Origin of the sequence: Pseudomonas sp. CROZ-RG-20F-R04-15, from assembly GCF_022662375.1 — a bacterium.
GTDB lineage: Bacteria > Pseudomonadota > Gammaproteobacteria > Pseudomonadales > Pseudomonadaceae > Aquipseudomonas.
Map to the genome: position 1 here is coordinate 1 of NZ_JAKNQL010000034.1, position 54,605 is coordinate 54,605.

The window sequence follows — 54,605 nt, forward strand, 5'->3', positions numbered from 1 at the left end:
CGGGTCTGCAGGTTTGGTCGAACGGCCAGCCCGCAGACTCGCAATCCGCAATATGCGAGCATTGCTCGCTCCTGCAAGTGTGTAGCGGTTATAGATGAAAACCCCCGTCTGGTTCCCCCAAAGCTTTTTCTCCCGCACCCTCTGGCTGGTGCTTATCGTCGTGCTGTTTTCCAAGGCACTGACCCTGGTTTATCTGTTGATGAACGAGGACGTGCTGGTGGACCGCCAATACAGCCACGGCGTCGCCCTGACGCTGCGTGCCTATTGGGCCGCCGATGAAGAAAACCGCGCGAAGATTGCTGATGCCGCGACCCTGATCCGGGTGGTCGGCGCCGGTGTGCCGGAAGGCGAGCAGCACTGGCCGTACAGCGAAATCTACCAACGGCAAATGCAGGCAGAACTCGGTGCCGACACCGAAGTGCGCTTGCGCATGCACTCGCCGCCGGCGTTGTGGGTCCGCGCGCCGAGCCTCGGTGATGGCTGGCTGAAGGTGCCGCTGTATCCGCACCCGTTGCGCGGCCAGAAAATCTGGAACGTGCTTGGCTGGTTCCTCGCCATCGGCTTGTTGTCGACGGCATCGGCGTGGATTTTCGTCAGCCAGCTCAACCAACCCTTGAAGCGTCTGGTGTATGCCGCCCGGCAACTGGGTCAGGGTCGTAGCGTGCGTCTGCCAATCAGCGACACACCGAGCGAAATGACCGAGGTATATCGCGCCTTCAATCAGATGGCTGAAGACGTCGAGCAGGCCGGCCGCGAGCGCGAGTTGATGCTGGCCGGCGTGTCCCATGACTTGCGCACACCGTTGACGCGGCTGCGGCTGTCGCTGGAATTGATGGGCGATCGCAATGACCTGACCGACGACATGGTGCGCGACATCGAAGACATGGACGCGATTCTCGACCAGTTCCTCGCGTTTATTCGTGATGGTCGCGACGAGTCGGTGGAAGAGGTGGATCTGACTGATCTGGTGCGCGAGGTCGCGGCGCCGTACAACCAGAATGAAGAGAAGGTGCGTTTGCGTCTGGAGCCGATCCAGCCGTTTCCGCTGCGTCGGGTATCGATGAAACGCTTGCTGAACAACCTGATCGGCAACGCCTTGAACCATGCCGGCGGTCACGTTGAAGTCGCGGCTTATGTGTCCGGTGACGTCAGTGCGCCGTATGTGGTGCTGAGTGTGATGGACCGTGGCGCGGGGATCGATCCTTCGGAGCTGGAGGCGATCTTCAACCCCTTCACACGGGGCGATCGTGCCCGGGGCGGGAAGGGTACTGGCTTGGGTTTGGCGATCGTGAAGCGGATTGCTTCGATGCATGGCGGCAATGTTGAACTGCGTAACCGGTCTGGTGGTGGGCTGGAAGCGCGGGTGCGGTTGCCGTTGGGGTTGATGTTGCCTAGGGATGCTGTGTAGATCAAAAGCCCCTCACCCCAGCCCTCTCCCGGAGGGAGAGGGAGCTGACCGAGGTGTCTTGCGTCATACATCGACCTGAAAGACTGAGTCGATTATGGATTCGGCACAGCAGGATCAGGTCGGCGTATCTCTTAAGCATCCCCCAATCAGTCCCCTCTCCCTCTGGGAGAGGGTTAGGGTGAGGGGCTCTTGCTCTTAGCTCTAGCTCTTGGCTCTAGCCCTTGCCTTTGGTCCGGGTCATATTCGGTCCGCCATTCTTCTCAAGATGCTCAATGATGATCCCCGCCACGTTCTTGCCCGTGGTGGTCTCGATCCCTTCCAGTCCCGGCGACGAGTTCACTTCCATCACCAGCGGCCCGTGATTGGAGCGCAGGATATCAACACCCGCCACAGCCAGGCCCATGACCTTGGCGGCGCGCAATGCAGTCATGCGTTCTTCCGGGGTGATCTTGATCAGGCTGGCGCTGCCGCCGCGATGCAGGTTGGAACGGAATTCACCGGGTTTGGCCTGACGTTTCATGGCGGCGATGACTTTGTCGCCGACCACAAAGCAACGAATATCCGCGCCGCCCGCTTCCTTGATGTATTCCTGAACCATGATGTTCTGCTTCAGGCCCATGAACGCTTCAATCACCGATTCGGCAGCGGTCGCGGTTTCGCACAGCACCACGCCGATACCCTGGGTGCCTTCCAGCACTTTGATCACCAAAGGCGCGCCGTTGACCATGTCGATCAGGTCGGGAATGTCATCCGGCGAGTGCGCAAAACCAGTCACCGGCAAACCAATACCGCGACGCGACAACAGTTGCAGCGAACGCAGCTTGTCCCGTGAACGGGCGATAGCCACCGATTCGTTTAGCGGGAACACCCCCATCATTTCGAACTGGCGCAACACCGCGCAACCATAAAACGTCACCGACGCGCCGATCCGCGGAATCACCGCATCGAAGCCTTCCAGCGGTTTGCCGCGATAGTGGATCTGCGGCTTGTGGCTGGCGATGTTCATGTAGGCGCGCAAGGTGTCGATCACTACCATTTCATGCCCGCGCTCGGTTCCGGCTTCGACCAGACGGCGGGTGGAATACAGACGCGGGTTCCGCGACAGCACAGCGATCTTCATGCAACACCTGTGGAGGAGGTAGATACCGGGAACACCGGCTTGTCTTGTACATATTTGATGCCCGGATTGACTACCAACTGGCCATCGATCAGGGCTTTGGAACCGAGTAACAGGCGATAGCGCATGGACTTGCGGCAGGCGAGAGTGAACTCGACCGGCCACACTCGATCTCCAAGGGCCAGGGTGGTGCTGATCACGTAGCGCACCTGCGCATGGCCGTTGGAGCTTTTAATGGTTTTGCGGGTTACCAGTGGCGCTTCGCAGCGACGGTGACGCAACTGCACCACCGTGCCCAGGTGCGCGGTGAAACGCACCCACTTCTCACCGTCACGCTCGAACGGCTCTATGTCGGTGGCATGCAGGCTGGAGGTGCTGGCGCCGGTGTCGATTTTCGCCCGCAGGCCCGCGACTCCCAAATTCGGGAGCGCCACCCACTCGCGCAGACCGACAACGGTCAAATGGTCAAATGTCTTCAATAGAAAAAACCAACGATTAACGCGTCCAGACCTCAGGTGAAACCTGGGCCAACGCTTTGAATGCAGGTTTGGCGAACCAGTAGCCCTGCATCAGAAATATTCCACAGTCCGCCAGGAAGTCCCGTTCACCGGCGCTCTCAATGCCTTCGGCAATGACTGTAACGTCCAACTCCGCACAGATTGTGACAATCCCTCGGACGATCGCCTGACGAACACGGTCTTGATCGACATCGCGGATCAGCGCCATGTCGAGTTTGATCAGGTCCGGTTGGAAATCAGCCAGCAGATTGAGCCCCGAATAACCGGCACCGAAATCATCGATGGCGGTCTTGAAGCCGAATTCGCGGTATTCACGCAGAATATTGGTCAAATGGCGATAGTTATCTACGTGCTCGCTTTCCAAGGTTTCGAAAATCAGTCGATCGATAGGGAAGCGGTGTTTTTTTGCTGCCTCAAGCGTACTGCGAATGCACAGCTCTGGACGATAGACCGCGTTGGGCATGAAGTTGATCGACAAGTGTGTCTGCATATTTAGATTGGCCGCGCCTTCGATGGCCCGGGTCCGGCAGAGCTGGTCGAAACGATAGCGGTTGTCTTCTGTAACCTGATTCAACACAGTCAATGCGCCTTCACCGCGCACCCCACGGACCAGCGCTTCATGGGCGAAAACCGATTGGTTGCGCAGATCGACGATAGGTTGGTAGGCAAAGTCAAAATCGAAGCCCAACGGTTCACTGTGCTGACAGCCCTGGCAACCGGTGTTGTTCGAGGTTAATGAAGACGGAAATTTAGTCACTCGATCACTCCATGCCGATGAACCGGCCAAGCTCACAGTCTATCTGGAGGGCCGAGTTCTTGCGCCTGACAGAAACGGTAGTACAGTTCCGACTACTGGCCGAACGAGGAATTCAAATGGCACAAAAAAGCGAAGAGGACGACAAGGTCCGTCTCGACAAGTGGTTGTGGGCTGCGCGGTTTTACAAAACCCGTGCCTTGGCCAAAGCGGCGATCGAGAGCGGCAAGGTGCATTGTCGCGGTGAGCGCTGCAAACCTGGTAAAGAGCCGCGCATTGGCGATGAGTTCGAGATTCGAACCGGGTTTGAAGTGCGTACGGTGAAGGTTGAGGCGTTGTCGATCGTGCGGCGCGGCGCACCCGAGGCGCAGACGTTGTATGCGGAGACCGAGGTGAGTATTGCCAAACGTGAAGCCGCTGCGGCGATGCGCAAGGCGGGCGCGTTGGGCGTGAGCACCGACGGCAAGCCGAGCAAAAAGCAGCGGCGGGATTTGTTCAAGTTTCGCGGCAGCAGTAACGACGAATAATCGCGTTGTTGGTGTTGGCCTCTTCGCGAGCAGGCTCGCTCCCACAGGAGATTGCATTTCAATGTGGGAGCGAGCCTGCTCGCGAATCGAGGGCGCAGCCCTCGCCGAAGACAGCTCGGTATCAGGCGCTACGCACCACACTCATCCGCGACACCAGCGGCAACTTGCCCAGCAGCGCGAATATCGGCGCTGTCACTTTCAACCAGAAGTTCGAGGCGTGATACGCAAACGGCGTGTAGTAACCCCAGCCCAACGCCCACACCGCCAGCAGCACACCGCCGATGTAATCGTCCTGACCCCAATGCGCACCGGCCACCAGTCGCGGCAGCATGAACAACAGCGCCAGGCCCCAGATCGTCACAAACTGCCCGACGGTGCGACTGAATACGCCCATGAACAGCGCCCAGATCAGCAATACCGAAGCGTGGTCACCCGGGAAACTCTGACTCGAGCGATCCTTCAGCTCCCAGGTTTTTTCCAGATGCGGGAAGTAATCGCTGATGTGTACCGCGCCTTCCAGCACCATCGACGGGCTGCTGTGCTGCCAATCCATATGGTCGGCGAACTTGGAAAACAGCGCGCGGATCACCACCATCAACAGCAGGATCGAGAAAAAACCGAAGAATGCGCGACGCACATCAATCGCCCTGAACACCCAGTCGCCCTTGATCAGCAGTGTCAACAGGATCAGGCCAACGACGATGTCGAACGGTCGCAGACTTGCAATTGCCCAGATGTGGAGCCATATCGGGTTGCTGGCCAGCGGTGCATTGAGTGAGCGGAACAGCCACTCGTCGAAAATCACACACAGCGCGTTGCCCGTAGGCCATAACCAGAAAGCCAGTAGCGCCAACGGCACTACGTTGCAAAGAACCAGCCGGCCGAGGTTCCACCTAGATTGGAACAAACCCGGATTGTTCATAAAATGCCTCCCATGGCAGAGCAGTCGGCACCAAAAAGAGTGCCAAGAAGCGCAAATTTTCACGCCTTGTAACCATTTTGTCACCACATTCAGATACCCAAAATTATGACCGAGCTAGCGGATACCGATTTCACCCAACGTTTCATCTTCGATGACAGCGACACACGCGGCGAACTGGTTGCGCTTGAGCGCAGCTATGCCGAAGTCCTCGCCAAGCACCCGTACCCTGAGCCGGTCGCGCAACTGCTCGGCGAATTGATGGCGGCGGCCTCGTTGCTGGTGGGCACCCTGAAGTTCGATGGTTTGCTGATTCTGCAGGCACGTTCGGAAGGCCCGATCCCGATGCTGATGATCGAGTGCTCCAGCGAGCGCGACATCCGTGGCCTGGCGCGTTACGACGCCGAGCAGATCATGCCGGACGCGACCCTCGCTGACCTGATGCCGAATGGCGTTCTGGCCCTGACTGTCGACCCGACTGTTGGCCAGCGTTATCAGGGCATCGTCGACCTCGACGGCGAAACCCTCTCCGACTGCTTCACCAACTATTTCGTCATGTCGCAACAGGTCGGCACTCGCTTCAAGCTGTTTGCCGACGGCCGTCGCGCCCGTGGCCTGCTGCTGCAGCAATTGCCGGCTGACCGTCTGAAAGACGAAGAAGATCGCGCCGCCAGCTGGCAGCACATCACCGCGCTGGCCACCACCCTGACCGCCGATGAATTGCTCAGCCTGGACAACGAAACCGTCCTGCATCGCCTCTACCATGAAGAGCAGGTTCGTCTGTTCGATGTGCAGAAACTGCGCTTTCGTTGCAGCTGCTCGCGGGAACGCTCCGGCAATGCGTTGGTCAGTCTCGGTCTGGAAGATGCGCAGCAATTGGTGGTCGAACACGGTGGCAACATCGAGGTTGATTGCCAGTTCTGTAACGAGCGCTACCTGTTCGATGCCACGGATGTTGCTCAATTGTTCGCTGGCGCAGGCGTCGACACGCCGTCAGATACCCGGCACTAAAACGGTTCAGCGCAGGTAAATTCACTGCGTAACGACGGAATATCGCCGTTACGACGGGAGGACCCTACTCTTTTTGGGCGTTTCTGGCATAATCCGGCCCACTTTTTGTCGCGGTAGTAGTGCACGACTTTCTACTACAAAACGTTTGGAGCACACTCGGCCACTGGCCGACGGGGAATCTCATGACGCAAGCCAATAACGCCGTGTACACCGATCTGAGTGTTGATGATCTGGTAAAAGAAGCCTTGAATCGCGGTGAGGGCGAGCTTGCCGATACCGGCGCTCTGGTTGTTCGCACCGGTCACCGCACCGGTCGTTCGCCTGTTGACCGTTTCATCGTTGAAGAGCCTTCCACCCAGGCCGCTATCGCCTGGGGCCCGATCAACCGCAAGTTCCCGGCCGACAAGTTCGACGCGCTGTGGGCTCGCGTTGAGGCGTTCAACAACGCGCAAGAGCACTTTGTGTCCCACGTGCATGTAGGCGCGGCGGAAGATCACTACCTGGCCGTGAAAATGACCACCCAGACTGCCTGGCAGAATCTGTTCGGTCGTTGCCTGTTCATCAACCCGGCCCAGTACAACCCGGCCGGTCGTGAAGAGTGGCAAGTGCTCAACGTGGCCAACTTCGAGTGCGTGCCTGAGCGTGACGGCACCAACTCCGACGGTTGCGTGATCCTCAACTTCGCACAGAAGAAAGTGCTGATCGCTGGCATGCGTTACGCCGGTGAGATGAAGAAAGCCATGTTCTCCGTGCAGAACTTCCTGCTGCCGGCCGCTGACGTGCTGCCAATGCACTGCGCTGCCAACATCGGCGAAGAAGGCGACGTGACCCTGTTCTTCGGTCTGTCGGGCACCGGTAAAACCACCCTGTCGGCTGATGAAAGCCGTTACCTGATCGGTGACGACGAACACGGCTGGGGCGAAGGCGTGGTGTTCAACATCGAAGGCGGTTGCTATGCCAAGTGCATCGACCTCTCCGAGAAGAACGAGCCCGTTATCTGGAAAGCCATCAAACACGGTGCCGTGCTGGAAAACGTTGTCATCGACGACGCCAAGCACGCCGACTACGCCGATGTCAGCCTGACCCAGAACAGCCGCGCCGCGTACCCGCTGGAGCACGTTGCCAAGCGTTCCGAGCACAATCTCGGTGGCGAGCCAAACGCTGTAATCTTCCTGACCTGCGACCTGACCGGCGTACTGCCGCCAGTGTCGATCCTCAACGAAGAACAAGCGGCCTACCACTTCCTGTCCGGCTACACCGCTTTGGTGGGCTCGACTGAAATGGGTTCCGGCAGCGGCATCAAGTCGACCTTCTCCACCTGCTTCGGCGCACCGTTCTTCCCGCGTCCGGCTGGCGAGTACGCTGAGCTGCTGATCAAGCGCATCCGCGGTTTCGGCTCCAAGGTCTACCTGGTCAACACCGGCTGGACCGGCGGCGGCTACGGCGTCGGCAAACGCTTCAACATCCCGACCACCCGCGCGGTGATCGCAGCGATCCAGAGCGGCGCGCTGATCGGTGCAGCCACCGAACACCTCGACACCATCAACCTCGACGTGCCACTAGCCGTACCGGGCGTTGAAACCAACCTGCTCAACCCACGCAACACCTGGGCTGACAAGGCTGCGTACGACGAGGCCGCGAAAGCACTGGCCGGTCTGTTCATCGAGAACTTCAAGAAGTTCGAAGTGAGCGACGCGATCAAGGCTGCAGGGCCTAAGTTGTAAGATTGGTTTGTCGTGAATGAAAAAGCCGCCTTTTGGGGCGGCTTTTTTGTGGGTGATAGGTTGGGTGTCATTATCAGATCAACTGCCATTATTCCCGCAGCATTCGCGTTAAACAGCCAGAATAATGCTACTTAGGTAGCCGCGAACTCAAAACGCCGTTCTTCTTCTCTTCAGCCTTCATAGCCATTGCCGCCTGCTATGCAGTACTCGCAGCATCTCCACAGCATCAACTTTGATTGTGTAGATGATGTAGTAGTTTGGGGTGACAACCATTTCGCGGGTGCCTTGCGCGATACCTCTTTTGTATAAAGCTGGCTGCTGGCGGACGCTTTCTCCCTTCGATTCGAAAAGCTCATCGAGCTTAATCGCTGCAGCGGGATTTTCCTGGCCGATACGCTCCATGATGTTTTCTCGGTCATCCAGCGCCTCTTGGCGCCAGACCAACCTCATCAACGTACTCGCTGACGCAGGGCATCCCGCTTGGCGGCAAATATCCTGCGAGCGTCTTCATCGCTGACGCTGGGTCTTGGGTCATCAATGCTGATTTGTACCTGTTGCTTGACCCATTCTTCATATGCCGCAGCTTCATGAGCTTGTTTCATCGCTTCGGCGCGATCAGGGCGGGCATAGGTTTTTATCTGCAGAGGATCATAGCTGGAGGCGTCCACATCGAAGTGATTGAGACCTACTCCTTGCAGGTAGGTCACCAGTGTTTCGAACCGCTTGAACAGTCGCACCTGACCACTGCGTTGTGCTGCCAGTGAATATTCTTTGTTTCCTTGCTGAATCTGAATTGACCAGCCACCGGGTTTGGCGACGATATGTGCGCTACTGATCGAACCATTCTCAAACAATCGCGCGAGAGTACTGTGATCGATGGTTTCAGTGGTCATGAAGGCGAGCTCTTGGTTGAACAATGGCTCCCATCGTACGCAATCAATAATAGTTTGCAAAATTCAACTCCTGTGCTGGACGCCGGGTGTGCAGCATCCATGTTCTTTGGTCAGGCAGGCGCTAGTTATTTGGGTGCGCATCTGCCTGAGATTGTTTTCAGGCTGGTGCCTTCCAATTGAGCATTCGCTGCTGCGCAACCTGCAGCAGGTCACAGCCATCCTGCGTCAGCAGATAGAGGGCGTGGGTGATGTGGGGGATGTCTTCGACGTCGGCTTGTCTGAAGTTGAGGCAGTAAAGGGTGCGTAGCAGGACGCTTGAAGCGCGCAGGCGCTGGACGGCGCATTCGAGGATGTCTTGCGGGTTGGCGGCTGTATCGATGAGCAGAGGCTTGGAGTCGGTGAGGTTGGATTCGAGTGGGCGGTAGCGATCGGTGGTGAATTGATTCCATGTTTTCATTATTTTTGCCTCGTTTTTTGCGTCATGAGAATCCGTACCCACCGTGACCAAGCGATAGGTGGCGGACTGCGTTCGGGTTGGTCAACCGATGAGGCATTCACAACCGGCACGCCCTAGGGCGTCCCGAACGCAGCCGCCATAAAGCGTGCTGACACAAAAAAGCGCCAGCAGCATACAACGACTGTGAATGCGCATCTAATACGGGTGACCAAGCCCGAGCCGCTGATTTGGCAGCGACAGTCACGACTATAGAGACGAGCTACACGACGGCGATAGAAGACAAGGAGTCTGTCTTTGTAGGAATAGGACGTAGATTCAATAGGTCATTGCTGACAATCCTTCAGACGTCTTAAACGAGCGCGTTTATCTGCCATCAGTTTCCTGCTTACTTCATCGGAAATGCTTGGCCGAGGATCATCAATGCTGGCTTGGACCTGCCGGATGAACCATGCCTCGTAGGTTTCCTCGTCGCTAGCCTTTTCCGATTCACCGCTCGTACTGTTCATCGTTCTATTTCCTTCTTGGTTAAAAACCTATCGGTCGCCGCTCCGCCTCAACCAATAACCCGATACGCCGCCACATCCAGCACACTCGTCGTCAGCCCCGTTGCAGGCGCGTAAATCGGGCCTTTCACCGCCGAGAACGGCACGCCTTTGCTGCCCAGCGAAACATAGCGCTCACCTTTATCCAGTTCGGTGAAGTAGGTGTAGGAAATGCTGTGCATCTGCTTGTAGCGCGCTTCGTCGGCGACGATAGCGCCCGTCAGGCGCAGCAGATCTGTTTCGCTCAGATTCAGGGTTTTGTTCAGTTGTACGCCCCAGCGCTTGAGGCAGGTTTCGGCGAGGTGGCGGACGATGCGGCCAGGTTCAACCAGCGTTTTCAGGTCGCCGCTGTTGGTGGGTACGCCGCCGGCGGAGGTGGCGTTACCGGCCATGGTCGCGTGACGGCCGGCCATCGGGTAGACGCGGGTTTTAGTGCCAGTGGCGGTTTGCGGAATGACACAGCTGAAGCCCTTGGAGCGTTCATCGCGGGCATAGAAAGCGACATATTCTTTGACGTTGGCGCCGAGTTTGACCCGGTTTTCCTGGAAGTTTCCGATACCCGGAACAGGGTCCAATGCAAAGATGTTCACCGGAATGTTTTTAAGTTGGCTGTCCTTTAACATCGTATTGGCCAGCATGTGGCAACTTATGCCGCCTCGGCTCCAACCCACCAGATTGACGCGGGTGGGAATAATGCCATCTTTGCGGAAGGTTCTGATGATCCCTTCCTGTAACTTCTGTTGAGTAATGCTGCGGTCGCCGTAGTTGTACTTTCGCCACATCCACGAGCCTTCGACTTTGACATCGTCAATAGGAATCCCGGCGGCTTTAAGGCGGTTGTATTCGGCCTCGGTCAGTTGCTCACGCTGCCAGTCGCATTTGCCCTTGATGACATTGACGGCATGCTGCACGTTTTCCTCCCAGCCTTTGCCAAACAGTGTGCCGGTAAGGCCGTACTCCTTGGTTTTGGTGAACAGATCGTCAGCTTGCAGGTTGCCGCTGCCGGGTCCGTCGACGACGATCCATTCGGCAAACTCACGGCCGGTATGGTTGGCAGCCAGTGTGGAAACCAGTTCGCCATCCCAGAAATTTTCATGGGCGGTATCGAACTTGTTGGAGCCAGTGCCGCAAAAAAATATAGTTAGAACTGTCATGGTGTTGCTCTCGTTTAGTTGTAAGAGCGAACAAGTTAGTGTCAGTTGTATATATAAATAAAGCGTGATGGTGTTTCCGTATTTGTAATGTGGATTAGTTGTATGTTGTTTGCGGTGGTTTCTGTTTGGCAACTTCAAGCAGGTCGCAACCATCCTGCACCAATAAATAAAGTGCGTTGACGATGTTGGGAATATCTTTGACGTCAGCTTGTTTGAAACATAAGCAATAAAGTGTTTCCAGCAAATCACCGGCTGCACGCAGACGCTGATCGGCGGCATTGATCAGATCCGTCTGGCTGGAGTGGCTGTCGATAAGCAGTACCGGGTTTTCGCTGTAACAAGTCTTGAGTGGGCGATAGCGGTTGATCATGGTGAGGTGTGTCCTGTTCTAAAGCGCTGGGGCGGGCCGGCAGCGGGTTTGCAGCCGCGCCGGCCACTATAGAAGGGCGTTTCTCTGTGGGACAAGACAGCCGCAATGGACAGTCTTCGTAGGGGTTTTTCCGTGTTTTGAGGAAATGCCCTACGTGTTTTCGCAGCTTTTTCAGACCAAAACCCTTAGGCGTAATAATTCCTACGTGATTGTCAGGCGATTCGAGGTAAACCGCTGTATCGTGCGCGCCAGAATCTGTAGGGCGTTTCCAGACGTCTGACACGCGCTTAAAGGGAATTAGGTATGCACTGGCTACGAATGGCCGCGATTTTATGGCTGGGGTTGGGCACTTGCCGTTTGGCGATGGCCTCTGACGTTGGCAACGCGTGGGTGCTGGATCCTCTTGATCGCACTGGTTGGCCTGATGCCCTTATAAGTCAGGCAAGCATGGACACGGCCTCGCGCGGTGAGGTGTTGATGTTCGCCAAAGCGCTGTTGGCCAGCGAAACACTGGATGAGGTCGGACTTGAACAGCGGCTCGGTGTGACGCACGTGCAACTTGATTCGATTCGCCAAGTGCGCGACGGCCTCTGGGAGGGCTTGTTGAGCACCTATCGCAACGCCAGTCAGAACTGTGATGAACAACCGTTCTGCCCGCGTGTGCGCAGCGTCGCTGACTTGCGTCAGTTGGCGGCAGCGTTCACCGGCGACATCAGCCCGGCCCATGCGCTGTGGGCGAGCAAGAGCCAAAATATCCATGAGCAGATGCTGAACGAGCAGTTGCGGGTGGCGGTTTTGCGTCCCTGAACTTCAGGATTCTGCGTTGTTCTGACCGGCCTCTTCGCGAGCAGGCTCGCTCCCACAGGACCGTGACGTTCAAGTAATCGCTGTATCATTCCGAATCGATTTGGCCCCGACCTTTTCTCGACTCGCTGCGATCGCCCGCTAGGCTGTTGGCATGGCAGCAGTCAATGGAGTGACAGCGAATGCACAACACCCTGGAACAGGTTTTTGGTTTTCCACAGTTTCGACCCGGACAAGAAGCTGCGATCAGCGCGGTGCTGGCCGGGCGCTCGGCGGCGGCGATTTTTCCCACCGGTTCCGGCAAGTCGATTTGTTATCAATTGCCGGCGCTGATGTTGCCGCACCTGACGCTGGTAGTCTCGCCGTTGCTGGCGCTGATGCAGGATCAGTTGGCCTTTTTGCAGCGACACGGTATCTCGGCGGGCAGCATCGATTCGGCGCAGAGCCGCGATGACGCCAATGATGTGATGGCCCGCGCCCGTTCGGGTGAACTGAAAATTCTGATGATCTCGGTGGAGCGCTTGAAGAACGAGCGTTTTCGCAACTTTTTGCAGCAGGTGCCGATCTCGCTATTGGTGGTGGACGAGGCGCATTGCATCTCGGAATGGGGCCACAACTTCCGGCCCGATTATCTCAAGCTGCCGGACTATCAGCGTCAGTTCAATATCCCGCAAACCTTGCTGCTGACCGCTACGGCAACACCGAAAGTCATCGCCGACATGCAGGCTAAATTCGCGATCGCCGCCGCTGATGTGGTGACCACCGGTTTCTATCGGCCCAACCTCAATCTGCTGGTGGAGCCGGTACGTGGCCAGGACAAGCGCCGGCGGCTGGTGGAGTGGATGGCCGAGCGCCCGGGACAGCCGAGCATCGTCTATGTGACCTTGCAGAAAACCGCTGAACACATCGCCGAACACCTCGAGCGCAATGGCATTCAGGCCGAGGCGTATCACGCAGGTTTAGCCCACGACAAACGCGAGGCGATCCAGAAACGCTTCATGGCCGGGCAGTCCAATTGCATCGTCGCGACCATCGCTTTCGGCATGGGCATCGACAAAAGTGACATCCGCCATGTGGTGCACTTTGATCTGCCCAAATCCATCGAAAACTACAGTCAGGAAATCGGCCGCGCCGGACGCGACGGGCAGCCGTCGGACTGCCTGGTATTGGCCAATCGCGACAGCCTCAATGTGCTGGAAAACTTCGTTTACGGTGATACCCCGGAGCGCGACGGCATTCGTTATGTGCTCAACGAACTGAAAGCCTCGGTGCCGGAAGGCCAGTGGGAGTTTCTGCTCGGGCCATTGGCGGATCAGAGCAATATTCGCTCACTTCCGTTAAAGACATTGCTGGTGCAACTGGAGCTGCGCGGTTTGATTGCGCCGCGCTACGCCTACTACGCCGAATACCGTTTCAAATACCTGCTGGAACCCGAAGCACTGCTTGAGCGTTTCGACGGTGAGCGCAGGGATTTCGTCGCCGCAATCATTCAGACCTCGGCGCGTGCGCGCACTTGGGCAACGGTGAATTTCGAGGCGATGTATTCGCAGTATTCCGCCGAGCGCAATCGGGTGGTGAAGGCGCTGGATTATTTTCAGGAGAAGGGCTGGGTCGAGCTGGAAAGCAAGCAGATGACCGAGGTCTACAGTCTGCTGAACAGCGACTTTGACAGCGATGTTCTGAGCACTGAGCTGCATGAATATTTCACCCGGCATGAGCAGGCTGAAGTGGCGCGTATCCACGCGATGCTTGAAGTGTTCGCCACCGAACGCTGCCTGGGTTATCGCCTGGCGGAGTATTTCGGTGATCACAATGCGCCCGAGCGATGTGGGCATTGTTCGGTGTGTCACGGCCAGGTTGCGCGGTTGCCGCCACCACCGGAGTTGCCAGCGCTTGTGGATAAAAACTTTGCGGCGCTGTGTGGCGATTTTATCCACAAGCATGAGCAGCACACCGGGGTTCTGCCGACGGCGGAGCGGCTGACAAGGTTTCTGTGCGGGATCAGCGTGCCGTTGTTCACCAAGCTCAAGGCGCGAGCGATTCCCGGGTTTGCGGCATTGGAAGAGTATCCCTATGCCGAAGTCCGGAAATGGGCTGACGATCATTTGCTCGATTAAACATAAATCCTGTGGGAGTCAGGGCGCCTGCATCCATCCGCTGAATGTCGATCATCACGGTAATAAACTTCAAAAACCGTCGCTGGCTGACTATGGTGAGACCAGTCTTTGGATCGCCAACAAGAGAACAACATGAGCCAGACATCCTTCGATATTCAGCAGGCCGCCGTGATCGGTGCGGGCACCATGGGCCGTGGCATTGTCATGTGCCTGGCGAATGCCGGCGTGAGCGTGCAGTGGGTGGATAACAATCCACAGATGCTTGAGCAGGCACTCGTCACCGTCGCCGAAACCTATGCACACAACGTGCGCCAAGGCCGGATTGATCAGATCGAGGCGGATGCACGTATCGCTCGGGTCAGGGCGGCGGCGGATTACGCGGCGATCCGCAATGTCGATCTGGTGATCGAGGCGGTGTACGAAAATCTTGAGCTGAAGCAGAAGATTTTTCGTGAACTCGATGGCTTGCTCAAGCCAGAGGCACTGTTGGCGAGCAATACGTCGGCACTGGATATCGATGCGATAGCCGCAGCGACAAAGCGTCCGAATCAGGTGCTGGGCCTGCATTTCTTCAGCCCGGCGCACATCATGAAACTGCTGGAAATCGTGCGCGGCGCGCAGACTTCGCCGGCAGTTCTGGATGCAGCGCTGGCGCTGGGCAAGCGTATGGGCAAGGTCAGTGTGGTGTCGGGCAATTGCCACGGGTTTATCGGCAATCGCATGTTGCATCCGTATGTACTGGAGGCGCGCAAGATGTTGCTTGAAGGCGCTTATCCACAGCAGATCGACGCGGCGCTGCAAGGTTTTGGTTTCGCCATGGGGCCGTTTCGCATGTACGACGTCGTCGGCATCGATCTGGAGTGGCGTGCACGCGAGCTGGCCGGGAAGGGGCAGGATGCGCCGCAGGTTCAGGTGGATAACCGCTTGTGCGAGCTGGGCCGGTTTGGCCAGAAGTCTGGCAACGGTTATTACCATTACGAACCGGGCAGTCGTCAGGCGGAACACGATCCTGAGGTCGATGCGCTGGTATTGCAGGTCAGTGAAGGTCTGGGCTTTCAACGTCGCGAGATCGGTCCTGAGGAGATTCTGGAGCGCTGCCTGCTGGCATTGGTCAACGAGGGCGCGAAGATTTTGCAGGAAGGTATTGCCGAGTCCGCGCACGATATCGACCTGGTGTATCTGAACGGCTACGGGTTCCCGGCGGAGAAGGGCGGGCCGATGGCCTGGGCCGATCAGCATGGGCTGGCGGATATTCATCAGCGCTTGCTGGCGCTGGAGACGCGGCAGGGTGATCAGTGGAAACCGGCACGGTTGATTGGTGAGTTGGCGGCGCAGGGTAAGGGATTTGCAGATCGTTAAGTCTGGCGGCGGTGCTGACGCCTTCGCGAGCAGGCTCGCTCCCACAGGAGAGCGCATTTCAAATGTGGGAGCGAGCCTGCTCGCGAAGGGTGCAGCGCGATTTTGAATTAGACTCGCCCATTAACTTCAGGGATTGTTGAGCAATGTCCAACCCGATGCCACAACGCGCCGACTACCCACACTTCCAGCCCATCACAACGCGCTGGCATGACAACGACGCCTACGGTCACGTCAACAACGTCACTTACTACAGCTTCTTCGACACGGCGGTGAACACCTATCTGATTCAGGTCGGAGGTCTGGATATCCATGACGGTGAAGTAGTGGGATTCGTGGTCAGCTCGGCGTGTGATTACTTCGCCTCGATCGCGTTTCCGGATCTGATCGAGATCGGTCTGCGGGTCGGCAAGTTGGGCAACAGTTCGGTGCAATATGAACTGGCGGTGTTCAAGGTCGGCGAAAGTGAAGCGTGCGCGGCCGGGCGCTTCGTTCATGTATTCGTCGATCGGGCGAGTAATCAGCCAGTGCCGATCCCTGCCCGGTTGCGCGAGGCGCTGGAGCGTCTGGTGGTTTGAAATAGGCAAAAAAAAATCGCAGCCCTCGGGCTGCGATTTTTATTCAAGCATTCGCCTTAACGATGGCGATAGTACTTGTGATGCTTGCGGTGGCCATAGGCATGGCCGCGACCACGGTGGTCGTCGCGATAGTAGCGGCGATCATCATGGCGACGGTCGTAACGACGGTCGTCGTCATCGCTCTTGTTGCCCATGTAGTTGCCGAGCGCGCCACCGGCACCACCACCTGCTGCGGAGCCGATCAGGCTGCCGGTGGTGCCGCCCATGCTGCGGCCGACTACGTTACCGCCGGCTGCGCCCAGCGCACCACCGATGGCGGCTTCGCCACGGCTGCGTTTGTCGGCACCAACCGCACTACCACCCGCGCCGCCCAGGGCTGCGCCGATGGTGGAACCTGTATTGCCGCCTAAAGACTGACCGACGACCGAGCCAAGAACCCCGCCCAATGCGCCGCCCACACCTGCTTCGGTGGTGCCGCCTGCAGACGCCAAACCACTGACCAGGCCAAGGGACAACAAGAGAATCGAGGAGAACTTCATAGATGAGCCTCAAAGGGATGACGGCGCCGATCCTGAGGCTGTGTAACAAGCGTGACAATCGAAATCCGACGAATAACACGACTTGTATACAATTTTGCAAGTTGCTGTTTTATCAGCGGAACTTAGCTGATTTTTGCCGGTCTTTAGCTACTTCGGACAGGCCGCTTTTGTGAAAAAGCGGCCTTTTTTGTGGGCGTTTGAAAAGTGCGAGCGGGAAGAAATGCATTGAATGTCCAACCGCCTTCGCGAGCAGGCTCGCTCCCACATTTGAAATGCAGTCCAATGTGGGAGCGAGCCTGCTCGCGAAGGGGCCGATTCAAGCGCCGTGTTAAGCAGACTTGGCCATGATCAACCCGGTCTCACTCGCCGCTTCCAGTCGAATCGCAATGAACTTCGACGTCGGCGTATGGCTGCCATCCCCAGTGCTTTCCAACGGCACCAGCGGATTCACTTCCGGGTAATACGCCGCCGCTTGCCCGGCCGGAATATCAAATGCCAGCAGCGTGAAGCCCTTAACCCGACGCTCGCGGCCATCATCCCACAGCGAAACGATGTCAGCCTTCTGCCCCGGACGGAAGCCCAGACGAATGATGTCCGCCTCGTTGGCGAACAGCACATCACGCTGACCCTTGACCCCGCGATAACGGTCATCGAGACCATAAATCGTCGTGTTGTACTGATCGTGGGAGCGCATCGATTGCAGGATCAGATCCGGCAGTTGCCCAGTGGCGCGGGTGCGTTCGTGGACCAGATCCTTGGGCAGCATGTTCGCGCGGAAGTTGGCGCGGCCCGACGGCGTGTTCCACTTGCGCGCGCCAGCGCTGTTGCCGAGGTAGAAACCGCCTGGGTTTTTGATCTTCTCGTTGAACTCTTTGAAGTTGGGAATGGTGTCGGCGATCAGGTCGCGGATGCGCCCGTAATCGGCCACCAGCCAGTTCCAGTCCACCGGTTTGCTGCCCAGCGTGGCGGCAGCGATACCGGCGATAATCGACGGCTCGGAGCGCATCTGGTTCGACAGCGGCTGCAACTGACCGTTGGAAGCGTGAACCATGCTGAACGAGTCTTCCACGGTGACCGCTTGCGGGCCTTCGGTCTGGATGTCGATGTCGGTACGACCGAGGCACGGCAGGATCAGCGCGTCCTTGCCGTGAGCCAGATGGCTGCGGTTGAGCTTGGTGCTGATCTGCACGGTGAGGTCGCAATTGCTCAGCGCTGCGAACGTGCGCGGACTGTCCGGCGTGGCTTGGGCGAAGTTACCGCCCAGACCGATGAAGACTTTGGCGCGACCTTCGGCCATCGCGTGGATCGCCTCGACCACGTTGTGGCCGTTGTGGCGCGGCACCTTGAACTGGAAGCGACGCTCCAGCGAATCGAGGAACGCCGCCGGCGGACGCTCGTTGATGCCCATCGTGCGGTCGCCCTGCACGTTACTGTGGCCGCGCACCGGGCACAGACCCGCACCCGGTTTGCCGATGTTGCCGCGCAACAGCATCAGGTTGGCGATTTCCTGGATGGTCGGCACCGAATGGCGGTGCTGGGTGATGCCCATCGCCCAGCACATGATCACGTTCTTGCCTTTGGCGTACATGCGCGCGGCTTGTTCGATCTCGACAAGAGTCAGGCCTGATTGCTCGACGATCTGTTCCCACGGTGTGTCATCGACCACGCCCAGGTACTCGAGCACGTTGGCGCTGTGGGCATTGAGGAAGTCGTGATCGAACACGGCAGGTTCGCCCTCCTTCTGCGCGTCACGCTCCCACTGCAGGAGGAACTTGGCCATGCCGCGCAGCAGCGCCATGTCGCCACCGAGCGCCGGACGGAAATAGGCGGTGTTGGTCGGCTTGTCACCGTTGGTGAGCATTTCGATCGGGTGTTGCGGGTGCTGGAAACGTTCCAGGCCGCGTTCCTTCAACGGGTTGATGCACACCACTTGTGCACCGCGCTTCACTGCTTCACGCAGCGGTTCGAGCATCCGTGGGTGGTTGGTGCCGGGGTTCTGGCCCCAGACGAAAATCGCGTCGGCGTGTTCGAAATCGTCGAAGGTCACCGTGCCTTTACCGACGCCAACGCTTTGCGCCAACGCCACACCGCTGGCCTCGTGGCACATGTTCGAGCAGTCAGGGAAGTTGTTGGTGCCGTAGGCGCGCACGAACAGCTGATACAGATACGCCGCCTCGTTGCTGGCGCGACCCGAGGTGTAGAACTCGGCCAGATCCGGGCTCGGCAGGCTTTGCAGGTGTTTGGCGATCAGCGTGTAGGCGTCGTCCCAACTGATCGGTTTGTAGCGATCGGTTTCGGCGTCGTAGACCATCGGCTCGGTCAGACGACCCTGATACTCGAGCCAGTAGTCGCTCTGCTCCAGCAGCGAAGTGACGCTGTGCTTGGCGAAGAACTTGGCGTCCACGCGGCGCTTGGTCGCTTCCCAGTTCACTGCTTTGGCGCCGTTCTCGCAGAACTTGACCATGCCGCTTTCCGGCGAATCACCCCAAGCGCACCCCGGGCAGTCGAAGCCGCCGTTCTGGTTGGTCTTGAGCATCATGCGCAGGTTTTTCAGGGCGTTGTCGCTGGTCAACCAGGCCTGAGCCACACTGATCAGGGCACCCCAGCCGCCGGCGGCGCCTTTGTAAGGCTTGTAGCGCGGGACAGGTTTCTGGTCGGCTTGATGATGTTGGCTCACGCTTGATTCTCCATCGCGGGGCTATACACCCGCGGCGCACTTTTCTGCGGCAGGTGGATGAGATTGAGGTTGTGTCGACGGGCCCACTGCACGGCGAGGCCGGTGGGTGCGGACAGACTGACCAGGGTCTGGATGCCGGCACGCAAGACTTTCTGGATCAATTCGAGGCTGCAACGGCTGGTGACAATCGCCAGTCCGCCTGCTGTGGATATCTTCTGGCGGATCAGCCCGCCGATCAGCTTGTCGAGGGCGTTGTGCCGGCCGATGTCTTCGCGCCCGAGCAGTAATTCGCCGCTGCCATTCATGAACACTGCCGCGTGCACCGCGCCGCAGTGTTGACCTAAAGGCTGAAACGCGCCGATGCGCTGGCGCAAACCGTCCAGCCATTCGATTGGTGGCAGCGCTGCGCCGGGCAGCACCTTGAGATCGGGCAACGCTTGCTCCACCGCTTCCACGCCGCACAAGCCGCACCCGCTGGTGCCTGCCATTTGCCGGCGCTGTTGCTTGAGGTTCCAGAAAGCGCGATTGGCGATGGTCACTTGCGCATATTGTGCTGAGCCGGCCCCTGTCAGTTGCAGGTCGTAGATATCGGTAGCGTCTTCGATGATGCCGCTGCCGAGGCTGAAACCGACGATGAAGTCTTCAAGATCGGTCGGCGTCACCAGCATCACCGCCTGACTGATGCCGTTGTAGGCGATCGCCAACGCGACTTCCTCGGCCAGCGCGGTGCTGGCCGATTCCTCGCGGGGCAAATCGCTGTAACTGTAGGTCTGACTGGCGGCAGGCGCGGGCGTTTCAAGTGCAGGCGCCGCGCAGGCTGGGCGCTTGGCGTTCATGGCATCACCGACGGTTTGATCAACGTTAAGACTAGGCGCGGCAACTTGTCGCGTCTAATCGCTAGTGTCGATCTATCGATAGATGCCGTCGATCAAGGGGCCGTTGGCGATTTCTGATACAGCGCGAAACAGGCCTCGGCCAGCGCTGAACGTGGGGCGCCACGGCGCATGATCAGGCCCAGCGGCGCGAGGGTCTGAGCGTTTTCGATGGGTTGCAGGCGCAGGTGGTCGGTGAGTTTTTCCAGGCCGCCGTCGAGCGGCATGATCGCGCAGCAGAAACCGCCGTGTACTGCTTGTAACAATTGATGCACAGCGTCGGTTTGCAGCAAGGGTTGCGGGGTCAGGCTGCGGCTGTGGAAGTTGTGGTCGATGGACTGGCGAAAATGCATGCCGCTGGTGAGCATGCCCAGCGGCAGTTCGATCAGCGATTCCCAGCTCAACGGTGCTTCACCGAAGGTAAAGGTTCGCTGGTCGTATAAAAGGCCCATGCGGGTTTCGTTGAAGGCCAGTGATTCGAAACGTTCGTTATCCAGACGATCCAGATAGGACACGCCGAGGTCGATACGGTTGTTCGCCAGGTGTTCGAGGATCTGTTCAGAACTCAGCGCCGACATTTCGAAACGCAGGTTCGGGTGGGCGCTGTGCAGACGTTGCATCAACGGCAGCGGATCGAAACTCGACAGCGGCACCACGCCCAGTCGCAGCGTGCCGATCAGGTTGCCACGACAGGCTGCCGCTTCTGCATGCAACCCGTCGTAAGCCGCCATCACCGAACGTGCCCACGCCAGCACGCGCTCGCCCGGCGCGGTGAAACCTTCGAAACGCTGGCCACGGTTGACCAGCGGCAGGTCGAGTTCTTCTTCGAGGCTGCGCAGGCGCATCGACAGGGTTGGCTGGGTGATGTGGCAACGCGCGGCGGCCTGGCCGAAGTGGCGGGTTTCGTCGAGGGCGATGAGGAATTTCAGCTGCTTGATGTCCATCTTCGCTCCGGGCGCTGGCAGGGTTGGGGGATTCTACCGCTTGCGCGGTGGCAGGGTCATTGGTCGGCTTGGAACCGGGTTTGTCTGCGGTGGTCTAGGCTTGGACGACTGAACCTTTATTCCATGGAGAGAACCACGATGAGTCTTTTAAGTTTTGTAAAAGAAGCCGGTGAAAAGCTGCTCGATCTGCTGACCCCGGGCAACGCCAATGCCAGTGAGCAGTTGAAGGAGCACATCAGCAAGGTTGGCCTGGGCAATCCGAATGTGCAGGCGACGGTGGATGGCGACAAAGTGACTGTCACCGGTGAAGTGGCGAGTCAGGAAGAGAAAGAGAAGATTCTGCTGGCGGTGGGCAATATTGCCGGGGTTGGCAGCGTGGATGATCAGATCACCGTGAGCGGGCCAGTTGTCACTGCCGCACAATTTGTCGTGGTCAAGTCGGGTGACACTCTCAGCGCGATTTCTCTGCGCGTGTACGGGGATGCCAACAAGTATCAGAAAATTTTCGATGCCAACAAACCGATGCTCAAGGATGTGAACAAAATCTATCCGGGGCAGACGCTGCGTATTCCTGAGTAACCCGTCGGAACGCCACCCGAAGCAGGCTCGCCCCCACATTGGATCGCATTCAAAATGTGGGAGCGAGCCTGCTCGCGAATGGGGCAACTCAGTATCAAAGCCCTGCGATCAAACGGCGATAATCCTCAACCGCCGCAAACTCAGCCGTGTCCTTCGGTCCCTTGCGGCTGTCCGGCTCTTTCACCGCCAGCAAATGCGCCACACCAAATTCCCGCGCACTGCGCAGAATCGGCAAGGTATCGTCGATAAACAGACTGCGCGCCGGATCAAAGCCGATGTCCGCCTGCAAGGCATCCCAGAACTGCGGATTCTCCTTGGGAAAACCGTAATCATGCGAGCTGATCAGCCGTTCGAAATACGGCGCCAGTTCGATTCGCTCAAGCTTCAGCGACAGTGAGTCGCGATGGGCATTGGTGATCATGATCACCCGTTTGCCGGCGCGTTTGATCGCCGCCAGAAACGTATCGGCGTCCGGGCGCAGGGCAATCAGGTGCGCGGTTTCCTGTTTCAACTCACGCACCGACAACTTCAGCTCGGCACTCCAGAAATCCAGGCAGTACCACTGCAACTGGCCGGCATGGCGTTCGAACAACGGCTGCAATTCCATTTCGGCCATGGCGCGGCTGACCCCGTGCAGTTCGGCGTAACGCTGGGGCAGGTGTTCCAGCCAGAAGTGATTGTCGAAGTGCAGATCCAGCAGCGTGCCGTCCATGTCGAGCAGAACGGTATCGATGTCGGACCATGGTAATGAAGGCATGGCAACGTCTCGAACGGTAGAAAGATATCCGACATAAACAATCGGGAAAGCCGCGTTATAGTAGCGCGTTCACGCCAAGGAGCTTTGCATGCGCCAGAAACCCACCGTACTTGCCCGCGAGATCGTCGCCACCAGTCGCCTGTTTTGCGTTGAAGAACTCAAACTGCGTTTTTCCAACGGCGTGGAACGCACGTATGAGCGTCTGGTCGGCAAAGGTGCGGGTTACGGCGCGGTAATGATCGTGGCGATGCTGGACGCCGAACACGCGGTGTTGATCGAAGAGTATTGCGGCGGCACTGATGAATACGAACTGTCTCTGCCCAAAGGCCTGATCGAGCCCGGTGAAGATGTGTTGGCGGCGGCCGAGCGCGAGCTCAAGGAAGAGGCCGGTTTTGGCGCACGGCAACTGGAGCATCTGACCGAACTGTCGCTGTCGCCCGGTTACATGAGCCAGAAGATTCAGGTGGTCCTGGCCACTGATTTGTATGAGGAGCGTCTGGAAGGCGATGAGCCGGAGCCGATGCGCGTCGATAAAGTGAACCTGCGCGAACTGTCGTCGCTGGCGCTCAATCCTCAATTCTCCGAAGGTCGCGCGCTGGCAGCCCTGTATTTGACCCGCGATCTGTTGACCGAGCGTGGGTTCTTTCCAGCATGAGTGAGATGTCGATGAAGTTTCCCCACCCGTTGATGACCCCGGTCGTTGAGCTGGCATTGCAGGCTGGCGAGGCGATCTTGCCGTTCTGGCGCGTTGGCGTTGAAGTCACGGCCAAGTCCGATGACTCGCCAGTGACGGCGGCGGACCTGGCCGCGCATCACCTGATCCTGGCCGGGCTGACGGCGCTGGATCCGAGCATTCCCGTGTTATCGGAAGAAGACGCCAACATCCCTCAGGACGTGCGCGCGGGCTGGCAGCGCTGGTGGTTGGTGGATCCGCTGGATGGCACCAAGGAGTTCATCAGCGGCAGTGAAGAATTCACCGTCAATATTGCGCTGATCGAAAACGGTCGGGTGGTGTTTGGCGTGGTGTCGATGCCAACCAATGGTCGCTTCTATGTCGGCGGCGCCGGGCTTGGGGCTTGGCGTTGCGACAAGGGCGGCACGCCGGTTGCGATCCAGGTGCGTGATGTGCCGGGGCCGGGAGAGGCGTTTACCGTGGTGGCCAGTCGTCGACACTCCAGCCCGGAACAGGAGCGTTTGTTGGCTGGGCTGAGTGCAAGCCTTGGCGAGTTGCAACTGGCGAACATTGGCAGCTCGCTGAAGTTTTGTCTGTTGGCCGAAGGCGCGGCGGATTGCTATCCGCGACTGGCGCCGACTTCGCAATGGGACACGGCGGCGGCGCAAGGTGTGCTCGAAGGGGCGGGTGGTGAGGTGTTGGATCTGTGCGGGAACGCGTTCTGTTATCCGGCGCGGGAATCGCTGCTCAATGAGTTCTTTTTGGCGCTGCCGGCGAAGGCGGCGTGGCGTTCCAGATTGTTGGAGTTGGCTCGGGGTTAAGTGGGCTGATCCGTAATCCCCCTCACCCCAGCCCTCTCCCCCAGGAGAGGGAGCCGACCGCAGGATATTTCAGAGCAACGCCGACCTGGTCGAACTTTGCTGAATCCATAATCGCTGCGATCGTTCAGGTCGATGTATAACGCAAGACACCTCGGTCAGTCCCCTCTCCCTCGGGGAGAGGGCTAGGGTGAGGGGCTTTTGATCTTCAGCGGTGCAAAACATACTGCCCGGTAAATGTCACGGCATCCTCAACACTACCCGCATTGACGATCCGCGTATCGAGCGTCAACCGCGCCCGCCCATAACGCTGATACATCGCCAGAAACCTCTTCCACACCGCCACATCAGGCGCCGGACAAATCGCCGTGGCATCTCCCGTCACCGGCAGCGGATAACTGATCTGCCCTTCCTGAATCACAATGTGCCCGTCGGCGATGCCTTCTTCTTTAAGACGCAAATGCAACCAGCCCCACCCGGCTAGCACCGCGCCGCAGTAGAGGCTGCCACCGAACATGGTGCTCTTGTGATTGACGTTCGGCTCGAGTGGCAAATGCAGACTCAACTGCTGTTCATGCCAGTCGAGCACTTTGAGGCCCATGTCCCGTGTCAGCGGGATGTCGTGATGCAGGACCGACTCCAGATAGCGAGTGTCTGTGCTCATTCGTTCTCGTCCCCATGGCTGCTGTCGCCGAAGTTGAGACCATGCTTGCGCAACTTGTCATGCAGGGTCTTGCGCGGAATGCCCAAGGCTTCGGCGAGGCTGCGCACTGAACTATGCGAGCGCGCCAGTTCAGCGGCGATCAATGACTTCTCGAAGTTTTCTACTTGCTCGCTGAGCCCGCCATTGATGACCTCGACCATGGTGCTGCCATTGCCTTCGGCGCCAGCGTTATCCAGCGCCAGTTCCAGGCCGAGGGCGAAACGTTCGGCGGCATTCTGCAGTTCGCGCACGTTGCCCGGCCAGGTGTGGCGCAACAGCAAGGCGCGTTGTGCCGGTTGCAGTTCGTGGGGCGGCAGACCGTGGCGGGCGCTGGCTTCATCGGCGTAGTGCTGGAACAGCACCAGCGCATCTTCGCCACGTTCGCGCAGCGGCGGAATGCGCAGTGGCGCGACGTTGAGGCGGTAATACAGGTCGGCGCGGAAGCGGCCCTGATCGGCGGCCTGACGCAGGTCTTCCTTGGTCGCGGCGATCACGCGGATATCCAGCGGAATCAGTTGGTTGCCGCCCAGTCGTTCGACCACGCGTTCCTGCAGCATGCGCAGCAGTTTCACCTGCACGTCCATGCTCATGCTTTCGATTTCATCGAGAAACAGCGTGCCGCCATTGGCAAATTCGAACTTGCCGATCCGGCGTTTTTGCGCGCCGGTGAACGCGCCGGGTTCGTGGCCGAACAGTTCGCTTTCCACCACGGATTCGGCCAGTGCACCGGCGTTGATTGCCACAAACGGGCCGTTACGGCGGCTGGATAAATCGTGCAGTGCGCGGGCGACGACTTCTTTGCCGGCACCGGTCTCGCCGAGGATCAGCACATCAGCCTTGGTCGCGGCCAGCGCGCCGATCTGTTCACGCAAACGCAGCATCGGCGTTGAATGGCCGACTAGCCGTGCACTCAATTCGTTGCGGTCGCTGAGGGCCAGACGCAGGCTGCGGTTGTCCAGTACCAGGCGGCGCAGGGCCAGCGCGCGACGCACACTGTCGAGCAGCGCGTCGCTGGCGAAGGGTTTTTCGAGAAAGTCATAAGCGCCAGCGCGCATGGCCTGCACTGCCAGCGGCACGTCGCCGTGGCCGGTGATCAGCAGCACGGGCAGCTCGGGGTCTTGCGCGTGCAATTCGCTGAGCAATTCCAGGCCATCCATGCCCGGCATGCGAATGTCGCTGACCACCACGCCCGGCCAGTCACGCTCAAGCTGTGCGGCCAGCCCCTTGGCCTCGGACAGCGGCAGAATTTTCAGGCCGGCCAGATCCAGTGTCTGGCCGAGGGCCTGACGCAGGTGCGGATCGTCGTCGATCAATACCACCTGAATGCGATTGTCGATGGTCATGCACTTCGATCCTCGGACGGTTGCAGGCTGACCCCGGGCGCACCGGCGCGCAGCCGCAGGGTAATCAAGGCGCCACCTTGCTTGTGGTTGGCGAACGACAGTTCACCGCCGAAGGCGCGCATCAGCGTTTCACAGATCGCCAGCCCCAGACCCAGGCCCTGCGTGCGGGTCTTGGTGGTGTAAAAGGGCTCGCTGGCGCGGCCGAGGGCTTCCATGCAAAACCCCGGGCCGTTGTCGCGAATGTACAGATTGACGCCCTCGGCGGTGGATTCGGCACTCAGCCACAGTTTGCGCGGCGGGCCTTTCTCGGTGAGCGCATCGAGGGCATTGGCGAGCAGATTGCCGAGCACCTGGCGCAGGCGCGTTTCGCCAGCTTCGACCCACAGGGTGGCGGCCGGTAGATCGCGGATCAGCTCAACGTCCATGCTGCGGCGACGTTTGGCGAGCAAGGCCAGCGCATCGTCCAGCGCCGGCTGCAGGGCTACGCTTTCCGGCGCGTGGCGATCGCGCCGGGCGAAGGCGCGCAGATGAGCAATGATCGAGGCCATGCGTCCGGTCAGTTCGCTGATAAGTTTGAGGTTGCCACGGGCGTCGTCGGTGCGCTGATGATCGAGCAACACCTCGGCGTTTTCCGCGTAGCTACGGATCGCTGCCAGCGGCTGATTGAGTTCGTGGCTGATGCTCGCTGACATGGTCCCCAGCGCCGACAGCTTGCCTGCCTGGACCAGGTCATCCTGGGCGCGCACCAGTTCTTGCTGGGCTTGCTCACGTTCCAGCACTTCTTCCTTCAGGCGCCGATTGAGGCCCTCGAGGTCGCTGGTGCGTTCCGCCACGCGACCTTCCAGTTCACGGCGTGCCTTGGCCTCGAAAGCGATGCGCTCCAGATAATGCCGGCGGCGCTGCATCATCAGGCCGAGCAACAACATCACCACCAGCAACGTGGCGCCACCGATGGCGACCACGGTACGCACCGGACGGTCGATCAGCGTGCGCGGGGCAAGAATGCTGACGCTCCAGCCGGTTTCGGCGATGTCGTGGGTCTGGATCAGCCACGCGCTGGGGCTGAGGTTCAGCGGGCGCGGTTCGCGGGTCGGGTAGGGCTGAATGGCGGTGATCGCTGAGCGTTCGATATCGCTCAAATCACGGGTCGAGCGGAAGCGCCATTCCGGGCGCGAGGTGAGGATGACCACGCCGTTGTGGTCGGTCACCAACAGTTGCTCCGGAGTTTTGCCCCACAGGCTTTCGGTGTGGTCGAGGTCGACCTTGATCACCAGCACGCCGATGATTTTTTCGCCGTTGCGTACGGCGGCGGCGAAGAAATAACCGCGCTTGGCCGACGTCGTGCCGAGACCGAAGAAGCGTCCGAGACGTCCGGCCATGGCTTCGCTGAAATACGGCCGGAACGAGAAATTGCGGCCGACAAAACTGTCGTGTTTGTCCCAGTTCGACGCCGCCAGCGTTTGGCCGCTGGTGTCCATCAGGTACATGACTTCAGCGCCGGTTTGCGCGGCGATGTTCTTCAGCAGGCGATTGGCATTGCCTTGGGTAACGCCGTCGTCCGGGGCACCGAGTACCGCGCGCAGCGCCGGCAGGTCGCCGAGGATCTGCGGCAAGACTTCATAGCGGTGCAGGGTGCCCAGCAGGTTGGCGACGTACAGGTCGAGGGTCTGGCGGTTCTGCCCGGCCAGTTCGCTGCGGTAATAGCGCTCGGCGAGATGCTCCAGCGGCCACAACAGCGGCGCCAGACACAGGGCCAGCAGGGCGAGGCTGCGCCAGCGAGGTCTGCGGGGAAGGGTTGGTTTCATAAGCCGGATGCGCCTGTAGGGACAGGCGCATTATGCCCGGCCTCAAGCGAAGACGTCAGCGTCCTTGAGCAACGCTGCGGCTTGATCCTTGGCGGACAGCTTCGGCGCTTCGTCCAGCTGCCAGTCGATGCCCAGAGCCGGGTCATCCCAACGAATGCTGCGCTCGGACGATGGGTCGTAGTAGTTGGTGGTCTTGTAGAGGAATTCGGCGAACTCGCTCAGTACCACGAAACCATGGGCAAAACCTTCCGGCACCCACAGTTGGCGATGATTGTCGGCAGAAAGACGTACCGCTACGGACTTGCCGAAGTGCGGCGAGCTGCGGCGAATGTCCACGGCCACATCCAATACTTCGCCAACCGTCACACGGACCAGTTTGCCCTGGGTGTTTTGCAACTGGTAATGCAGGCCACGCAACACGCCTTTTTGCGAGCGCGAGTGGTTGTCCTGCACGAATTGCGTGTCCAGACCGGTGGCTTCCTGGAACGACTTGGCATTGAAGCTCTCGTAGAAAAAACCGCGCTCGTCACCAAACACCTTCGGTTCGATGATCAGGACACCGGGCAGGTCGGTGGTGATTACATTCATGAGGATTTCCATCGGCAAGTGTGAATGGCCGACATTCTTGCGCAAAGTGCCGGAGGGTGCGAGTGCTGCAAGACAAATAGCCCGGATACCTTTGCGCGGTTGGGGGTTGCGGATCCCGTCCAGCAATGGCGATATAGGCGCCTAATAAAATTTCAGGGGTCGTTTCATGCCGCTCGCCACGTTGATTCATCGCGCCAGTTTGCCCAGCCCGCAGGTTTCTGCAGAGCTGGCCCAGCAATGGCTGGCGGAGCATTACGGGCTCAGCGGCACATTGCAGGCGCTTGGCAGCCAGCAGGATCTGAATTATCGCGTGGACAGCCCGCGCGGGCGTTTCGTATTGAAAATCTGCCGTGGCGATTACGCCTTGGTGGAGCTGCAAGCCCAACATGCGGGCCTCAAGTATCTGGCCGAGCACGCGGCGGTGACGGTGCCACGTGTGATCGCGGCCAATAGCGGCGCGGATCTGCTGTCACTGGAGGCCGGCGGCGAAGCGGTGCATGTGCGGCTGCTGGATTACATCGAAGGCCAGCCGCTCACGCACCTCGATCACCTGGGGCGTGACGTGGTGGCCGGGTTTGGCCGGCTCTGCGGTGAGATGGACCTGGCGCTGGCCGGGTTCGACCATCCTGGCCTTGAGCGCACTTTGCAGTGGGATGCGCGCCACGCCAGTGCACTGATCAGCCATCTGCTGCCGGTGATCGAAGACCAACAGCAACGCGCATTGATTGCCGACGTCGCCGCGCAAGCCGAGCGCCGTTTGCAGCCGTTGCTGGACAAGCTGCCGGTGCAGGCGATCCATATGGACATCACCGATGACAACGCCGTGTGGGCGCGCGATGCCCAGCGTCACTGGCAATTGCAGGGTGTGATCGACTTCGGCGATCTGGTGCGCACCTGGCGCATCACCGATCTGTCGGTGACCTGTGCGGCGTTGCTGCACCACGCGAGCGGTGATCCGTTTGTCATCTTGCCGGCGGTTCAGGCGTATCACGCGGTCAACCCGCTGCAATACGAAGAGCTGCAAGCGCTGTGGCCGTTGATCGTGGCGCGCGCGGCGGTGCTGGTGCTCAGTGGCGAACAACAGGTCAGCATCGATCCTGCGAATACTTACAGCCGCGACAACCTCAGCCATGAATGGGAAATCTTTCGGGTGGCGACTTCGGTGTCCTTGGCGCTGATGGAAGCAGCGATCCTCGCAGCTGTCGGTCATGCACTGCCGGCGATCGAGAGTGACGGTTTCGCGCCATTGTTGCCGGGTCTGGTGGGGCGCGAATTTGCGCTGATCGATCTGGGCGTTCTGAGTCCGCATTTCGAGGCCGGCAATTGGGAGCAGGAGGGCATTGATCAGCGTTTGCTGACCGAAGCGGCGGCGGTCCATGGGCTAGCGGCGAGTCGTTACGGTCAGTACCGTTTGTCACGCACTCGCCCCGATAGCGCCGCAGAGCCCGACACGTTCCCGCTGCATGTTGAATTGCGCGTGCCCAACGGCACCACTGTGGAAGCACCGTTTGCTGGCGTGCTGCATCAAGCGGCGGACGGCGTGCTGCAACTGGATGGTCCACAGCTGAGAGTTCGTCTGTGGGGCGTGACACCTTCGCTGCACAGCGGCGCGGCGCTGGTCAAAGGTCAGGTGCTGGGCGCGGTCGGCGGCCCATTGCGGGTGCAGTTGTGTCGAGGCGCGCAGCTCAATGCGCCGTTGTTTTGCACCCCGGCGCAAGCAGCGGCTTGGCAGGCGCTGTGCCCATCGCCGGCGGCATTGTTGGGGCTGGCCTGTGATGCCGAACCTGAGCTGGACGCGAAAACCCTGCTCGAACGCCGCGATGCCAGTTTCGCCCGTACGCAAAAACACTACTACGTCGACCCGCCGCGCATCGAACGCGGCTGGCGCAATCACCTGATCGACATGCAGGGCCGCTCCTATCTGGACATGCTCAACAACGTTGCGGTGCTCGGTCACGGTCATCCGCGCATGGCGGCCGTTGCGGCGCGCCAGTGGTCGCTGCTCAACACCAACTCGCGGTTCAACTATGCGGCGGTAGCGGAATTTTCCGAGCGCTTGCTGAAGCTGGCACCGCAGGGCATGGATCGAGTGTTTCTGGTCAACAGCGGCAGCGAGGCCAATGACCTGGCGATTCGTCTGGCGTGGGCCTACAGCGGCGGGCGCGACATGATCAGCGTGCTCGAGGCGTATCACGGCTGGACCGTCGGTGCCGATGCGGTTTCGACCTCGATTGCCGACAACCCGAAAGCCTTGGAAAGCCGCCCGGACTGGGTGCATCCAGTGCCAGCGCCGAACACTTATCGCGGTGAATTCCGTGGCCTCGATTCAGCGCCGGATTACGTGCGCAGCGTTGAGCATCACCTGGCAAGACTCGCCGAACAGAAGCGCCAATTGGCCGGGTTTATCTGCGAGCCGGTGTATGGCAATGCCGGCGGTATCTCGCTGCCGCCGGGATATCTCCAGCAGGCATACGCGCTGGTGCGCGCGCAGGGCGGGGTGTGCATCGCCGATGAAGTGCAGGTCGGCTACGGGCGCATGGGCCATTTCTTCTGGGGCTTTGAAGAGCAGGGCGTGGTGCCGGACATCATCTGTATGGCCAAGGGCATGGGCAACGGTCAACCGCTGGGTGCGGTCATCACTCGACGGGAAATTGCCGAGGCGCTGGAGGCCGAGGGTTACTTCTTCTCGTCGGCGGGCGGTAGTCCGGTCAGTTGCCAGATCGGCATGGCGGTGCTCGATGTGATGGAAGAAGAAAAACTCTGGGAGAACGCGCAGGTGGTCGGTGGCCATTTCAAGGTGCGGCTCGAAGCGTTGATCGATAAACATCCGCTGGTGGGTGCGGTGCACGGTTCCGGGTTCTATCTGGGGCTTGAGCTGATTCGTAATCGCGAGACGCTGGAGGCGGCGACCGAGGAGACGGCGTTACTGTGCGATCGCTTGCGTGAACTGGGGATTTTCATGCAGCCGACCGGCGATGATCTGAATATTCTGAAGATCAAACCGCCGATGGTGACGTCGCGTCAGAGTGTGGATTTCTTTGTCGATATGCTCGATCAGGTCCTCAGCGAGGGTCTGTAAAACGAAGCCAATCCCCTGTGGGAGCGAGCTTGCTCGCGAAAGCGGTGTGTCAGTCACCCTATGCAGTTACTGATGCACCGCATTCGCGAGCAAGCTCGCTCCCACATTTTGTCTTGGGCTGTTAGTTCGATTTGTATCGGCTTTTATTGAATTTATTTAGACGAAAGGCATTTAATCAGCTTCTAAAGCCGATATTTATCGGCTATAAAGTCGCCATTGCTCCGGCATGGTGATCTCATGTCCGGTGCGCGCGTTTTTCTTTTCGGTCGAATTCTCGGCCGTCAAAGCACTTGCCCGGAGATGATTCATGAGCCGTATCGTTACCGTTGCCGCCACTCAGATGGCCTGTTCCTGGAATCTTGAAGCCAACCTCGAAATCGCTGAACGACTGGTGCGCGAAGCCGCCGCCAAAGGCGCGCAGATCATCCTGATCCAGGAGCTGTTCGAGGCGCCGTACTTCTGCCAGAAGCCGAACCCGGACTACCTGCAACTGGCGACGACGGTGGAAGAAAACGTCGCGATCAAACATTTCCAGAAAATCGCCAAAGAGCTGCAAGTGGTGCTGCCGATCAGCTTCTACGAGCTGGCCGGCCGTGCGCGCTTCAACAGCATTGCGATCATCGACGCCGACGGCAGCAACCTCGGGATTTATCGTAAAAGCCACATCCCGGACGGCCCGGGCTACCACGAGAAGTACTACTTCAACCCGGGCGACACCGGTTTCAAAGTGTGGAACACCCGTTACGCAAAAATCGGCGTGGGCATCTGCTGGGACCAGTGGTTTCCGGAAGCCGCACGCAGCATGGCGTTGCAAGGTGCGGAAATTCTGTTCTACCCAACCGCGATCGGCAGTGAGCCGCACGACAAGACCATTTCATCGCGCGACCACTGGCAACGCGTGCAACAGGGTCATGCCGGCGCAAACTTGATGCCGCTGATCGCCAGCAACCGCATCGGCAACGAAGAACAGGACGGCTACGACATCACGTTCTACGGCTCTTCGTTCATCGCCAACCAGTTCGGCGAAAAAGTGCAGGAGCTGAATAAAACCGAAGAAGGTATTCTTGTGCACACTTTCAACCTCGACGAGCTCGAACGCATTCGCAGCGCGTGGGGTTCATTCCGTGACCGCCGTCCGAACCTGTACGGCGCGTTGAAAACCCTCGACGGTTCCCTGGAGTCCTGATCCCGATGACCACCTTGAAAAGTACCCCGCGCGCCGACGGCTTTCACATGCCGGCCGAGTGGGCGCCACAGACGCAGACCTGGATGATCTGGCCAGAGCGCCCGGACAACTGGCGTCTTGGCGGCAAACCGGCGCAAGCCGCCCACGCAGCGGTGGCCAAGGCCATCGCGCGTTTTGAACCGGTGACCGTCGCCGTCTCCGCTGGCCAATACGAAAACGCCCGCGCACGCCTCGATGTGCCGAATATCCGCGTGGTCGAGATGTCCAGCGATGACGCCTGGGTACGCGACAGTGGCCCGACCTTCGTCATCAACAACAACGGCGAAGTGCGCGGTGTGAACTGGGACTTCAACGCCTGGGGCGGTTTCGATGGCGGTCTGTACTCGCCGTGGAATCGTGATTCGCAGGTCGGCGGCAAGATCCTCGAGATCGAGCGCAGCCCGCGTTATCGCACCGAAGGTTTTGTGCTCGAGGGCGGTTCGATTCACGTCGACGGCGAAGGCACGCTGATCACCACCGAAGAGTGTCTGCTCAACCGCAATCGCAACCCGCACCTGAGCCGCGAAGAAATCGAAGCGGTGCTCAGCGCCAATCTGGCTGTGGATAAAATCATCTGGCTGCCGGACGGTTTGTTCAACGACGAAACCGACGGTCATGTCGACAACTTCTGCTGCTACGTGCGTCCGGGTGAAGTGCTGCTGGCGTGGACCGACGATCCACAGGATCCGAACTACCCGCGCTGCCAGGCTGCGATGAAAGTCCTGCAAAGCAGCACCGACGCCAAGGGGCGCCCATTCACGGTGCACAAAATGCCGATTCCGGGGCCGCTGTACGCGACCGAAGAAGAGTGCGCCGGTGTCGATCCGGTGGATGGTACGCAGGAACGCAATCCGTCCGTGCGTCTGGCCGGTTCCTACGTGAACTTCCTGATCGTCAACGGCGGCATCATCGCGCCGAGCTTCGACGATCCGATGGACGCCCCGGCAAAAGATATTCTGCAGAAGCTGTTCCCGCAGCACGAAGTGGTGCTGGTGCCGGGCCGCGAACTGTTACTGGGCGGCGGCAATATTCACTGCCTTACCCAACAGCAACCCGCGCCGCACAAAGAGTGAGTTGAGTTGTAACAGCTTGAGTTGATTAACAAATCAGCCGGGCAGTGATTAGCTCGCTATGCATCAACTGAGGCCCGCATTCCGACAGGACTGCGGGCTTCTTTGTATCCGCTTGTCGACAAATGAGAAACCTTGGCATAGGTCTTGTATCCGACAAAGGGCACTAGGGAGGGGGAAGAACTTCAACAGTTCTGTCATAAACCTTGGATAACGTAGCCGCTCACGAACGGGGAGAGAGCGCTGAAATGAACGCCGAAGTGAACGTAGTCAGCGAGCGGACGTTGCATCCCATGGCCGTTAACGGCGAATCGCTCCAGATTGTCGCGCACTGGTTGAAGTCCAATGGAACGCGTCAGATCAGGCAACCTGATCCGCGCCGGATGATGATCGAGCGTTACCCCGCTGACCTGTTCAGCGAGGCCGAACTGGATGCGTTGTGGGCTGTGATGGAAGGGTAAGAACAACAACAGGGATTGGTAAAAGCGCTGCCGGGATGGCGGCGCTTTTTTATGCACGACTATTTTGTACACACCCATTCAATGTGGGAGCGAGCCTGCTCGCGAATGCGATGGATCCGTTAACAACGATGTCGACTGACCCGACGCTTTCGCGAGCAGGCTCGCTCCCACAGGGATTTATGTGAAATCAGAAACTGTAGGTGCCGGTCATCACGACGCTGCGCGGCGCGCCTGGCTGGATTTGATACTGGCTGGTCGCCGACGCGTAGTACTCGCGATCGGTGATGTTGTTCAGCGCTCCGCGCAAATCCCAATCCTTGAAGCGGTAACCGACCAGCGCATCCCAGCGGCCATAACCCGGCAACACGGTGGTGTTGGCGTTATCGGCATAACGTTGGCCGACCAGGGTCAGGCCGGTTTCGCCGTACCAGCCCATCTCCGGTTTCCAGGTCAGGAACAGGCTGCCGTTGTGCTTGGCGACGTTGTTGATGCGTTTGCCTTCGAGGCCGTTGTTGTCCTTCTCGATCTTCGCGTCCTGCATACCGATGCCACCGCGCATGTACCAGTTGCCGACAATGTTGCCGGTGGCCGTCAACTCGATCCCGCGCGAGCGCTGTAGACCGGACATCACAGTCAGGGTCGGGTCATTAGGATCGGTGGTGCGGCGGTTGTAGAGTTCCAGGTCGTAGATCGCCAGCGTGGTGCTCAGTCGGTCATCGAACCAGTCGCTTTTCACGCCGATTTCTTTCTGCTTGGTCAGTTCGGGGCTGAGGTCGTTGGTGTTGCCGGCCGCGCCTGGGGTGATGCCGATCAAGCCGCCGCCCACTGGCGAAAACGTTTTCGACCACGAGGCGTAGAACGAGTGATTCTGCAGCGGCGTCCAGACCAGACCCACACGCGGGCTGGTGCTGTGGCTGTCACGGTCTTCGGAGATGTTGCGCAGCTTGTTGGTCGACTCGATATCGAAGGTGTCGTAACGCAGACCGGCGAGCACTTGCCATTGGTCGTTCAGACGCAACTGATCCTGCACGTAGACTGCGCGGCTTTCGACTTCGGTGTGGCTACTGCTGGAAACCTGCATGCTGCCGGTGTGGCGCAGATCGCGATTCGGATTGAAGAGATCGAGCGACGGCACCGGTTGTGCGCCTGGCGTTCTGCCGGTGGCGGCGTTGTACAGCGTAGGATCGCGACGCTGGCTACCGATCTCGATTCCGGTCAACAGGCGATGCTCAAGGCCGAAGGTGTCGAATCCACCTTCCAGTTCAACGTTGTTATAGACGTTGCGGGTGGTCAGATCCTGCTGCCAGTGCTGGCGCGTGACCTTGTTGGTCGCCGGCGTGTAACCGGTGAGGTAGGTGTTGTCGAAATCACTGTCGAGCTTGAACACGCCGAGGGTCTGGCGCAGTTGCCAGTTGTCATTGATTTCGTAAGTGAGTTTCGAGCGTAGCGACTGCGACTTGTCGTCGATGAAGTCGTGATCGTTGCCGTAGGTCGTGTCACGACCGACATCCGCCGGGCGCCCGTTGACGCCGGGGATGCCGCGATCCGGGGTGCGGTTGTAGCGGCTGTATTCGTATTGCACCAGCCAGTTCAGATCCGGCGTCAGTTGCCAGCTCATCGATGGCGCGAACAGTTGGCGGTTACCGCTGACGCCATCGCGGAAACTGTTTTCATCCATGTTGCCCATGTTCAGGCGCAGACTGATGTTTTCGCTCGGGTCGGTACTGAGGTCAGCGTAAAGGCTGCGCAGATCTTCGCTGCCACCCTGGGCTTCGATGGTCGAGCGACGGCCGAACTCGGGCATTTTGCTCACGCGGTTGACGATCCCGCCCTGACTGCCGCGACCATACAACACGGCGGCCGGGCCTTTAAGGACTTCGACGCGCTCGATGTTGTGCAGGTCGCGCTTGTACTGGCTGTCGTCGCGGATGCCGTCCAGATAGAAGTCGTTGCTGGCATCGAAGCCGCGGATGCGCAGGCTGTCGAAACGGGTGTCGGCGCTGCTGCTGACGTTGGGCATGCCGCTCAAGGCGTCGGCGATGTCATTAGTGCCGTAGTTGGCGACGTTCGAGGTCTTGATCGAATCGATCGCCTGCGGCACATAGCGCACCGGCGTAGAGGTGCGAGTCGCGGTGTTGCTGAGCTTTACCCGAGGGTCATCGGCTTGCGCTTCGGCGCTGATCGCGGTGGCGGGTAATTCGGTCGCAGAGTAGGCAAAACCGCTGGACAGAAAAGCAGAAAGCCCAAGGGTGACGGGAGTAAGACGGAACGGGGCAGGCATTGAACAGCGCTTCCGAAAGGGTGGAGGAATTCGAACGCGCGAATGGTAATGCTTTGCATTTACTTCCGTTAATTATTCCTTATAAGTTCCCTTTTCTGATTGTTTCAATTTGTGTCGGCTCCGACACAATCTCACTGCTCAGACAATTCGACCGATTCTTGAAACAGACTGAAAGCCATTCCGGCGTTTTTCCGCAAACGTTCGAGGTCTAATCTGCGGCCATCGATTTTCCTGACTTTGTGCCGGAGTTTTCCTTTGATCCTTCATTACATTTACGACCCGTTATGCGGCTGGTGCTACGGCGCCAAGCCGCTGGTTGAGGCGGCGCAACAGGTGCTGCCAGTGATCGCCCATGCCGGGGGAATGATGAGTGGCGCCAATCGCCAGCGTGTTTCCCCGCAGCTGCGCGATTACGTCATGCCCCATGATCGACGTATCGCCGAATACACCGGCCAGCCTTTTGGCGAGGCGTATTTTGAAGGTTTGCTGCGCGATGAATCGGCCGTGTTCGATTCGACGCCACCGATTGCTGCGGTCATGGCGGCCGAAGCCATCAACCGAGGCGGTCTACGTATGTTGGGGCGGTTGCAGACCGCGCACTATATGGAAGGGCGACGCATTGCCGATTCAGCCGTGCTGTTGGAATTGGCGATGCAGATGGGCTATGCGCAGGAAGATTTCCACATTGCGCTGGAGTCCGTTGACAGCGACGGGCATATAAAAGCCAGTCGCCGGTTTCTGGCGCAATTGGGCGGTCAGGGTTTTCCGACCATGGCTCTGGAGCAGGACGGCACATTCCAGTTGGTCGACATCAGTCCCTGGCTGGGCAAGCCGCAGGCTTTTGCCGATTGGTTGAGACAAGCCATCGTCCTCGATGAGCCAAGTAAAGCCGCTGCACTTTGTGCTATCGACGGCTGTGCGTGATACGCACTGGATTCACTGGCTGCAAGCATTTCCCAGCAACGAGTCAGCGCAAAATTTACGTTTCTTAGACGATTTTTACCTATTTAAAGACGATTCTTGAAATTGACACATTGTTGAGGGCGCGGCTACGATTCGGCCCAACGCCTGTGGCCAACCGCCATGACTCAAAACGAGGAGCAGGCCCGCCATCACATTATCGTGGGCGGGCCTTTTTGTTTCGGGGTGAATAAAAGAGTGCAAAAGCGCCGTTTCCGCCGTTCGACACAGCGCGTTTCAACCCGTAATAAGGAAAACAAAATGTTGAACAAGCGAATCAGTCTGATCGCACTGGGGATGTTGAGCGCCACTCAGGCCATGGCTAACGACCAGGCCGAGTCCAAGGGTTTTGTTGAAGACAGCAGCCTCAAAGTGCTGCTGCGCAATGCCTACATCAATCGTGATTACAAAGACGGCAACAAAGATAAATCCGAGTGGGGTCAAGCGGCCATCGGTACGTTCTCGTCCGGTTTCACCCAAGGCACCGTCGGTGTCGGCGTTGATGCGTTCGGTCTATACGCACTGAACCTGGAGCGCAGCGAAGATCGCAGCGGTGCCGGCGGCATCGACTTCTTCAAGCGTGGCGACAGTAATAAGCCAGCCAACGACCTGTCCAAGGGTGGCGCGGCGGTCAAATTCCGTCTGTCGAACACCACGCTGACCTACGGCGACCAGATGCCGGCCCTGCCGGTACTGAACTACGACAACTCACGCCTGCTGCCGGAAAGCTACACCGGTACCTTGATCACTTCCAAAGAGATCAAAGGCCTGGAGCTGAACGCCGGTCGTTTCACCGCTGAATCGCGCAAGAGTGCTGAAGGCCGTGACAGTGGTGGTCTGAAGTCGATCAACGTGTTGGGCGGCAGCTACCAGTTCACTGAAAACTTCAAAGGCGCGTTGTACGCATCCGACGTTGAAGACGTGCTGAAGAAGCAATACGTGAACGCCAACTATGTGTTCCCGATCGACAAGGATCAGTCCCTGACCCTGGACTTCAACGGCTACCGCACCAAGCTGGACAGCTCGTACGTGCGCGAAAACACCGTTCCGGGCGAAAGCATCGTGACCGGTCGCGACAACAAGATCTGGAGCCTGGCTGCAACATTCGCGACCGGCCCGCACTCGTTCACCGTGGCGCATCAGCGTTCCACCGGCGACAGCAACCTGGGCTACGCCTACGGCGGCTATCAGAAAGAACAGGGTCGTGTCGGCGACGGTGGCAACACCATCTACCTGGCCAACTCCTACTGGTCGGACTTCAACGCTGAAGACGAACGCAGCTGGCAGTTGGGCTACGGTCTGGACTTCGGCGCCTTCGGTGTACCGGGTCTGAGCTACAACTTCGCTTACGTGCGTGGCGACAACATCACCACCTCGACCAGCGAAGGCGGCACCGAGCGCGAGATCTTCAACCAGTTCAAATACGTCGTGCAGTCTGGCCCGGCCAAAGACCTGAGCGTGAAACTGCGTAGCTCGATCCTGCGTGTTTCGCAGAAATCCAGCGAGTACAACGTCAGCGGTAACGAACTGCGCGTATTCGTGGATTACCCGATCAACATCTTCTGATGCCTTATCCAGTGTAAGAAACATGAGAAAAACCCCGACTGGTTCGGGGTTTTTTTTCGACGGTTTTTCGACGAAAACCGGAAAAAACCCGTGTTTTTGTCATGTAAAAGTTGTTTTTGAGGCGCTGCAAACGCCGTTTCAAACAGGGCTTTAAATGCCTGAAATTCTTTCTCATGGACGCAAATTCTCCACCTAATAGATTAGGCCGCTCAATGCAGCGGAGAATTTGGTAATGATCGTTTTGAACAGAGAAGTGGGCGAATCGCTACGGCGCGACAAATATGTCAACGTCCAGGGTGGTGACTTCAATCTCTACGGTCATTTCGCCGACTTCGTCAGACTGACCAAAAGTTGGGAAAACATGGAGCCTGACAGTTACTACGGTCAGGCCGAAGCCGGCATGCGTTACCGTCGTTACAGCGACTTCGAGTACAACCCGAAGACGCGCGAGCTGAAGCAACTCGAGCATCGCGCCTACGTGCAGTCGAAAGAGAACAACGCCTATGTTGGCGGCCTGGTACGACACTTTCAGGACTTCTCCGATGAAGTAATTACTTCACCGGTGATGCGCAGCCTGATCGACACCGATTTCGAAGTGTACAAAAGCGTACTGCCGGAAGAGCTGCACGATGAAATCTGGCAGTGCCAGATCCATCAGATCCGCATCGAAATCAAACCCGGCAAGCAACTGGAAATCACCCCCGAAGGCATTCACTGCGACGGCTATCCGTTCAGCGGTGTGCACTTCTGGGGTCGCAATAATGTCGAGGGCGCGGAGAGTCGTTTGTACGACATCCACGAGCATCAACTGGCGTCGACCACCTACCAGGAAATTCTCGACACCACCTACTTCCTTGATCGCGACATGCGCCATTACGTGACTCCGGCGCGCAACACGCACACCCATGCAATGGCATACCGGCAGATTCTGGCGATCTCCTTCTCGCGGCCCGGGACCGCTTTCGACATTGTTCGCTAATCAGATCACCCCAATCGACGGCGTCGAGTGCTCGACGCCGGTGGTGCTGCGACGCGCCACGGCCAAGGATGCGCAGCGCATGGAGCGCTTCTTCCGCCAGTTCGACGAAGTGTCCTTCTGCGAGTGGCAGGACGCCAAGTGCCTGCGCGGCGTGCTGATCCAGAAAACCACCACGGCCTATCTGGCCTTCGACGTCGCTGGCGAAATTGTCGGCGCGGTGCTGGGTGGCATGCTCGGCAGTCGCGGCACCATCAATCATCTGGCCGTCAGCCCGCGCTATCGCAGCCAAGGCGTCGGCCAACGCCTGGTTGAAGCGGCGTCCTCCGACATGAAGCGCGTCGGTGTGTTGCGGATGTTTCTGTTCGTCGACGATGCTAACCTCGCGGGCAAGCGTTTTTGGACTGCCCAGGGTTTTTGCGAGCCTCATGGCGAACGGACATTTGAGAGGGATCTATGAATGAAACGTCCGGCAATGCGCCGCTGATGGCTGCCCATCAGCCATCGCGCACGTTTGCCGAAGCCAGCCCGGTCGTCGCCGGTTATTTCACGGTGTCATTCGTATTCGGGCTGATGGCCGTCAACGCGGGGTTGCCGATGTGGCTGCCAGTGGCGATGTGTCTGTTCGTGTATGCCGGTGCTTCCCAATTCGCCGCGCTGGCGCTGATTTCCAGCGGTGCCTCGCTGACCACCATCGTGTTGACCACTTTCCTGATCAACGCGCGGCACATGTTGATGTCCGTGTACATGGCCAAAGCCCTGCGCGCACTCGGTTTGAGCCGCATGGAGCGCTGGTGCTACGCCGGTGGTTTAACCGACGAATCCTTCGCCTTCCACAGCGTTAAACTCGGCACCGGCGCGCCGGTCAACGTTCGCTACCTGATCGGCTTCAACCTGTTCTGCCACACCTCATGGGTGCTCGGCGGTTTGCTCGGCGCAGTTTGCGCGCAGTACGCGGCGCACCTGATCAAGTATCAGCTCGACTACGCCCTGACGGCGATGATGCTCTACGTGCTGGTGTCACTGTGCAACACGCGCAACAAACTCATCGCCGCCGCCGCTGCGGTGCTGTGCATGGGCGCGCTGAGTCTGGTCGGCAGCTCGCCGTTTAATGTGTTTATCGCCACGTTTGTGGGCTGCGGAGTGGGTGTATGCCTGACCAAACGTTCCTGATTCTGGTGGTCGCGCTGATGATGGCGGTGACCTTTCTGCCGCGCGCCCTGCCGCTGCAAGTGAATACCGAGCACTGGCCGCCGTTTATCGCGCGGGCGCTGGAATACTTGCCGGTGGCGATCGTCGCTGCGATCAGCCTGACTCCCTTGTTGATCAAGGATCAGCACATACAGCTCGATCGCCCGGAATTCTATGCCGCCATTCCGACGTTGTTATGTGCGTATTTCAGCAAAAACCTCTTTCTCAGTGTGGCGGTTGGGACGGCTGCGTACATTGCGCTCGGCTCGTTCATGTAACGGCAGATCAACGACGTCGCTCAGCGCCTGGCTCGACAACTCCGGATTGTTCACCGCCAGGCGCACTTCAAGGAAATCCTCGAAACCGGGGAAAATCGTCAGGCCGTTCTTCTGCGCGGCTTCACGCGAAACCATGCCGACCGCGTCCATCTGCGTGATCAACGACAGCGTCAACGTTTCACTGCACGAATAGACCATGCGCTGACCGTTCTCGTGATTGCCCAGCCCGGCGTCGAGAAAACGCAAAAAGCTGTGGGAATACGGACAATCTTCCGCAGGACGCACCTGAAATTTGTTACCCAGCAAGGTCAGCGGATCATTCTCCTGACCACAATGCGCGCCGACCACTTGCACCTGCACATCTGGCAAGACAATGCTCGGCAGACCCGGCCGCTGCGGGCCGATCAGCACCGCCAGGTCGAAGTCTTCATTCTTCAGCTTGCTGAGGTTTTCCATCGACTCGGCGTAGCTGAATTCCATCTGATAATCGGGAAACACCTCGATCAGGCGCCCGATCATTCGCCGGTTGAAATCCGGCGACAAGGTGTTGTTCAACGCAACCTTCAACGTGCGCTGGCCCGGCACCTTCAGCGCCTCGACTTTCTCCTCCATCTGTCGCGTGGCAATCAGCACTTTGTCCATATAAGGCGTCAGCTCAGTGCCTTGCGGCGTCAGCGTCAGCCCCTTGTTGGAGCGTCGAAACAAGCGGAAACCGAACTGCTCTTCGACCTTGTTCAACTGCGCGGCCAACGCCTGCACAGTCAGGCACGAATGCTCGGCTGCGGCCGACAACGAGCCGGTCTGCACGATGCGCATGAGGTTGCGTAAGGTTCTGCTATCCATGGGTAATGCCCTCTGAAGTGGGCTGGGTATTGTTGTTTACGAGACTGCCGGTCAGGCGCCATATGCTGGCTATATTCCTGTACCTGAGCATAGTTGTCGCGGGTTTAGTAGCGAATTGATGTCCTCGCCGATGGCTGGAGGCTGACACAGGATCGGGGTTTTTGGTGACGTGGGGGTGATGGGGGTCAAAAAAAGTGCGTGGTTTTGGTGCGTGGGATGGGTTTTTGTCGACGGTTTCTGGCGAAGCTCTAATTCGTTTATGTATTAAAGATTAATTTTTATCCGTATCTGTACTAGGCTCATATTCAGGTACCTAATCAAGGAGGCGGCTAAATGCCCACCTCATCCCCAGCCCTCACCTCACGCGAACAACTCGACGCCCCCGAAGCCGGTCGCGTCGCGCTGAAGTTCTTCTTTAACCTCATGGAGCGTTGGGGCTGCAGCGCTGAGCAGCAACGCACATTGCTGGGCGGTGTCGGTAACACCACGTTCTATAAATACAAACACCTGCCGAACATACGTCTGCCTAACGATACCCTTGAGCGCATCTCTTATCTGATGGGCATTCACAAGGCGTTGAGCATCATCTTCAGCAACAGCCGTGAGCGCGCGTACACATGGGTCAGTAGTCCGAACACGGCGGCGCCGTTCAATGGGCAAACGGCGCTGGATTATATGCTCGCCGGACGCGTGGTCGATATCGCCGATGTGCGTCGTTACCTCGATGGGGTGCGCGGTTGAAGGCGCCAGAGATGGCTGATGTGGCGTGGCCGAGAGCCTATCGGATCGTCAACAGCAGCTTCCCGCCGATTGCGCTGTTCGAAGACGTGCTCGATCCCGAAGACCTGGAAGTTGCCTACGCAATTGAAGCGCTGACCAATGATCGTCTGATCGAGCAGGCCGGGGTTCTCGCCCGCGTGAGACCCGAAGATCGACTCTCTGGCCCCGGATCGACTCCGGTGATGGCTGCGTTCACCCACATCGGCAAACGCAGTCGTTTCTGCGATGGCACCTTCGGCGTTTACTACGCTGCGAGCAGTCAGGCAGCAGCCATCGCCGAGACCTGTTATCACCAGGAGCGATTTCTTGCGGCGACTCAGGAAGCGGATCTTGAATTGACCATGCGCACTTACGTTAATCGGGTGGTTAAACTGTTACACGACATTCGTCACGATCACCCCGAGCTGCACAATCCGGATCCGGAGGCTTATGGGCCGTCTCAGCTATTCGCCCGTCAACTGCGCGAAACCGAGTCGTGGGGACTGCTCTACAACAGCGTTCGCCTACCGGGCCATGAATGCGTCGCGGCGTTTCGACCTCCAGCAGTATCGATTCCGAAGCAGGGCAAGCATTTGCGGTATGTGTGGAGTGCGAGTCAGCAGAAGATTTCGTTTGTGCTTGAGATCAGTCAGGTCTGAAACGCAAAAGCCCTCGCATCGGCGAGGGCCTGACACCGGCGTTTACATCAACGGCTTGTCCGGCGGCGCATCCATCACTTTCACGACATCATCGATCAGTGCCTTGCTTAACTCCTGCAGATACTGCGAGGCATAAGCGTGAAGATCAGGATCGCGCGAGACTGAAGTGTCCGCAGTGAGCAGTCGTGAAATGTGAAGCAAGTGGGAGGCGTGGGAAAGGGCGGCGATTACCGGCACACCACGATTGGTGCGGAACATCGCTTGATTGGAGTGGAAGGAAAAGTGGGTGAGGCCGAGGGTTTTCAGATCTTGATAGGTAGTCATTTCGCTTCACCTGCCGTTCGAGATGGACGGACGTGAAGTGACCGGTGTGCTGACGGATCAATGGCATTCATTTGTGAACTCCCTGTATCAAATGAGAGCTGCCAATTCGTTATCAGACGAATGGGTGGCAGCTATGCGCGGGCTGATAAACCGGAGATACAGGAACCCGGCAGACCCGAAGGTCTCCCACGCACAGCCGCCATTGCACGGTAATGCAGGCACAAAAAATGCGCCGGCAAACGTGAGTTGGGGCGCTGGTGCGCCTGTATCTTACCCGGGTTATCAGGCCCGGTCGCTGAATTGGCAGCGACGGGTTTGACGTTAGCTTGGGGAGGACGGATGCGCAATCGTGGCCAGGTGGTGGCTGTGGGTGTTTTTTTGTGGTGCAACACTTATGTTGCATGCGTAGCAAATATGTTGCACATTCGCGTTACCGAAACGGCGAGTGATGCACATGAAGTACAGCGAGTTTCGGCGATGGTTGAAAGCCCAAGGCGTTGAGTTCCAAACGGCAAGGGTAGCCACTTCAAGGTTTCCTTGAACGGCAAATCAACTGTGTTTCCCGACCATGGAGCCAAGGAAATGGGTGAAGGGTTGAGAAAATCGATAATCAAACAGCTGGGCCTCAAGGATTGAGGCCCAGCTGTACCCCATGAGAGGAATCGTGATGTTCGAATATGCGTTGGAAGTTCACGAAGAGCCGGACAGTGTCTGGTTGTCCTGCGCAGAAATTCCAGAGATGCACGCCGTTGGCGACACCCTCGAACAGGCGCTCGACAGTGCTATCGATGCCATCGAGACCGCCCTGTCGATCTACGTCGATGATCGTCGATTGATTCCGACGGGGCAGGCGGGAGAACAGAAAAGTGACGTCGTGTTGCGTCTGCCTGCGCTGACCGCAGCGAAGGTTGCGCTTTGGAATACGCTCTTGGAGTCCGGTGTGAGCAAAGCCGAACTGGCGCGTCGTCTCGGCGTGCAACGGCCGCAGGTAGATCGGTTAGTCGATTTCCTGCATCACTCCAAGATCGAGAATGTCGAGCGTGCGCTGCAGCAACTTGGGCGAAGGATTTCGCTTTCGGTTGAAGCCGCGTAGGTTCCGCATTTAACCTTGGGAAACGCCACCATAGCGATCAACCTAAGAGAGTCTATTCTGAAAAACGTGTGCGGCTCGGTGTTTTAAGCAGGCATATTGAGGCTCAATTTGGTTGCTGATCATCTTGTATCTGGGCAAAGCCCAGCAACTTGTCTGTAGCCTTCCTTAAGCAACTGAAAGGAATCATCGATGGTCGATGAACTGGAGGAATTCCAGAAGAACTTGCTGGAATCTGTACGTCAGATGAAAGCCGGAAAGGCCGCGCGCGTGACCCAAGTGCCGCTCTCTGCGGCAGCAGAAGCGCGTGCCAAAGTGGGCGTTTCTCAAAGTGCGTTTGCCAAACTGATCGGTGTGAGTCTGCGGACTTTGCAGGATTGGGAGCAGGGTCGCCGGCAGCCGACAGGTGCAGCGCAAACCCTGTTGCGTGTTGCAAGTCAGCATCCTGAAGCGTTGCGGGATCTGCATCCTGCTTAAGATCTGAAATAACAAAGCCCTTGCATCTCTACAGGGGCTTTTTTGTAATGTATGCCTTGCCGCCTAACTCCCTTCTATCAAAGCCCGCTCCTCCAGCCAGATCTCTTGAACAAACTGATCTGTAATCGCGTAAATCCCGTGCCCGCGTCGCATGACGATGTTCTCGGCAACCAGCGCAATCACCACCGGTTGAATCTCTTCGACCCGCACCTCTCGCCCGACGGACTTTGAATACTCAGCCGCTGCGTCAGTGGAGAAAATTCCGCGAGCATCGCCTTCTGTAGAGGCGATCTTGTTGAAAACGGCTTGAGCGAGGCTACCCAGTTGCTCGACTTTTTCCAACTCGATGCTCGCCGCTGCCGAGCGCAATGTGCTGGCAATTACCGGTAGGAACACATCGGGCTCGCCCTCTTGCTGTAAGAGTTGCCGTAGGGCCTTCAGCATTTCTTCAGGTCGATTTCCCAAAGTGTTGAACGCCTCGATAGCGGCTTCGAGGGACGGCAGTTTGTCCTTCTTCACTGTTATTGAGAGGCGGTTGAGCAGGAATTCAATGTAATCGCCTTTCAGCAATGGGTAGGCTGCTGACGTGGCGCCGGAAAAGGCGTGGTTGCGCTTGGCGGTCAGTTCGCTGACTTGCGCCCTGTGCGAACCGGTTCCGATGAAAAGAAAGTAGCCCGGCGCATTCGGACGAGGGTTGATTGCATCGCGGGCGGCTTTGAGTGCCAGAAGCAGCTGATTGCCGTCGTCTGAGGAAATGGCGTGCTGCACCTCGTCAATGATCAACACCAGATCCGTCTTGGCTTGATCTACGACTTCGGTGAGTGCTTGCGCCAGTGTTGGGCCGTCGACGTTGCCAATGATGTCTAGTTTGAAGCCGAACTTGAATCCAGCGGCGCCGATTTCAACATTGCTGACTCGCTTGAATGTTTCCAAGGCAGAGGAGCCCGGCGTTTGCAGATCTTTCAGGGTTTCCCGGATGGCGTTGTGCACGAGCGTTGCCGGGTTGGCCAGAGTGTCGCTCCATAAGTCGACGTAGATGACCAAGGCACCTGCTTCTTCCAAGGCCGGAATAAGGTCGTTCCTCAGAAACGTCGTTTTGCCTGTGCGGCGTAGACCAGACAGAAATAGGCCTGAGCGCAGACCTTCGTCGAGCACACCTGGATTGAGAAGCTGATTAGCCATCGACTCAGCCAGCTCAGGACGCTGAAAAATGCTGCTCATACGATTACACCTTTTTATGTGTACACCATAATTATTGCTATTTCATAATTTAGCATAAAGATGGAAATGTGAACCGCTGGCTCAAAGTCCGCGCTTTCGAAGTGTGTAAGAGGACGTGTGGCGAGTCTGGGGAAGTGTGCGGGGAGGGGAGGCGCTATTTACGTTGAAGGTGAATTTGCCAGACATATGAATGCCCCAGAAACAACAAAGGCCCGCATTTCTGCGAGCCTTCGTTTTGTATGGTGCCGGCACCAGGAGTCGAACCCGGGACCTACTGATTACAAGGAAGGTGCTTTCAACATAAGAATCAATGACTTACGAGATTCCTTGTTACGTGCAGACACGCCAAAACCCGCATGTTTCGCGGGCTTCGGTACGTTTGTTACGTGGGTGTTTGCTCAGTCAGCCGAAGGTGAAACCACCGGCACACTGTGATCGTAGACGTCCATCATCTTCGCGTCACGGTGGCCACTCGCTTCCTGTTTGTCTGCCCTGGTGCCGGTCGTGTCAGTGATGCCGCGCCGTTTCAGATCGTGCAGCGCGAAGCGATCTTCCGGATCGATGTTTCCGTCTGCGATCGCCAAAGTGATAAAGCGTTGCCAAGCGGTGTCGAGACTTGTTTTTCGAAGCGGGCCACCGTGGCTGGCCACGATGATAAAGCGCTTTGACGCCGCGATCGGGATAGGCGTTTTACGGCGTTCCCACACCTTGGCGCGCAAAGCCTTCGCGCCTTCCCAAACGGTGCGCAGTCGCGGCGTCCATCGGACGATGTTGTCCCGACTGCCCTTGCGCCGATTGGTCAGAATCCCTTCCTGCAGCTCGTTCGCATCCGTGAGCGTCACGACCTCGATGCCGCGTAGTCGGCAAAGGTAGGCCAACTCCATCACGCTGGCCAGGTATTCGGGACAACCGCCAGGCTCGTTACGTGCCAGACGTCCACGCGCCGTTGCGCGATCGATGAGTACGTCCATAACGTTCAACCGTGGCAACCGGCGTTGTTTACGTTCTATCGGCGCTTCGATGCCCTGGGCTGGGTTCACTTCAAGGAAACCCCGATTACGTCCCCACTGCAGAACGCGGCGCAGATAACGCAGTGCGTGCGCCGCCTTTGAGGGCGTGCCCTCGTCTGCGATCCGATCGACAATGCGTTGCACCAGGGCGGCGGTGAATTTCTTCACTGCGAGATCGCCCAGCGGCTTGCCCAATTTGGTGGGAATGTTCAGCAGTACATCGCGGGAGTAGCAGTAATCGTCGTGGGTTTTGGGAGCGAGTTTTTTGTATCGGTCGCTCAGGTGGAACTGTTCGCACACGTAGCGCAGCGTTCCTCGATCGACGTTGGACGCCTCGTCCATGATTTGATGGAGTTCTGCCAGCGACACGTCTGCGGGCGCCACGTTTTGGCGCCGCTGCTTTCCTGTCTCGTCCCGATGAAGGGTGTACCAGACACCGCTGTCGCGATGGTCGAAGTAAACGGCCGCCGGGAGGGCGGCCTGATCGACATGGGCAGGGATATGGGGATTGTGCTTACGCTTCCTAGCTCGCCTCATAATATGTCGGTGTCGTACCTTTCAGCGCTGGCCGACGTGACGCCGCCGGCGTGATTTATCAGGTCAAGCGTTGTCCACGGGCCGGTTCGGCCACGGAACAGGCGCACACCCTGGGCCATCAGCGAGCGCTCAACATCGGATCGACGCTGATAACCGGTGATGTGCTGCAGATCTTGAAAGGTCAAAACACCTGTTGTTGCTTGGCTCACGGTACAACCCTCGAACCTGTGTATTCCCGCGCCTGATGACAGACCAGTGTAGAGGCGGGTTCTGCTGAAAGCGTAGTAGAAACCACTGGGTTTGATTCTGGTGCTGCTTGCTCACGGCGTTTAAACATAACGGCGTTCCTTTGCTTTTCTGATTGCAGCCTTTTCGGCCATTACAGCGGCCCATTCCTCAGTCTTTCGATGCTGGCGAATACGGCTGCACTTTTGATGTTTACGGGTAGATCGGGCATTGCCGCAGATGTCGCAGATGCTCGGCAGATCCAATCGTTTACTGGCCATCGCTGGCCGCTCGCGAACTGTTTTGCCATCGCTCATATGCTGGCCCCCGGTGACGCGTTGCTGGCTAGTAGATGGGCCACAATGGCGGCTTCGGCCGCATCTATATCGCCCTGCTGCTTGGCGAAGGTAGCCAGGCACTCAAGGCGGATCCGCGCTTCGTCAGTCTTGGTTACCTGGTAGTCGAATATCGCGGTGCCGACTATCCGAATTGCCATTAGGTGCCGGGCTGATTGAGCGTCGTTACTGCCCTGTGTGTTAGCCTTCGAATCGCTGCTGCTCGGGTGCTGTGCTTGCATGGTTCTGCCTCGGTAGTGGTTGGTGTCGGGGAGGTGCAACTCCTCGACACCCCTTCAATTCATGGCGTATGCCGGACAAAAAGTTTGTTTCAGAACGGTATGTCGTTATTCATCAGGTAATCCGTGCTGTGTAGCCTGCTCAGTGCTGCAGAGCGTTGTCGTTCGGATAGGCCAACGAGGTCGCATAGCGCTTCGATTAATGCTGCGACCTGAGCGAAATTCTTTGCATATCGCCGATTCAAATCCTCGCGAAATTGCCTTTCATACTTGGCCATCTGTGCTGGCACCATTCCCTGTAGTGCGGTCAGGATCAGGTCTTCGTGATGCTGGAAAACCCTGGTAAACGCACCTGCACGATCAGCGTTCAATTCGATGAGCTGTGCCAACGATCGGAACTTCTTGTTCTGTTTGAATGGATGCAGAAACACCGTTTGCATTCTGCTTTTGACGGCGTCACTGCAGCGCAGAGGGTTGTCAGCAACGATCAATATTGCTCCCTTAAACTTGGTCAGTTCGCCTCCTCGGCTGTGGTCTAAAAACTCCGCGTTAGAGTCATAGAGCGGCTTCAACTCGTCCGGCCAGTCGCCAGTTGCTTCCTCATGTATAGGCACCAGTGCGGTGACCTTGTTGCCAGCATGGGTCATAAAGCGAGACCGGCCTGCTCTTGTTGCGTGATCAGGAGCGCATCCCCGGAAATGCTCGTCCCCGCTGAGTTTCCACAGGTAGTCGAGCAGCAGGCCTTTACCGCCACCTGGTTGGCCGGTTATTTGTAGAAACGGAAAGCTCCCTTGTTCTTTGCGGATGCGATCGGCGTGCAATGCGCCAAGCCACCAGGCCATGGTCACAACACCGTCGGGCCCGAAGACTTTGTAAAAGTCTCCAAAGCGAATGGCCGACTTCAGATTTACAGTCTCTACTTTCATTGGGTCACTCCTGAATTGCGGGTTTAGGCGCTCTGGAAAATCCAGCAGCGCACGGTTTTCGGTTTGTCTGCAGCGTCCAACTCCCAGGCAGAGCAAACGGTTCTGTTTGTCTCAACGAACTTCGGGCACTTGCTGGTTTTCAAGTGGCGTTTCAGCTCGGTCATGTCCGGGACTTTCTGGCGTTTTTCTGCGGCTTCTTTGGCGAAGTCGTTGAGGTTCACCGCAATCAAACTGTCATTGCGTGAGTGGTTGAGTCCGCCGGCAGCGCTGTTTAGGTATTCGTACAGTTCCCAAAACTCGACGACGACCGGGTGATCAGCGTTGATGGCCAGCTGGCGATCCTTGGCCATGTTCTGGATCTCCGCGTGTGTGGCTTCCAACTGATGCTTTTTCAGAGGAACGACATGCACCAGTGCGTCTACGAGCGCGTGCAGCTGGGCATGATTCTTTGCGATCCGGACGGTGCGAATTTCAGGCAGGGCCAGCAGCGCCTGTTCGTAGGTCGGAACCTTCGCGCGGATGGTCTCCATCACGGAGGACTCCGACGTGGTGGCCTTGAGCAGAAACCCGCTCACGCGGTCGACGGGCATACGCTCAAGTTTTTCAACCAACAGCTTGGTTTGCGGGGTCTGCCCGTCCTTCGTCATGGCGATGTGCACCAGGCGCTGCAGGATCGGTTCAGAGGCGTTCACCGCGTGGTTCTGACCGATGACCACGGCGCCACGGAAGGGCGGTTCGCGGGTGTCGTTACCGTTGTTTTTTACACCGGTTGAGCGAACGCTGCGGCCGTTGTAGGCGGTCTTCAGTTCGTCCCAGTCGTATTGGCGGGTTTGGCTTCCATCTGATTTTTCGCGCTCAGATTCAATCAACACCACCGGCAGATTCCCGACCTGGGCAAAGTTTCGTGCCCGAGCAACTGGGGTGCCTTTAGTGGGGTCAAAACCTTCGTAGTCGAGGCGTCCGCACAACTTCCATAGGAATTCGATCAGGGTGGATTTACCGGCGCCTGGCTCACCGATAATTTCCATGAAGGGGTAACTCTTTTGATGCTGCCGGATCTGCTCGGCGAACAATGAGCCGAACCAGAAGGCGAGGGCGACCAGCCCTTTGGCACCGAAGCATTGCCAAATGATGTCGAGCCATTCGGTGTCGAACTTCTCAAGGTCAGTGTTCAGGTTCAAGGTCACTGACTGGCTGAGCGTTTTAATGCTCAAGCGATCCATGTCGAAGAAGTCTTCTTCGTTCAGTTTGAAGATTTTACCGTCGCGTACCGCCACATCGCCGTACACGTATGCGCCGTGTTCGCGGGTGTAGCCCGTGAAGTCGATGGTTTGAACGGTCTTGAGAGCGTCGGTTTGTTCCTCAATGAACGCGTCCAATTGCTGCGTTGTACCGGTGAACATCCCACCGGGGGCAATGCCCAACAGACGCTTTTTGAACTCGGCCGATGAAGAGATCTGAGCGCTGGTGAAAGTGTTTTTAATCGGCGCAGCGTCGTGTGCAAACGTGATCCGGAAGTAATACCAGGACTCGTCTGTGAGCTTGTTTTCCTGGTAGTACAGGGCTTTCGGATTGCAGGTAGCGATGCGCTGCAGCGCGCCGCACTGCTGCATGGCTTTCGCCCGCATCTGTTTGTTGTTCAGTTGCTGATCGTCGTGATGCTCGCTGTCCTCCAGTTCTTGAATGGCCTTGTTGTACTTCTCCAGATCAAGCTTGAACCAATACAGGCGATTGCCGAACTCCAGATGAAATTCGCTTCTACGCTTCCAATCGAACATCACCAGGGCTTTTTCGGTAGCGTTCTCAGCGATCAGCAGCGCGCCGTGATGCCGAGCAATGGTGATGTCTTTTTCAATTTGGGCGTCGCGCTTCTCGCCTTCGTCCAGGAACTGCCAGCGCTGGTGTAAGTCGTTCCAATCGACCTTGCGTTTGTCCCGCTGAGGGATCTGCGCGGCCTCACAGGTAAAGCCCAATTCGCGGGCCATACGTACCCAACGTTTGGTGTAGGCGTGTGCACCTGGTTCGTTGTCCAACGCCCAAACCAGCTTCGGCAGATTGCCCGGGCGTGCTGTGACCAACGCCTGCAGCGAGTCAGCCGGGAAGGCGTTGGATGACATGGCGGACACGGCGGCAATGCCGTGGTGCACCAGGGCGGTGGCGTCAAAGATGCCTTCCACGATCCACACTTCTTTCGCTTCGAGCAGATCCACACAGGGCGGGCACCACCACACCCCCCGGTAGCTTTCACCCGGAGCGAAACGCGCTTTCATCTTTCCGAAGCGTGCCGGCTTGTCGATCAAGCGTTCCCAGTAGCCGCCTTTCTCCAACGCGAAACGCACTGTCGCGCTGCCTGCGTTGTGCTGAGAAGAGTAGTAGGTGTCTTGCGTGAACCAGCCAGCAATCAACTGGATGTCGAAGCCCCGGCCGAACTCCAGATAGGCGCGGGCTGTGGCCGTTGGTGCACTGTCCGTAGCGGGGGCTCGCTTGCTCCAGTCTTCGAAAAGATCATCGTAGATCTCCTTGACGTGCATGGTGTGGCCGCACTTTTCAGGGCGACCGCAGATAACCAGCCACGGCTTGTCGTGACGTGAATACAGCTCTTTCTTCCTGCACTTGGGGCATTCTCCACCGCGCATGTAGTCGGTGCCGGAACGGTGTTTTAGGCCGTAGTCATTTTCAAGGCGCTGCAGGACATCGGAGCGGAGATCGTCTCTCATGGTTTTTTCACTGTTTTGAGGCTTTGAGTCAGGGCGCCGGCGAGGGCGCCGATCAGATGTTTTCGAGCGGCCATCACCGGATCGTTCGTGAGGATCGACCCGTGGCGTAGCCCTTCGGGGATCAGGCGGTAATGGTCGGAATACCAAAGGTCATTGAGGCTGAGACGGTACTGCTCGCGCAGGTTGGCCAAGAGCGCTTCGGCCTGCACCGGTGGCAGCTTTGCGTTGATGTTCAGGGCGTTTTCCATCGTCAAACCTCAATTTCGGGCGCAGCTCACCCAAACCCACGGGAATGGGGGATCGGGGATTTAGTGGTTAGGTGTTACGGAGTGGTGACGCGGAAACGCCCGTTGTCCGGTGCGTTGAGGATGCGTTCATAAATCAGGCTGACGGGAATGGCCCAAACCTCACCGGTGCCTGTGTCAGTGATAACGGTGTGTGTCGGTGTGCTGGTAATTACATCCAGTCGCTGCCGATCGCTGACAACAGACAAATCGCTGTAGGCCAGGTGAACCATTTTTTCAGCTGTCGGAGTGAGTACGTCGAAGTCCGCGACCAAATGCTGCACAGCTCGTTTCATCAGTTGTTGATCGTCGCTCAGGTGTTCGCACCGGTGCCGTTCAAGAAACGCCGACGCTGCAGCTTTGAGCATTTCCTGATATTCCTGTACTGCAGGCAGATTGTTCATTGGGATTTCCCTGCGCGGTAAAGAGCTATTGCGGCAAGCACTTCGGCGTGCCGTGCAGCAACGTGGAGGTTGTGAGCGTCCAGAATCAGTTCGGCTTCTTCTTCGCTGATTGAACCGTCCTCCAGCGCCTTGGCGATCGCCTGGTCGACGCAACCGCGTTTTGCCGCTACCTGTAGCGATCGAGCGTATAGCTCGACGTTGTCTAGCGTTTCAGGATCAGCCACTGGAACGAACAACCCGCCGTACATTGAGGCGACGTAGTTGGGGAAGTGGTTAGTTCCGCAGTCTTGCTCCAGGATGAAAACCTGAGAGTCACTGAGAGGACTGCAGCCGGCGTTTTCGTAGGCATGGTTGTCGAACTTCTTGAGCTTCAGCCCCAAACGTGAAGCGGCGGCTTCGCGTCCGCCGGCATAGCTGCGGATGATCTCGCTCATGACTTCTTTGCGAGTGTCTAGGATCGGGCTTTTCATCTTCTACTTTTCCCTGTTGAGCGCTGGCACTACTGTTCAACCACACCTTTTTTAACGCCGAGCAGTACTGCGGCCCGGTGTGCCTCCCCACGGCGACATTTGCTTTGTCCACTCAGCACTGCGTAAACGGTACTGGGACTCAGGTTGTGTAAAAGTGCAAAGTCCTTCGCGGATTGTCCGCGCTTCTCCAATGCTTCCCGCGCTCTGTCGCGGGCTTGCTCGCTGATGCTTGTCTTCGGCATAGTGCAAATCCATGCAATTTCATGTGGTGTGAAATGCAGAATGATGCACTTTGATGCATTTGTAAATATTTGGGATGAATGATTTTGCATCTTTCTGAAGATATTGGTTCTCGCCTGCAGGAAGAACGCAAGCGCTGCGGTATGACTCAAGCCGAGCTTGCAGACGCGATTGGCGTAGTAAAAAGAACACAGGCCAATTACGAGGCAGG

Annotated in this window: 59 protein-coding genes and 2 pseudogenes (1 of these 61 running past the window's edge); 28 read left to right on the top strand and 33 right to left on the bottom strand. The window is 58.1% G+C overall.

Annotated elements, in window-relative coordinates; genetic code table 11:
- Window positions 1-94: 94 nt before the first annotated feature.
- Window positions 95-1,408, top strand: coding sequence for an ATP-binding protein (locus tag L8H52_RS28420; RefSeq protein ID WP_007917930.1), 1,314 nt, complete (start codon window positions 95-97; stop codon window positions 1,406-1,408).
- 214 nt (window positions 1,409-1,622) lie between these two features.
- Here L8H52_RS28420 and rimK read toward each other — a convergent pair whose 3' ends face one another.
- Genes rimK through L8H52_RS28435 form a run of 3 tightly spaced genes read right to left on the bottom strand, consistent with a single transcriptional unit; the run spans window position 1,623 to window position 3,800 of the window.
- Window positions 1,623-2,528, bottom strand: a complete 906-nt coding sequence (rimK, locus tag L8H52_RS28425; RefSeq protein ID WP_007949201.1) for a 30S ribosomal protein S6--L-glutamate ligase — start codon at window positions 2,526-2,528, stop codon at window positions 1,623-1,625.
- Window positions 2,525-2,986 carry an ATP-dependent zinc protease gene (locus tag L8H52_RS28430; protein ID WP_277930608.1) on the bottom strand — a complete coding sequence of 154 codons (462 nt, stop codon included), beginning with the start codon at window positions 2,984-2,986 and terminating at the stop codon, window positions 2,525-2,527. The genes rimK and L8H52_RS28430 overlap by 4 nt, the downstream gene beginning before the upstream one ends.
- Window positions 2,987-3,020: 34 nt before the next feature.
- Complete coding sequence (locus L8H52_RS28435) at window positions 3,021-3,800, bottom strand: EAL domain-containing protein (RefSeq protein ID WP_242209887.1); 780 nt, start codon at window positions 3,798-3,800, stop codon at window positions 3,021-3,023.
- 116 nt (window positions 3,801-3,916) lie between these two features.
- Here L8H52_RS28435 and L8H52_RS28440 point away from each other — a divergent pair, with 116 nt between their 5' ends.
- Window positions 3,917-4,324 carry an RNA-binding S4 domain-containing protein gene (locus L8H52_RS28440; RefSeq protein WP_242209883.1) on the top strand — a complete coding sequence of 136 codons (408 nt, stop codon included), beginning with the start codon at window positions 3,917-3,919 and terminating at the stop codon, window positions 4,322-4,324.
- Between the two features lie 121 nt (window positions 4,325-4,445).
- On the opposite strand, the gene L8H52_RS28445 is transcribed toward L8H52_RS28440, so the two are convergent.
- Window positions 4,446-5,246, bottom strand: a complete 801-nt coding sequence (locus L8H52_RS28445; protein WP_242209882.1) for a phosphatase PAP2 family protein — start codon at window positions 5,244-5,246, stop codon at window positions 4,446-4,448.
- Window positions 5,247-5,351: 105 nt separating this feature from the next.
- Between L8H52_RS28445 and hslO the strand changes: the two genes are divergently transcribed.
- Complete coding sequence (gene hslO, locus L8H52_RS28450) at window positions 5,352-6,254, top strand: Hsp33 family molecular chaperone HslO (protein ID WP_077570226.1); 903 nt, start codon at window positions 5,352-5,354, stop codon at window positions 6,252-6,254.
- Between the two features lie 182 nt (window positions 6,255-6,436).
- A complete protein-coding gene (locus L8H52_RS28455) occupies window positions 6,437-7,978 on the top strand; it encodes a phosphoenolpyruvate carboxykinase (RefSeq protein ID WP_007917942.1) in 1,542 nt (513 codons plus the stop codon).
- A gap of 177 nt (window positions 7,979-8,155) precedes the next feature.
- Here the strand turns inward: L8H52_RS28455 and L8H52_RS28460 are convergent, their stop codons facing one another.
- The 6 genes from L8H52_RS28460 to L8H52_RS28485 form a co-directional block, all read right to left on the bottom strand.
- Window positions 8,156-8,428 carry a type II toxin-antitoxin system RelE/ParE family toxin gene (locus L8H52_RS28460; protein WP_242209881.1) on the bottom strand — a complete coding sequence of 91 codons (273 nt, stop codon included), beginning with the start codon at window positions 8,426-8,428 and terminating at the stop codon, window positions 8,156-8,158.
- The gene (locus L8H52_RS28465; protein WP_242209880.1) at window positions 8,428-8,871 is read right to left on the bottom strand and encodes a hypothetical protein; all 444 of its coding nucleotides are present in this window, start codon (window positions 8,869-8,871) and stop codon (window positions 8,428-8,430) included. Before L8H52_RS28465 ends, L8H52_RS28460 begins: the two co-directional genes overlap by 1 nt.
- Window positions 8,872-9,028: 157 nt before the next feature.
- On the bottom strand, window positions 9,029-9,328 hold the full coding sequence (locus tag L8H52_RS28470; RefSeq protein ID WP_242209879.1) for a hypothetical protein: 300 nt from the start codon (window positions 9,326-9,328) through the stop codon (window positions 9,029-9,031).
- A 323-nt stretch (window positions 9,329-9,651) separates the two neighbouring features.
- Window positions 9,652-9,834: a hypothetical protein gene (locus tag L8H52_RS28475; RefSeq protein WP_242209878.1), complete on the bottom strand. Its 183-nt coding sequence runs from the start codon at window positions 9,832-9,834 to the stop codon at window positions 9,652-9,654.
- Between the two features lie 47 nt (window positions 9,835-9,881).
- On the bottom strand, window positions 9,882-11,024 hold the full coding sequence (locus tag L8H52_RS28480) for a hypothetical protein (RefSeq protein WP_242209886.1): 1,143 nt from the start codon (window positions 11,022-11,024) through the stop codon (window positions 9,882-9,884).
- Window positions 11,025-11,118: 94 nt separating this feature from the next.
- Window positions 11,119-11,394 (bottom strand): hypothetical protein, encoded by a 276-nt coding sequence (locus L8H52_RS28485; protein ID WP_007917948.1) that lies wholly within the window; start codon window positions 11,392-11,394, stop codon window positions 11,119-11,121.
- A 303-nt stretch (window positions 11,395-11,697) separates the two neighbouring features.
- Between L8H52_RS28485 and L8H52_RS28490 the strand changes: the two genes are divergently transcribed.
- The 4 genes from L8H52_RS28490 (at window position 11,698) to L8H52_RS28505 (ending at window position 16,249) form a co-directional block, all read left to right on the top strand.
- Entirely contained in the window at window positions 11,698-12,201 is a 504-nt protein-coding gene (locus L8H52_RS28490) for a polysaccharide deacetylase (RefSeq protein ID WP_242209877.1), read from the top strand.
- 179 nt (window positions 12,202-12,380) lie between these two features.
- Entirely contained in the window at window positions 12,381-14,315 is a 1,935-nt protein-coding gene (locus L8H52_RS28495; protein WP_242209876.1) for an ATP-dependent DNA helicase RecQ, read from the top strand.
- Window positions 14,316-14,447: 132 nt separating this feature from the next.
- A complete protein-coding gene (locus L8H52_RS28500) occupies window positions 14,448-15,674 on the top strand; it encodes a 3-hydroxyacyl-CoA dehydrogenase (protein ID WP_242209875.1) in 1,227 nt (408 codons plus the stop codon).
- A 143-nt stretch (window positions 15,675-15,817) separates the two neighbouring features.
- On the top strand, window positions 15,818-16,249 hold the full coding sequence (locus L8H52_RS28505; protein WP_242209874.1) for a thioesterase family protein: 432 nt from the start codon (window positions 15,818-15,820) through the stop codon (window positions 16,247-16,249).
- Window positions 16,250-16,305: 56 nt separating this feature from the next.
- Here L8H52_RS28505 and L8H52_RS28510 read toward each other — a convergent pair whose 3' ends face one another.
- The 4 genes from L8H52_RS28510 to L8H52_RS28525 form a co-directional block, all read right to left on the bottom strand.
- The gene (locus L8H52_RS28510) at window positions 16,306-16,788 is read right to left on the bottom strand and encodes a glycine zipper domain-containing protein (protein ID WP_034151892.1); all 483 of its coding nucleotides are present in this window, start codon (window positions 16,786-16,788) and stop codon (window positions 16,306-16,308) included.
- A 328-nt stretch (window positions 16,789-17,116) separates the two neighbouring features.
- Window positions 17,117-19,465 (bottom strand): FdhF/YdeP family oxidoreductase, encoded by a 2,349-nt coding sequence (locus tag L8H52_RS28515; protein WP_242209873.1) that lies wholly within the window; start codon window positions 19,463-19,465, stop codon window positions 17,117-17,119.
- Window positions 19,462-20,301 carry a formate dehydrogenase accessory sulfurtransferase FdhD gene (gene fdhD / locus L8H52_RS28520; protein ID WP_242209872.1) on the bottom strand — a complete coding sequence of 280 codons (840 nt, stop codon included), beginning with the start codon at window positions 20,299-20,301 and terminating at the stop codon, window positions 19,462-19,464. The genes L8H52_RS28515 and fdhD overlap by 4 nt, the downstream gene beginning before the upstream one ends.
- Before the next feature lie 92 nt (window positions 20,302-20,393).
- A complete protein-coding gene (locus L8H52_RS28525) occupies window positions 20,394-21,281 on the bottom strand; it encodes a LysR family transcriptional regulator (protein ID WP_242209871.1) in 888 nt (295 codons plus the stop codon).
- A 138-nt stretch (window positions 21,282-21,419) separates the two neighbouring features.
- Here L8H52_RS28525 and lysM point away from each other — a divergent pair, with 138 nt between their 5' ends.
- The gene (lysM, locus tag L8H52_RS28530) at window positions 21,420-21,860 is read left to right on the top strand and encodes a peptidoglycan-binding protein LysM (RefSeq protein WP_064388966.1); all 441 of its coding nucleotides are present in this window, start codon (window positions 21,420-21,422) and stop codon (window positions 21,858-21,860) included.
- Between the two features lie 94 nt (window positions 21,861-21,954).
- Here lysM and yrfG read toward each other — a convergent pair whose 3' ends face one another.
- Complete coding sequence (gene yrfG, locus L8H52_RS28535) at window positions 21,955-22,617, bottom strand: GMP/IMP nucleotidase (RefSeq protein WP_242209870.1); 663 nt, start codon at window positions 22,615-22,617, stop codon at window positions 21,955-21,957.
- A gap of 88 nt (window positions 22,618-22,705) precedes the next feature.
- On the opposite strand from yrfG, the gene nudE reads away from it, so the two are divergent.
- Window positions 22,706-23,272 (top strand): ADP compounds hydrolase NudE, encoded by a 567-nt coding sequence (gene nudE / locus L8H52_RS28540; RefSeq protein ID WP_242209869.1) that lies wholly within the window; start codon window positions 22,706-22,708, stop codon window positions 23,270-23,272.
- A 5-nt stretch (window positions 23,273-23,277) separates the two neighbouring features.
- The gene (gene cysQ, locus L8H52_RS28545; protein ID WP_242209885.1) at window positions 23,278-24,111 is read left to right on the top strand and encodes a 3'(2'),5'-bisphosphate nucleotidase CysQ; all 834 of its coding nucleotides are present in this window, start codon (window positions 23,278-23,280) and stop codon (window positions 24,109-24,111) included.
- Between the two features lie 205 nt (window positions 24,112-24,316).
- On the opposite strand, the gene L8H52_RS28550 is transcribed toward cysQ, so the two are convergent.
- From L8H52_RS28550 to rfbC, 4 genes are read right to left on the bottom strand one after another with little or no spacing between them, the layout of a single operon-like run.
- Window positions 24,317-24,772, bottom strand: coding sequence for a YiiD C-terminal domain-containing protein (locus L8H52_RS28550; RefSeq protein WP_242209868.1), 456 nt, complete (start codon window positions 24,770-24,772; stop codon window positions 24,317-24,319).
- Complete coding sequence (locus L8H52_RS28555) at window positions 24,769-26,154, bottom strand: sigma-54 dependent transcriptional regulator (protein WP_242209867.1); 1,386 nt, start codon at window positions 26,152-26,154, stop codon at window positions 24,769-24,771. Before L8H52_RS28555 ends, L8H52_RS28550 begins: the two co-directional genes overlap by 4 nt.
- The gene (locus tag L8H52_RS28560) at window positions 26,151-27,959 is read right to left on the bottom strand and encodes an ATP-binding protein (protein ID WP_242209866.1); all 1,809 of its coding nucleotides are present in this window, start codon (window positions 27,957-27,959) and stop codon (window positions 26,151-26,153) included. Before L8H52_RS28560 ends, L8H52_RS28555 begins: the two co-directional genes overlap by 4 nt.
- A 42-nt stretch (window positions 27,960-28,001) precedes the next feature.
- A complete protein-coding gene (rfbC, locus tag L8H52_RS28565; protein ID WP_242209865.1) occupies window positions 28,002-28,547 on the bottom strand; it encodes a dTDP-4-dehydrorhamnose 3,5-epimerase in 546 nt (181 codons plus the stop codon).
- Window positions 28,548-28,713: 166 nt separating this feature from the next.
- On the opposite strand from rfbC, the gene L8H52_RS28570 reads away from it, so the two are divergent.
- From L8H52_RS28570 to L8H52_RS28585, 4 genes are all read left to right on the top strand, one after another.
- Window positions 28,714-31,626: an aminotransferase gene (locus tag L8H52_RS28570; RefSeq protein WP_242209864.1), complete on the top strand. Its 2,913-nt coding sequence runs from the start codon at window positions 28,714-28,716 to the stop codon at window positions 31,624-31,626.
- A 307-nt stretch (window positions 31,627-31,933) separates the two neighbouring features.
- Window positions 31,934-32,812: an N-carbamoylputrescine amidase gene (gene aguB / locus L8H52_RS28575; RefSeq protein WP_242209863.1), complete on the top strand. Its 879-nt coding sequence runs from the start codon at window positions 31,934-31,936 to the stop codon at window positions 32,810-32,812.
- 5 nt (window positions 32,813-32,817) lie between these two features.
- Complete coding sequence (gene aguA / locus L8H52_RS28580) at window positions 32,818-33,924, top strand: agmatine deiminase (protein ID WP_242209862.1); 1,107 nt, start codon at window positions 32,818-32,820, stop codon at window positions 33,922-33,924.
- Between the two features lie 245 nt (window positions 33,925-34,169).
- On the top strand, window positions 34,170-34,382 hold the full coding sequence (locus L8H52_RS28585; protein ID WP_016986304.1) for a hypothetical protein: 213 nt from the start codon (window positions 34,170-34,172) through the stop codon (window positions 34,380-34,382).
- Window positions 34,383-34,466: 84 nt separating this feature from the next.
- On the opposite strand, the pseudogene L8H52_RS30555 reads toward L8H52_RS28585, so the two are convergent.
- Both L8H52_RS30555 and L8H52_RS28590 read right to left on the bottom strand, forming a co-directional pair.
- A pseudogene (locus tag L8H52_RS30555) lies at window positions 34,467-34,559 on the bottom strand (metal ABC transporter ATP-binding protein); the annotation flags it as partial.
- Between the two features lie 10 nt (window positions 34,560-34,569).
- Window positions 34,570-36,663, bottom strand: coding sequence for a TonB-dependent siderophore receptor (locus L8H52_RS28590; protein ID WP_242209861.1), 2,094 nt, complete (start codon window positions 36,661-36,663; stop codon window positions 34,570-34,572).
- A gap of 255 nt (window positions 36,664-36,918) precedes the next feature.
- Here L8H52_RS28590 and L8H52_RS28595 point away from each other — a divergent pair, with 255 nt between their 5' ends.
- From L8H52_RS28595 to L8H52_RS28620, 6 genes are all read left to right on the top strand, one after another.
- On the top strand, window positions 36,919-37,587 hold the full coding sequence (locus L8H52_RS28595; protein WP_242209860.1) for a DsbA family protein: 669 nt from the start codon (window positions 36,919-36,921) through the stop codon (window positions 37,585-37,587).
- A 297-nt stretch (window positions 37,588-37,884) separates the two neighbouring features.
- Complete coding sequence (locus L8H52_RS28600; protein ID WP_242209859.1) at window positions 37,885-39,189, top strand: OprD family porin; 1,305 nt, start codon at window positions 37,885-37,887, stop codon at window positions 39,187-39,189.
- A gap of 232 nt (window positions 39,190-39,421) precedes the next feature.
- The gene (locus L8H52_RS28605) at window positions 39,422-40,168 is read left to right on the top strand and encodes a 2OG-Fe dioxygenase family protein (protein WP_034151909.1); all 747 of its coding nucleotides are present in this window, start codon (window positions 39,422-39,424) and stop codon (window positions 40,166-40,168) included.
- Between the two features lie 79 nt (window positions 40,169-40,247).
- Window positions 40,248-40,625 carry a GNAT family N-acetyltransferase gene (locus L8H52_RS28610; RefSeq protein ID WP_008080517.1) on the top strand — a complete coding sequence of 126 codons (378 nt, stop codon included), beginning with the start codon at window positions 40,248-40,250 and terminating at the stop codon, window positions 40,623-40,625.
- Window positions 40,622-41,338 carry an AzlC family ABC transporter permease gene (locus tag L8H52_RS28615; protein ID WP_242209858.1) on the top strand — a complete coding sequence of 239 codons (717 nt, stop codon included), beginning with the start codon at window positions 40,622-40,624 and terminating at the stop codon, window positions 41,336-41,338. The genes L8H52_RS28610 and L8H52_RS28615 overlap by 4 nt, the downstream gene beginning before the upstream one ends.
- A complete protein-coding gene (locus L8H52_RS28620; RefSeq protein ID WP_007909127.1) occupies window positions 41,317-41,634 on the top strand; it encodes an AzlD domain-containing protein in 318 nt (105 codons plus the stop codon). The genes L8H52_RS28615 and L8H52_RS28620 overlap by 22 nt, the downstream gene beginning before the upstream one ends.
- Here the strand turns inward: L8H52_RS28620 and L8H52_RS28625 are convergent.
- The gene (locus L8H52_RS28625; protein WP_008080520.1) at window positions 41,551-42,477 is read right to left on the bottom strand and encodes a LysR family transcriptional regulator; all 927 of its coding nucleotides are present in this window, start codon (window positions 42,475-42,477) and stop codon (window positions 41,551-41,553) included. The genes L8H52_RS28620 and L8H52_RS28625 overlap by 84 nt on opposite strands.
- Before the next feature lie 333 nt (window positions 42,478-42,810).
- Between L8H52_RS28625 and L8H52_RS28630 the strand changes: the two genes are divergently transcribed.
- Together L8H52_RS28630 and L8H52_RS28635 are read left to right on the top strand one after the other, a co-directional pair.
- Window positions 42,811-43,218, top strand: coding sequence for an MbcA/ParS/Xre antitoxin family protein (locus tag L8H52_RS28630; protein ID WP_134176230.1), 408 nt, complete (start codon window positions 42,811-42,813; stop codon window positions 43,216-43,218).
- 11 nt (window positions 43,219-43,229) lie between these two features.
- A complete protein-coding gene (locus L8H52_RS28635) occupies window positions 43,230-43,895 on the top strand; it encodes an RES family NAD+ phosphorylase (RefSeq protein ID WP_242209857.1) in 666 nt (221 codons plus the stop codon).
- A gap of 42 nt (window positions 43,896-43,937) precedes the next feature.
- Here the strand turns inward: L8H52_RS28635 and L8H52_RS28640 are convergent, their stop codons facing one another.
- Window positions 43,938-44,219: a DUF3077 domain-containing protein gene (locus L8H52_RS28640; protein ID WP_242209856.1), complete on the bottom strand. Its 282-nt coding sequence runs from the start codon at window positions 44,217-44,219 to the stop codon at window positions 43,938-43,940.
- 454 nt (window positions 44,220-44,673) lie between these two features.
- Between L8H52_RS28640 and L8H52_RS28645 the strand changes: the two are divergent.
- The 3 genes and pseudogenes from L8H52_RS28645 to L8H52_RS28655 all read left to right on the top strand — a co-directional run bounded on the left by L8H52_RS28645 (window position 44,674) and on the right by L8H52_RS28655 (window position 45,786).
- Window positions 44,674-44,855 (top strand): annotated as a pseudogene (locus L8H52_RS28645) (type II toxin-antitoxin system HicA family toxin).
- Window positions 44,856-44,886: 31 nt separating this feature from the next.
- Window positions 44,887-45,312: a type II toxin-antitoxin system HicB family antitoxin gene (locus L8H52_RS28650; RefSeq protein ID WP_186620723.1), complete on the top strand. Its 426-nt coding sequence runs from the start codon at window positions 44,887-44,889 to the stop codon at window positions 45,310-45,312.
- A gap of 189 nt (window positions 45,313-45,501) precedes the next feature.
- Window positions 45,502-45,786, top strand: a complete 285-nt coding sequence (locus L8H52_RS28655) for a helix-turn-helix domain-containing protein (RefSeq protein WP_242209855.1) — start codon at window positions 45,502-45,504, stop codon at window positions 45,784-45,786.
- Window positions 45,787-45,849: 63 nt separating this feature from the next.
- On the opposite strand, the gene L8H52_RS28660 is transcribed toward L8H52_RS28655, so the two are convergent.
- From L8H52_RS28660 to L8H52_RS28675, 4 genes are all read right to left on the bottom strand, one after another.
- The gene (locus L8H52_RS28660) at window positions 45,850-47,007 is read right to left on the bottom strand and encodes an ATP-binding protein (protein WP_242209854.1); all 1,158 of its coding nucleotides are present in this window, start codon (window positions 47,005-47,007) and stop codon (window positions 45,850-45,852) included.
- A gap of 398 nt (window positions 47,008-47,405) precedes the next feature.
- The gene (locus L8H52_RS28665; protein WP_242209853.1) at window positions 47,406-48,554 is read right to left on the bottom strand and encodes an integrase; all 1,149 of its coding nucleotides are present in this window, start codon (window positions 48,552-48,554) and stop codon (window positions 47,406-47,408) included.
- Window positions 48,551-48,763, bottom strand: a complete 213-nt coding sequence (locus L8H52_RS28670) for a hypothetical protein (protein ID WP_242209852.1) — start codon at window positions 48,761-48,763, stop codon at window positions 48,551-48,553. The genes L8H52_RS28665 and L8H52_RS28670 overlap by 4 nt, the downstream gene beginning before the upstream one ends.
- Window positions 48,764-48,883: 120 nt before the next feature.
- Window positions 48,884-49,096, bottom strand: coding sequence for a hypothetical protein (locus L8H52_RS28675; RefSeq protein WP_242209851.1), 213 nt, complete (start codon window positions 49,094-49,096; stop codon window positions 48,884-48,886).
- Between the two features lie 35 nt (window positions 49,097-49,131).
- Between L8H52_RS28675 and L8H52_RS28680 the strand changes: the two genes are divergently transcribed.
- On the top strand, window positions 49,132-49,278 hold the full coding sequence (locus tag L8H52_RS28680) for a hypothetical protein (protein ID WP_242209850.1): 147 nt from the start codon (window positions 49,132-49,134) through the stop codon (window positions 49,276-49,278).
- A gap of 167 nt (window positions 49,279-49,445) precedes the next feature.
- Here the strand turns inward: L8H52_RS28680 and L8H52_RS28685 are convergent, their stop codons facing one another.
- The 6 genes from L8H52_RS28685 to L8H52_RS28710 form a co-directional block, all read right to left on the bottom strand.
- Entirely contained in the window at window positions 49,446-50,279 is an 834-nt protein-coding gene (locus L8H52_RS28685; RefSeq protein WP_242209849.1) for a hypothetical protein, read from the bottom strand.
- 23 nt (window positions 50,280-50,302) lie between these two features.
- Window positions 50,303-52,996: a toprim domain-containing protein gene (locus tag L8H52_RS28690; protein WP_242209848.1), complete on the bottom strand. Its 2,694-nt coding sequence runs from the start codon at window positions 52,994-52,996 to the stop codon at window positions 50,303-50,305.
- Window positions 52,993-53,244 carry a hypothetical protein gene (locus L8H52_RS28695; protein ID WP_039756488.1) on the bottom strand — a complete coding sequence of 84 codons (252 nt, stop codon included), beginning with the start codon at window positions 53,242-53,244 and terminating at the stop codon, window positions 52,993-52,995. The genes L8H52_RS28690 and L8H52_RS28695 overlap by 4 nt, the downstream gene beginning before the upstream one ends.
- A 74-nt stretch (window positions 53,245-53,318) precedes the next feature.
- Window positions 53,319-53,684, bottom strand: a complete 366-nt coding sequence (locus L8H52_RS28700; RefSeq protein WP_242209847.1) for a hypothetical protein — start codon at window positions 53,682-53,684, stop codon at window positions 53,319-53,321.
- Complete coding sequence (locus L8H52_RS28705; RefSeq protein WP_242209846.1) at window positions 53,681-54,154, bottom strand: YmfL family putative regulatory protein; 474 nt, start codon at window positions 54,152-54,154, stop codon at window positions 53,681-53,683. The genes L8H52_RS28700 and L8H52_RS28705 overlap by 4 nt, the downstream gene beginning before the upstream one ends.
- 29 nt (window positions 54,155-54,183) lie before the next feature.
- A complete protein-coding gene (locus L8H52_RS28710; RefSeq protein WP_242209845.1) occupies window positions 54,184-54,396 on the bottom strand; it encodes a DNA-binding protein in 213 nt (70 codons plus the stop codon).
- A 78-nt stretch (window positions 54,397-54,474) separates the two neighbouring features.
- On the opposite strand from L8H52_RS28710, the gene L8H52_RS28715 reads away from it, so the two are divergent.
- Window positions 54,475-54,605, top strand: partial view of a helix-turn-helix transcriptional regulator gene (locus tag L8H52_RS28715; protein ID WP_242209844.1) — the start only. The gene runs 226 nt beyond the window's last position; the window shows 131 of its 357 coding nt (coding positions 1-131); the start codon lies at window positions 54,475-54,477; the stop codon falls past the right edge of the window.

Bases quoted from the DNA above. Each gene is read 5' to 3' on its own strand.
- hslO (WP_077570226.1), top strand. From the start codon at position 5,352: ATGACCGAGCTAGCGGATACCGATTTCACCCAACGTTTCATCTTCGAT.
- L8H52_RS28625 (WP_008080520.1), bottom strand. From the start codon at position 42,477: ATGGATAGCAGAACCTTACGCAACCTCATGCGCATCGTGCAGACCGGC.
- rfbC (WP_242209865.1), bottom strand. From the start codon at position 28,547: ATGAATGTAATCACCACCGACCTGCCCGGTGTCCTGATCATCGAACCG.
- L8H52_RS28630 (WP_134176230.1), top strand. From the start codon at position 42,811: ATGCCCACCTCATCCCCAGCCCTCACCTCACGCGAACAACTCGACGCC.
- L8H52_RS28440 (WP_242209883.1), top strand. From the start codon at position 3,917: ATGGCACAAAAAAGCGAAGAGGACGACAAGGTCCGTCTCGACAAGTGG.
- L8H52_RS28590 (WP_242209861.1), bottom strand. From the start codon at position 36,663: ATGCCTGCCCCGTTCCGTCTTACTCCCGTCACCCTTGGGCTTTCTGCT.
- L8H52_RS28675 (WP_242209851.1), bottom strand. From the start codon at position 49,096: ATGAGCGATGGCAAAACAGTTCGCGAGCGGCCAGCGATGGCCAGTAAA.
- L8H52_RS28605 (WP_034151909.1), top strand. From the start codon at position 39,422: ATGATCGTTTTGAACAGAGAAGTGGGCGAATCGCTACGGCGCGACAAA.
- L8H52_RS28455 (WP_007917942.1), top strand. From the start codon at position 6,437: ATGACGCAAGCCAATAACGCCGTGTACACCGATCTGAGTGTTGATGAT.
- L8H52_RS28420 (WP_007917930.1), top strand. From the start codon at position 95: ATGAAAACCCCCGTCTGGTTCCCCCAAAGCTTTTTCTCCCGCACCCTC.
- L8H52_RS28480 (WP_242209886.1), bottom strand. From the start codon at position 11,024: ATGACAGTTCTAACTATATTTTTTTGCGGCACTGGCTCCAACAAGTTC.
- L8H52_RS28635 (WP_242209857.1), top strand. From the start codon at position 43,230: ATGGCTGATGTGGCGTGGCCGAGAGCCTATCGGATCGTCAACAGCAGC.
- L8H52_RS28485 (WP_007917948.1), bottom strand. From the start codon at position 11,394: ATGATCAACCGCTATCGCCCACTCAAGACTTGTTACAGCGAAAACCCG.
- L8H52_RS28655 (WP_242209855.1), top strand. From the start codon at position 45,502: ATGGTCGATGAACTGGAGGAATTCCAGAAGAACTTGCTGGAATCTGTA.
- L8H52_RS28685 (WP_242209849.1), bottom strand. From the start codon at position 50,279: ATGAAAGTAGAGACTGTAAATCTGAAGTCGGCCATTCGCTTTGGAGAC.
- L8H52_RS28665 (WP_242209853.1), bottom strand. From the start codon at position 48,554: ATGAGGCGAGCTAGGAAGCGTAAGCACAATCCCCATATCCCTGCCCAT.
- L8H52_RS28705 (WP_242209846.1), bottom strand. From the start codon at position 54,154: ATGAAAAGCCCGATCCTAGACACTCGCAAAGAAGTCATGAGCGAGATC.
- L8H52_RS28615 (WP_242209858.1), top strand. From the start codon at position 40,622: ATGAATGAAACGTCCGGCAATGCGCCGCTGATGGCTGCCCATCAGCCA.
- L8H52_RS28465 (WP_242209880.1), bottom strand. From the start codon at position 8,871: ATGACCACTGAAACCATCGATCACAGTACTCTCGCGCGATTGTTTGAG.
- L8H52_RS28680 (WP_242209850.1), top strand. From the start codon at position 49,132: ATGGGCCACAATGGCGGCTTCGGCCGCATCTATATCGCCCTGCTGCTT.
- L8H52_RS28660 (WP_242209854.1), bottom strand. From the start codon at position 47,007: ATGAGCAGCATTTTTCAGCGTCCTGAGCTGGCTGAGTCGATGGCTAAT.
- aguB (WP_242209863.1), top strand. From the start codon at position 31,934: ATGAGCCGTATCGTTACCGTTGCCGCCACTCAGATGGCCTGTTCCTGG.
- L8H52_RS28475 (WP_242209878.1), bottom strand. From the start codon at position 9,834: ATGAACAGTACGAGCGGTGAATCGGAAAAGGCTAGCGACGAGGAAACC.
- L8H52_RS28570 (WP_242209864.1), top strand. From the start codon at position 28,714: ATGCCGCTCGCCACGTTGATTCATCGCGCCAGTTTGCCCAGCCCGCAG.
- L8H52_RS28505 (WP_242209874.1), top strand. From the start codon at position 15,818: ATGTCCAACCCGATGCCACAACGCGCCGACTACCCACACTTCCAGCCC.
- L8H52_RS28495 (WP_242209876.1), top strand. From the start codon at position 12,381: ATGCACAACACCCTGGAACAGGTTTTTGGTTTTCCACAGTTTCGACCC.
- L8H52_RS28710 (WP_242209845.1), bottom strand. From the start codon at position 54,396: ATGCCGAAGACAAGCATCAGCGAGCAAGCCCGCGACAGAGCGCGGGAA.
- aguA (WP_242209862.1), top strand. From the start codon at position 32,818: ATGACCACCTTGAAAAGTACCCCGCGCGCCGACGGCTTTCACATGCCG.
- L8H52_RS28500 (WP_242209875.1), top strand. From the start codon at position 14,448: ATGAGCCAGACATCCTTCGATATTCAGCAGGCCGCCGTGATCGGTGCG.
- L8H52_RS28690 (WP_242209848.1), bottom strand. From the start codon at position 52,996: ATGAGAGACGATCTCCGCTCCGATGTCCTGCAGCGCCTTGAAAATGAC.
- L8H52_RS28620 (WP_007909127.1), top strand. From the start codon at position 41,317: ATGCCTGACCAAACGTTCCTGATTCTGGTGGTCGCGCTGATGATGGCG.
- fdhD (WP_242209872.1), bottom strand. From the start codon at position 20,301: ATGAACGCCAAGCGCCCAGCCTGCGCGGCGCCTGCACTTGAAACGCCC.
- L8H52_RS28695 (WP_039756488.1), bottom strand. From the start codon at position 53,244: ATGGAAAACGCCCTGAACATCAACGCAAAGCTGCCACCGGTGCAGGCC.
- L8H52_RS28490 (WP_242209877.1), top strand. From the start codon at position 11,698: ATGCACTGGCTACGAATGGCCGCGATTTTATGGCTGGGGTTGGGCACT.
- yrfG (WP_242209870.1), bottom strand. From the start codon at position 22,617: ATGCCTTCATTACCATGGTCCGACATCGATACCGTTCTGCTCGACATG.
- L8H52_RS28445 (WP_242209882.1), bottom strand. From the start codon at position 5,246: ATGAACAATCCGGGTTTGTTCCAATCTAGGTGGAACCTCGGCCGGCTG.
- rimK (WP_007949201.1), bottom strand. From the start codon at position 2,528: ATGAAGATCGCTGTGCTGTCGCGGAACCCGCGTCTGTATTCCACCCGC.
- cysQ (WP_242209885.1), top strand. From the start codon at position 23,278: ATGTCGATGAAGTTTCCCCACCCGTTGATGACCCCGGTCGTTGAGCTG.
- L8H52_RS28525 (WP_242209871.1), bottom strand. From the start codon at position 21,281: ATGGACATCAAGCAGCTGAAATTCCTCATCGCCCTCGACGAAACCCGC.
- L8H52_RS28700 (WP_242209847.1), bottom strand. From the start codon at position 53,684: ATGAACAATCTGCCTGCAGTACAGGAATATCAGGAAATGCTCAAAGCT.
- L8H52_RS28610 (WP_008080517.1), top strand. From the start codon at position 40,248: ATGGAGCGCTTCTTCCGCCAGTTCGACGAAGTGTCCTTCTGCGAGTGG.
- L8H52_RS28470 (WP_242209879.1), bottom strand. From the start codon at position 9,328: ATGAAAACATGGAATCAATTCACCACCGATCGCTACCGCCCACTCGAA.
- L8H52_RS28640 (WP_242209856.1), bottom strand. From the start codon at position 44,219: ATGACTACCTATCAAGATCTGAAAACCCTCGGCCTCACCCACTTTTCC.
- L8H52_RS28585 (WP_016986304.1), top strand. From the start codon at position 34,170: ATGAACGCCGAAGTGAACGTAGTCAGCGAGCGGACGTTGCATCCCATG.
- lysM (WP_064388966.1), top strand. From the start codon at position 21,420: ATGAGTCTTTTAAGTTTTGTAAAAGAAGCCGGTGAAAAGCTGCTCGAT.
- nudE (WP_242209869.1), top strand. From the start codon at position 22,706: ATGCGCCAGAAACCCACCGTACTTGCCCGCGAGATCGTCGCCACCAGT.
- L8H52_RS28600 (WP_242209859.1), top strand. From the start codon at position 37,885: ATGTTGAACAAGCGAATCAGTCTGATCGCACTGGGGATGTTGAGCGCC.
- L8H52_RS28650 (WP_186620723.1), top strand. From the start codon at position 44,887: ATGTTCGAATATGCGTTGGAAGTTCACGAAGAGCCGGACAGTGTCTGG.
- L8H52_RS28510 (WP_034151892.1), bottom strand. From the start codon at position 16,788: ATGAAGTTCTCCTCGATTCTCTTGTTGTCCCTTGGCCTGGTCAGTGGT.
- L8H52_RS28555 (WP_242209867.1), bottom strand. From the start codon at position 26,154: ATGACCATCGACAATCGCATTCAGGTGGTATTGATCGACGACGATCCG.
- L8H52_RS28460 (WP_242209881.1), bottom strand. From the start codon at position 8,428: ATGAGGTTGGTCTGGCGCCAAGAGGCGCTGGATGACCGAGAAAACATC.
- L8H52_RS28560 (WP_242209866.1), bottom strand. From the start codon at position 27,959: ATGAAACCAACCCTTCCCCGCAGACCTCGCTGGCGCAGCCTCGCCCTG.
- L8H52_RS28550 (WP_242209868.1), bottom strand. From the start codon at position 24,772: ATGAGCACAGACACTCGCTATCTGGAGTCGGTCCTGCATCACGACATC.